The sequence below is a fragment of the Bradyrhizobium genosp. P genome (assembly GCF_049949265.1).
Lineage (GTDB): Bacteria > Pseudomonadota > Alphaproteobacteria > Rhizobiales > Xanthobacteraceae > Bradyrhizobium.
Window position 1 is genome coordinate 1,746,274 of sequence record NZ_CP188195.1, and the last position, 55,022, is coordinate 1,801,295.

The following is a 55,022-nucleotide window of genomic DNA, read 5'->3' on the forward strand; positions in this document are numbered from 1 at the left end:
ACCGGTTCGCGATGCGCTCGAGCGTTTGCGTGAGCCAGGCGAGTGGATCGACGTCGTTCATTTTGGCGGTCTGCAGAAGCGTAGCGATGGTCGCCCAGGAGCGGCCGCCACCATGGCTACCCGCGAAGAGCGCATTTTTTCTTGTGATTGCCTGGGGTCTGATGGTCCGCTCGACGATATTGGAGTCGATCTCGATACGACCGTCGCTCAGAAAGCGCTCGAGTGCGGCGCGTCTGGATGTGGCATAGCGGATCGCCTCGGCGAGCTTGGATTTGCCGGACAGACGCGGCAGCTCCTTCTCCCACAGATCGAACAGCGCCGCAACGATGGGGGCGGACCTTTGCTGGCGCGCATTCAGCCGCGTCTCAGGATCCTGGCCGCGGATATCGGTCTCGATCTCCCACAGCTCGACCATGGTGGTGACGGTCTGTGTCGCCAGGCGCGAGCTCTCGTTGACGTGAAGCTCGTAGAACCGTCTCCTGACGTGGGCAAAGCACGCTGCAAGCCGCACTCCCTCGTTGGCGCCCGCCGACCTGGCGAGCCGATTATAGGCGGCATAGCCATCGACCTGGAGGATGCCAGCAAAGCCTGCCAGATGGCGCTCGACGCATTCGCCGCCACGGCTGTCCTCGAAGCGATAAGCGACCATCGGTGGACCGATGCCGCCAAACGGCCGGTCGTCACGGGCATAAGCCCACAGCCAGGCCTTTTGCGTCTTGCCGGATCCGGGAGCGAGCGTTGGCAGGGTCGTCTCATCGGCGAAGATCCGTTCGCCTTGCTTGACCTTTTCCAGCACATAGTCGGCCAGCGGCTGCAATTCGAAGCCGACCTTGCCCATCCACTGCGCCATCAACGAGCGGTCCAGCTCGACCCGATCGCGGGCGTAGATCGCTTCCTGCCGGTAAAGCGGCAGCCCGTCCGCATATTTGGAGACGGCAATCTGGGCCAGAAGCGCTTCAGTCGGAAGGCCGCTCTCGATCAAATGGGCAGGCGCTGGCGCCTGTACCACGCCGTCGCGGTTGCGATAGGCGTATTTCGGGCGGCGCGTGACGATCACGCGGAACTTCGCCGGCGTCACATCCAGCCGCTTCGACACGTCCTCGCCGATCAGCACCTTCTCCAGCCCCTCGCACCCGGCAGGAACCTCCGGCTCGATGACGATCTCCACCCGCTCCAGATGCGCCCCGAACTCCTTGCGCGGCCGCGGCACGCGTTTCGGCATGTCCTTGCCGCCAGCCTTGGCCAGTTCGGCTTCAACCGCCGACACGCCGGTCTCAATCTCCTCGAACACGAAGGCGATCTGCTCCGTGCTCAGCTTGTCGCTGCGCAAGCGTTCCGAGCGCGTGCCGTAAAGCGTGCGCTCCAGCATTTTGACGATCGCCGTCAGCTCCACGATCCGCGCATCGGCGGCCTTGTTGATCGCCGTAAGATCGGTGTTTGCAGCGGCAATGCGGCTGTTCTCGGCCTCGATCGCCGCCCGCTCTTCCGCCAAGGCGACGATCAGCGCGTGGGCTTCGGCAAGCGTCGTCGGGAGCTCTGTAACGGGCGTCGTCATCGTCGCCATCACAGCAGAGTCGCCGCCACTCTTCCAAACTTTTCAGCACCCTGATTCAATTCGCCGCAGCTTGTCAGCCTACCGTTTCTGGGCGCTTCACAACCACCGGACGCACCTTCGTCCAGTCCAGCCCGTCAATCAGCGCGAGCAACTGCGCATGGTTCAGCTGCACCCGGGTCGGCGCAATCCTCGGCCAGCAGAACTTTGACTCCTCGAGAGTCTTGGCAAACAGGCATACCCCGCTGCCGTCCCACCAAACCGCCTTGATCCGATCCGCCCTTTTCGAACGGAACACGTACAGTGCTCCGCTGAAGGGGTCGGCCCCACCATCTCGAACCAGCGCCATCAAACCCGTGGCTCCCTTGCGGAAGTCGACCGGCGTGCTGGCCACGTAAACCTGAACACCCGCCGGGATCATGCCTGCCGAACCGCCCGGATCACAGCAGCAAGCCGCCCCGCCTCCACATCTCCACCAACGCGCACCACGACATCGCCGATGACGATTTCCACCATCTCCCCCGCCATGGTCTCAAAGCGCGCGAACTTAACCGCTCGGTCTCGCGCCCCAGAGAGCGGCGCCACCATTCCCGAGGCCAGCGCCTTGCGTCGCCACGCAAACAACTGCGATGGATCGATCCCATGACAGCGCGCTATCGCCGACACGTTCGCCCCCGGCGCAAACGTTTCCCCGACGATGCGATCCTTCTCCTCCCGCGACCAGGTGCGGTAGCTCCGCCCGGGACTCACCGAAAGCCGCTCGGCCGCCGCTGTGATAACTTCGAAATTCTTCGTATCAGACATATGTTCGCTCTCATGAACTCCTGGGACAAATCACCAGGAGATTCTCTGACAATCGAACATCATCCGCTACGTGGGATGACCTACACGCTTACAAAATTGTTCGCTCAAATAGCGATGCTCGACAGGGCCAGAGCGGCGGATTGCGCGATCGCAGCATGAGCATCTGCTCGAGGTTGTGCAGCAGCGGCTTGATGCAAACCCACAAGCCATGCGTCGGCGCCGCGAGACGGTCGAGCATCCGTTTGGCACGATGAGGGCCCGCATGGGGGCGACACACTTCCTCACCAAAACCGCTTCCAAAAGTAGCGGCCGGGATGGCTCTCTTGGTCCTCGCCTACAATCTGACACTTGTCATGAACATCGTCGGGACCAAGCCGCTGATGGCTGCGATCGCGGCCTGAGACCGAACCGGTCCTGGCCTCTCTCCGACCTCCCTGTAAAGGGCGTTTTTACACGGCCAAGACCCGGAAGGGACATTCCTTTTTTTGGGACCGATTGGCGCGGAGTCGACTACACAGATTGGCTCGGCAAGCCCGCGAGGCCGTCGCACTTTCGAGATGGGGTCAGATGGTGGGACGCATTCCCCGCCGGTCACGCCCAAGTGGCAGACCTCTGCTCGCCCGTTAGGAGTTCGTTAACCATCGCGGCCTAGCCTGCCTTCATTGCCCGGTCATCATCAGCCGATTGCCGCTCGGTTCGTTCCAGGAGAACAACCGTTGTCCGCCGAGACGCTGATATATGCCGCGCTAGGTGCGTGCCTAAAAATCTCGCCAGTGGCCGCTCGTCGCTTGCCAAGCGACTGCGCTTGCCGCGCTCATTTTCGGAGCAAAGTCCTGGTGTATAGCAATCCGTGTCCTCTCATTCCCCAGCTCGGTGGAGCAATTGTGAGGCAAAAATGACCAACGTTACCAATATTCGCGAGATGAAGGCGCGCATTACCGTGTTTGGGGTCGGCGGTGCCGGTGGCAACGCAGTCAACAACATGATCGCGGCCGGACTGCAAGGCGTCGACTTCATTGTCGCCAATACCGATGCACAGGCGCTTACCATGTCGAAGGCCGAGCGTCTCATCCAGATGGGCACGCGGGTGACGGAAGGTCTCGGCGCTGGCTCGCATCCTGAAGTGGGGCGCGCCGCAGCCGAAGAGACGATCGACGCGATCCGCGATCATTTGACCGGTGCGCACATGGTGTTCGTTACTGCGGGCATGGGCGGCGGTACCGGCACCGGCGCAGCGCCCATTATCGCCAAGACCGCGCGTGAGCTTGGCATTCTCACCATCGGTGTAGTCACTAAGCCATTCCACTTCGAGGGCCAGCGCCGCATGCGCCTTGCCGAGGCCGGCATCGCGGAACTGCTGAAGGTGGTGGACACTCTGCTGATCATCCCGAACCAGAACCTATTCCGGGTGGCCAACGAGAAGACCACGTTCTCCAATGCCTTCGCGATGGCCGATCAGGTGCTTTATTCGGGTGTGGCCTGCATCAGCGACCTCATAGTCAAGGAAGGTCTGATCAATCTCGATTTTGCCGACGTTCTCGCCGTAATGCGCGAGAAGGGCAAGGCCATGATGGGCAGGGGCGAGGCTTCTGGCGCAAACCGCGTGCTCACCGCCGCCGTGGCCGCGATTTCCAATCCATTGATCGAGGACCCGTCGATCAAGCGTGCCAGCGGCCTCATAATCTCCATCACCGGTGGCACGGACCTTATGTTGTTCGAGGTCGACGAAGCTGCTACCCGCATTCGCGACGAGGCCGACCAGGACGCCAACATCATCATTGGGGCATCGTTCGATGAAAGCTTGGAGGGTATCGTCCGCGTCTCGGTAGTGGCGACCGGCATCGATAATCTCGACCCGGCGCCCCACGTGCAACCAGCAGAAAGCTCACTTACAGAACTCGCCGGCAGGCTGCGCAACGACAGCCGTCAGATCGCCGGATCGAGCCTAGTACACCGCTGACCGACGCGCATCGCATCGGCGCGTCGGTCCAGTTCGCGCAATGAAGGAGCGATTCCGGAATCGGCCTTGGCTGAATCCGCGACCATGGACGCCGGGCACTCGGCTACATCCGGTTATGTCACTTCCCGGACACTCGACTTGGCCTCCGTGATGTCCGCCTTCGGAGTGAGTGTGTTGCAAAACTCGCTTCTGTCTTGGGGGCGAGCTTGGCTTTTGAGTTTTGGCGGTTCCTTTTGGTACGGTGGTGTGGGCTGTTTCCGTTTTGCTTGTGGATGTTCAGCACGCGACTGCCAGAGGTGGCGGAGGACGACAGATCAGCTTGGCCAGTCGCCTCAGGTTCTGCGCCGTGGCTGTGAGCAGCACTTCGTCCCTGACGCCATTCAAGCCCGCAGCCGAAGCCGGTCGAGCCTGAGAATGCGTTTCATATGAGCAAACCGCATCTCGACCTTTTTGCGCTCGCGGCGCGATTGCTGGAAGGCTTCCGTATTAGCTAGCGCACGGACACGATCGCGCACATCTTCGTTGAGGTCGCGGGTAATTTTGTGCACGACCGCCGTCGTGCATTTGGGCTTCAAGGCGCAGCCAGAGCAGTCGCTCCTGCTGGCCCTGTAGTAGACGATGTGACCTTGATCGATATTGCCGGACGCCTCGCTGAGGTCCCAATCGACTTTGAGCTTTTGCTTGGCCTGGAAAGCGCTCCAGGTGTCCTTGGCGATGATGGCCACGCCCGACATGACGTCGACGCCACGATAGCGCTTGCTGATCAAGCGATAATCGGCGCGGGTCTTCAGCTTCAGTCTCTTGGGACGTCGATTGGTCAACGACTACACTTGCGAAGCCGCGGCCATCGCGCAGAGGGTCAACGCTCCCGTGCCGCGGCTGGATGAGACTGCAACCGGGCTATGTGGAAGATGTGGCGGAGGCGACTGTTCGGATCGTCCAGCGAGCCGCGACGCAACCGGCGATCTTCGAGTGCTGCGGTTTGCGCGTCTACTCTTACGAGGAATTTGTCGGAATCGTCGCGCGCCAAGCTGGCCTTTCGCCCATCCTGATCCCAATTCCGTTCGCAGTTTGGTACGCACTGGCATGGGCTTCCGAAATACTCCCGGACCCGCTTCTCACGCGTAATCAGGTGGAGCTGATGCAGATCGATACCGTGTCGTCGCCGGAGATGCCCGGCTTTGTTGAACTTGGGATTTTGCCGCACTCGTTTGAGGCCTACCTGCCCGAATATGCTGACGTCGCATGCGTTGTGTGCGCTTGAATCAAATTAGATCATGTGATCTAAAACACATCATCCTATTTCCGAAATCAGCTTTGACGGCGAAACGATGACCTCAACCACGATCGAGGCGGTGAGCCCTGCAGATGGCGATCGAGCGGGCATGGGGGCTACCGCAAAGGGATTCGCGTGGTCTTTTCTGTCCGTTGCCATCCTTTCCGGCTGGTTTGTCGTAACCCGCCTCGGATTTCGACATGACCTGCGTGTCTGGGACATCATCGCACTGCGCTTCGGCGAAGGGGCGTTGTTGCTAGCACCCACCTTGTTGTTCGGTAGATCGCGCCTGCCGCTGCGCGCCTGGTTGCCCGGGATACTTCCGGCGATCTTGTGGGGCGCCCCGTTCATCGTCTTCGTTGGAACAGGACTGCAACTGACGTCGGCTGCTTTGGCATCTGCGATCGCACCGGCGCTGATGCCGGTATTCGCTGGAATGATCGGCTGGCTGATATTCGGCGAGATGCCGCGCGGATTACAGATTTCGGGCTACGTCTTGATCGCGGCTGGCCTCGTCGTCCTGATCCTGGGCTATACATCGGCCCAAAGCCGGCTGAACCTGATCGGCGTTCTCGCGCTTGTCGTGGCCGCGGCGATGTGGGCGGCCTGCACGCTGCGCCTGCGCGGAAGCGGACTGTCGCCGCTGCAGGCAACAGCCCTGATCTGCTTCTGGTCGGCAATCTCGTATGTTCCGATCTATGTCGCGTCTGGTCTATCCAATCTGGCCCAGGCTTCCGCGAGCGAATTGTTGTTTCAATCGCTCTATCAGGGCCTGCTGATGAGCGTCGTTGCGATCTTTGCGTTCAATCGCGCGGTCGCGTCGCTTGGTCCGAAGGCCGCCACCGCGATCATCGCACTTGTACCGGTCGCCGCGACGTTGTTCGCGATTCCGGTGCTCAATGAATTTCCGTCGTCGACGACTTCCGTCGCCATCGTCGTGATCGCTTGCGGCGTGATGCTTGCCGCGGGTTCTGTTCAGTCAAAAAAGTTCGATCAGAAAAAGGGAGAAGACGCATGATCCGTTTCTATTTTCATCCGACGCCCAATCCGGCGAAAGTTGCTCTCATGCTTGAGGAGACCGGCTTGTCCTATGAACTGGTGCCGGTCGATACCAGCAAGGGAGAGCAGCACACCCCGGCGTTTCGTGCCATCAACCCGAACGGCAAGGTGCCCGCGATCGTCGATACCGAAGGGCCCGGAGGCAAGGAGGCGCGGGTGTTCGATTCCGGCGCAATCCTGCTCTATCTGGGCGACAAGACGGGGCTACTGATTGGTTCGCCTGCCGACCGGCCGGAACTCCTATCCTGGCTGTTTTTCATCGCCAGCGGCGTGGGGCCGTTCTCCGGTCAGGCCGTTCATTTCCAGCACGCGGCCCCGGAAAAGCTGGCCTATGCGATCAACCGCTACCGTCGCGAGGTGGAGCGGCACTATGAGGTCCTCGATGCACATCTCAGGAATCGCGAGTTCATCGTCGGCAAGGAATACACCATCGCCGATATCTCCGCCTGGGGTTGGCTGGATCGCGCGCCCCGCGTGCTGCCCGGCGAAACCAGCGCGATGGCGGCCTTTCCGAATCTGGAACGCTGGTATCGCGGGATTGATTCACGTCCGGCTGTGACGAAGGCGCGATCGGTCGGAAAAGATCACGCGTTCAAGAAGGAAATGGACGAGGAGACGCGGCGCGCGCTGTTTCCTTCGAACTTTCCGAAGGTGGCCGGTTGAACGTTTTCTCACATCCACAAATTCAAAAATCGAGCAGGGGAGTTAGGTCATGCATCTCAAGGGAAAACGTGTCCTCATCACCGGAGGATCAAGCGGCATTGGTCTGTCGCTCGCCGAAGCCATGTTGGCGGGAGGAGCGAAGGTTGTTATCAGCGGCCGACGGTCGGACGCGCTGAAAGCCGCGATCGACGAACTTCGCAAGAGCGGTGGTTCGGTCGATGATGTCGCAGCGGACATCGGCACTGAGCAGGGCCGCGGCACCGCCCTCGCATTCGCACTCCAGAAACTTGGCGGCCTGGACATGCTGGTGAATAATGCTGGCGGCGTCAGGGCGGGACGGCTGGAGGACACGACCGAAGCGGAAATCAGGACCATGATCGAGGTTGATCTAGTTGCGCCGATCATGCTGACGCGAGCCGCATTGCCGGCGCTGCGCGCGAGCAACGACAGCATGGTCGTGAACATCGCGTCGGGCATCGCGCTCGTCGCCGCGCCGTTCTATGCAACCTACGCCGGGGTCAAGGGTGGTCTGGCCAAATTCGGGGAGGCACTGCGTCGCGAGCTGAAGGGCGAGGGTGTGCATGTGATGACGGTTTATCCGGGCGCTACGGATACTCCGATGATGGCTTCAAACCGTGCTGGCCCTGAGCTGGGTTTCACGCGCGAACCTGCTGCGGCGGTGGCAGAAGCCATTATCGCCGGAATCGAGGAGAATGCCTTCGAGGTGATCCGCGGCGGCGAAGCGCGTGCGAAGATGATTGCGCTCAATCGCGAGGATCCGGCGGTCCTCGACAAGCGATTCCTGGATCTCAAGCCGGCGCTGAGCGAGGCGGTGCGGGATCATTCGGCGCTCTGATGCTGAGGATCTGGGGACGGACGAATTCGATCAACGTCCAGAAAGTGCTCTGGTGTTGCCATGAGCTCGGGTTGGATTACGACCGGATTGACGCCGGACTTCATTTCGGGGTGACCGATAGCCCGGAGTATTCCAGCATGAACCCGAACCGTCTCGTCCCGACCATCGAGGACGGCGATGTCCGACTTTGGGAATCCAACGTCATCGTGCGGTATTTGGCCCACAAGCACGGTGCCGGCGGACTCTGTCCGGTCGATATCGGGCCTCGGTTCGATGCCGAGCGATGGATGGACTGGCAGGCGACGACATTTTGGCCGGCACTGCGGCCGTTGTTCATTGCGCTGATCAGAACCCCGGCCGCCGAACGCGATGCCGGCACCGTCGCGAAAGGCGAAGCTTTGTCGCTATCTGCGGTGCGGATCCTTGACGCCCGGCTGGCCGATCGGGCCTTCCTGGCCGGAGATGTCTTCACGATGGGGGATATCCCGGCGGCAACGACAGTTCATCGATGGTACGGGCTCGACATTGAGCATCCAGAGTTGCCGAATCTGCTGCGCTGGTCTGACCAGATGCGGAAGCGTCCGGCATTTCGGCAAATCGTCATGACTCCATTGAGCTGAATTACTATCCAACGCAAAGCCGCATGACCAGGCACGCCGGACCAGCGATCTAAAAAATGTTAGATCAATTGATCTATAACACGCGTGAATATTTGACCATCCTGGGAGGAGGATGGATTGGCTCGATCTACGTGGGCCGGTCGAATTGCCCCGGAGTCGAAATGTCCTGGTCGAATGATCTAAAGATCGTCTGGAAAATTGCTCTCATTGTCACGCTGTTGGGGGCGGTAGGTTTCCTTTCCATGGGATTCGCCGCAATGAGAATGAAGGTTATCGACGAGGCCTATTCAGATCTCGTGAATCGGGTCGATGTGGCGACGGTCGCCGTGGCTCCTGGAAACCGCAACGTCGAGAGCTACGTGTCGCTCGTGTACCAGTTGCTGCTGGAGACTTCGGCTGAAGGCAGCTCTCCGGATGATGTTAGATTGATGGTCGATTTCAATCAGGCGCTGACGTTTTCCGACGCGATGCGGTGCAGCCTGATGCTCGATGGAGAAGGAATATACTGGATCGAAGAGCCGCTTCGCCACGATGATTATTATCACGCAGCTCTGATCGCGCAGGCCGTGAAAACGCCAATTCAGATTGGTGAGAATTGTACGGGCCTGCTGCCGATGGTTGCGGCGCTTTCCGCGGTGGCCTCCGACTATGTGATGCTGGATCTCGACCGCATTAGCGTCACCGGATGGCAGCGCGCCGCGGGTCTTGCGGCGGCCTACCATCGCGAAGTCTCGTCGCATCTTTTCCCGGAAGTCAGTGCCCATTTGCTTGCCGCAACGCCGGGCCGCCACTGGCTCGAATATGTCGATTGGGCCGTGCCCATCCTTCAGGACCCCATTCAGATCGTCAACGGCATGGCAATCGTGCCCAACCGTCCAGGTAACGGAATGCGGTGGGATGAGGCGGCGGTCGCAAAGTTCCGGCTGGATTGATCAGATGGCAGGACCGGGCATTTCAGTTTTTGAGCCTGAACTGCATGCGCTGGCAGCGCGCCAATGGCAGGATTACCGGCGGCGGGTGCCGGGGACGTATTTTGGCGAGAGCCAGGCCCTGCTGGATCTCGATCAGGCTTATGCGGTGCAGATTGAAGTCGCCCGTCTGCGATGCGAAGCAGGCGATGCGGTCGCCGGCTATAAGGTCGGTTGCATAGGTCCTGGTGTGGTCGAGCAGTTCGGAATGAGCGGGCCGATTCACGCGCGTCTGTTTCGCAGCGAGTTACGGACTTCTGGTGAAACGCTCGCCCATTCGGCTTATGCCAACCTTGCGATCGAGGGGGAGATGGCGGTTCGCATCGCCGCCAACGGGACGATCGCCTCGGCCTTTCCTGTCATTGAACTGCATCACTTCGTCTTCCGTGGCTCGCCCAGGACGCTCGCCGAGCTGGTTGCAAATAATGGCATTAACGCCGGCGCGGTGCTGGCGCATGACCACGTGGTCACTCCGCTTGGCGACTGGGAGACCGCGCACACGTTGACGGTCACGGTGAACGGGAAAACAATGGATTCGGGGGCACTTTGGGCCACGGCTGGTGGCGCGGTCGAGGCCGTCGACTGGCTTTCTACAGATCTTCGCCGCCACGGCCTGTCATTATCACCGGGCGATCTCGTGCTGACCGGTACGCCACTCGGTCTGCATCCTGTGAGCCCGGGAGATAGCGTAATCATATCGGTGGACGGTCGTGACCTGGTGACGTGCCTAATCGCCTAGGACGTTTACTCATGGGCACATACCTGCGCGACGTCCGGCATTAACGACCTGTGCGGCTCACCATTTGAGAAGTTGGCACCCGGCGAGATAACCTGTCGCCACCACCATGCTCGTTGCAATGGGATACCAGGTTGCGACAAACAGGGGGCTGTCGTCGATGCAGTTTGTTGCATAGAAAGTTGCGGCGATGCCACTCGCGGCCAGCCCGGCGAGGGCTCCAGCTAGGCCCGGCCTTGTTGGAGCTCCGCGTCGAAGCGCCACTAAAAAGCAGGCCAGCGGACCCATCGCCAGCAGCGGAATCAAGGTGAGGCATACCCGTGCATTGGATCCCACCAACCTCGACGTCCAGAGCGATTCCGGCACCATGATAAGTTCAACCAGAACGGCGCATCCAAGAATAAGCGGCAAGATACCGAGGGCCCATCCTGGAAGACCAAACGAGGAGCCGGGTCTGCCCGCCCGTTCCATTGCTGCCATGGCCGCGATAGCCAGCGGTACCGTGACCACGAACTTAAACAGAAAACGGATGGTTTCCGTCGCGTAAGCGATATCGGGTCGAAATCCCACGCCTACAAAGAATATGACTCCGGCAATAAGACTACCCGATGTCATGGCCACCCAAACGGTTCGATCAAAATCCCAATCCGCCGACGAATCCTGTACGAGTGCTCCGATGAGCATTTCGGTTTTCATGTTGCGCTCCAGAACAGTCCTCTCGCTCGCGGCCCGCGGAATCAGCGATCCTATTGGGAGGACGCCACCCCCGGCAGATTGGCGCCGCACGCACATGAGGTTCGTTCCGAATGCTCGATAGTTACATCTACCGCCTTAATTTTGAAGTGCGATGTGCAGCCGGCGGTGCAAGCGACCTCTAAGGGCATTTCCCGAGAGCTTGCGATGCGACCGGGCCCTCGATCCTCGTTGTCGGAAAATCCGAGTCTTCAGCGGATCAGAACGCTACAGACTGCCAATCCACTTGGAAATGTTCATTGACGGGTTGCCTTTTAAACCGTCCGATCTAAAATATTGCCACAACCGCTCGCCGATGTGACCGATCTCGCACAGGAAAAATCATGGCCAGACCACGGGAATTTGATGAGGACGTCGTTCTGGAAGCGGCGGTCCAGCAGTTCTGGCAATATGGCTACGAAGCGACGTCGGTCCGGGATCTTGCTGATCGCATGGGGATCACCGGCGCCAGCTTGTACAACGCGTTCGGTGGCAAGCGTTCCCTCTACCATCGCTCACTTGAACATTACTTGAATGCGACCTTCCGCGAACGCATCACACGCTTCGAAGGCAATTTTCCGCCGCGGGAGGCTTTGGAGGCTTTCCTGGAAGAGATTATCGAGCGCTCGTTGAGCGACAAGCTTCGGCGTGGCTGCATGCTTGTGAATTCCGCTCTCGAACTCGCGCCGCATGATCCGGAGTTTCAGCGCGTCGTGGCCAAGTTTCTTTCGCAGGTCGAGGCCTTCTTTTTGCGGTGCGTGACCGCTGGGCAGAAGGATGGAACAATCGCGAGATCGCAAGCAGCAGAAGATCTTGCGCGGCTCCTGCTTGGTGTCTTGCTTGGCATTCGTGTTCTTGCGCGCAGTCGGCCCAATCGCGCTCTGCTGGAGGGTCTCATACGGCCGGCTTTTGCGGCGCTAGGAGAGCCCAAGCCGCGGAAACGCCAAGCGCACGCCTGATCCGTGCGAATGCCCCCGAATTATTCCGAATCGTGGGGCCTTAGGGGCAATTCTCCTCCGTCGTGACGTTGTAGCGGAGTACTCGCTTTTAGCCCGCGAAATGAAAATGCTCGAACGAGCGTAATTCGAATCAGAAAGATGAGCGTGGAATCGAATTCACGCGAGTACCGTTGGGCGACCTGGATGCGTGCGGCGATAAACGGTGACGTCGCGGCGTATCGTCTGTTTCTGGAGTCCGTGACCCCGTTTCTTCGTACGATCGCTACTCGCCGTTGCATGCAATTTGGCCTTGCATGGTCCGAGGCGGAAGACATTGTACAAGAGGCCCTTTTGGCTATTCATCTCAAGCGCGGGACGTGGGATCGGAGTGGTCCAATCGGACCGTGGATATCTGCGGTAGTGCGCAACAAGGTTATCGACGCATTCCGTCGCCGCGGCCGCCGTATCGATATCCCGATTGAAAACGTCATCGACACACTTGAAGTACAAAATGTTGTGTCTCCCTTGGGAGCTCAAAATCTCGACCGGCTACTGTCAGGCTTGAAGGAACGTCCTCGTAGGATTGTTACTTCCATATCGGTTGAAGGCGCCAGCATTCGTGAGACCGCGGAACGTCTCCAAATGACGGAAGTGGCAGTTCGTGTCGCTTTGCATCGTGCCTTGAAGTCACTCGCGGCGCTTTATCAAGCCGACGTTTCATAGATCCGGAAGAACCAGCCAGCCTATTGTGGTTGGCCTCGCGGAAGAGAGCATGCGTAGACTGCCACTCTCATTTGCGCTGCTGTCCAACTTCTCGGTGATCACGTCGGCGGCGCAGCGCTGGTAAGGCTACCGAACATAAGGCATTGCATTTTCAGTTGCGATATTAGACCAGTTGATCTAATATATATTGTCATGAGGAACAAGACGTTCGATCCTGACGAAGTCGTCCTAGGAGCGCTATCGGCGTTCTGGCAGCACGGGTTCGGGAGAACGAACATGCCGGAATTGCTCGATTCCATGGACGTCGGTCGGGCAAGTTTTTACAATGCGTTTGGCTCCAAGCGTGATGTGTTCCTGCGAATCCTGAACCTGTATTTCGGAACCGTGGATACGCATCTTGCGGGTCTGATCGCGAACGCTCCCGATTCGGAGTCCGCCGTTGCATCCTTGGTTGACGGTATATTGGACGTTGCGAGGAGCGCGGAACCCAATGCAACGGGCTGGCGTGGTTGTCTCATCGGCAATACGGCGCTTGAGCTCGGCGCCGACGATCAGGAAATTGTTGATCAGCTCAGGATTGGCGTCGATGTTCTCCGAACACAATTCAAAAAGGCGCTTTCGTTACCTTCCGCCGGCGGGGTGAAACGATCGAACGTCGAGATTGAACGCAGCGCCCTGCATCTCGTCGCGAGCGTGCAAGGCTGCTTGTTCTGGCCAAATCCGGGTTATCGGATGCCGACATCAAAAGCACGCGGGCGGCGATGCTTGCGACAATGATCTGACCTATCGGGAAGCACCCCGGACAACTGAAATTCACAAAAGTTCGACAAACGAGGCTGGAATGAAAATCCTCTCTGATACGACCCACGGCATCCTGGATTATTTGACGGTCGCATTATTTGTCCTGGCGCCTAGCCTGTTGGGCTTCAGCGGGACGGCCGCTATCATCTCCTATGCGCTTGCTGGCATTCATCTGGCTATGACCTTGTTCACCAACATGCCGCTTGGCGTCGTCAAGATCATATCGATGAAGCTTCATGCCTTCGTCGAAATGCTGGTGGGGCCTGTCCTTGTTGTGGGCGCGCTGGCGGTTCCGGCCCTCGTCATCGGCGGCCGGGGTTTCTTCATCGCCGCAGGAATATTGATTTTCGTGATCTGGTTGTTGTCTCACTACGGCCCTGAGTCCGAAGTTCGTTGAACTTCCCGTGGCTTGCGAGGTGATATCTGAAAGCCCTTCTCCATGGGCCGGACACATCTTGGACCGGAGCGAGCGCCCCGGCTAGCGCTCGGCCGAGGCCCGAGCGGACGCCTTATCGAGCGCGTGCAGGACAGCACCGGTGGTCAGCAGTTCAGGAAGTGCTTCCCCCTGTGCCAGCGCCGGTCCGTAGACCACGTTCAAAGGAATTCCGTACCGCGCGAAGCGATTGAGATAATTCGAAATTGACGGATCAGGCCGGCTCCAGTCGGCGCGCATCCGCACGATATTCGGTTGACCGAGCCGGGAACGGACTTCCGCGTTTTCGAGCACCGTGAATTCGTTGATCTTGCAGGTCAGGCACCAAGTGGCCGTAACGTCCACCAACACCGTTTTGCCGTCGGCGACCAGACTAGGGACAGCGTCTGGGTCGAAGGCCTGCCATCCCTGTGCGGTGGCGGACCGCAATACAGGCGAGGCGACCGACAGACTGACCGCTATGGGTGCAATCACGAGCCCGGCCGTGACGATCTTGGACCAGCGCGACACGCGATCGCCAATCGGACTTGCAGCCGATAGATTAATCAGGGCGCGATAGCCAAACAGACCTGCCAGCAGGGTAGCCGTCGTGACTGCGATGCGGACGCCCGCAGTGCTCCACAGCACGAAGACGAGCCACACCGCCGTCCCCAGCAACACGACGCTGAGGCATCGCCGTAGCGTGAGCATCCAGGATCCAGGTCTAGGCAGCCATCGCACACAGCCTGGAAACAGCGCGGCGAACAAAAAGGGCAACGCCATGCCGATGCCGAGAAAGAGGAAGATAGCGAGGATTTCTGACGGCCCCCGCGCCAATGCGAACCCGACGGCTGTCCCGACAAACGGCGCTGAGCAGGGAGTAGCCAGCAACGTCGCGAACACACCGGTCAGGAAAGCCTCCAGGATCGGCCCCCGTGCACGACCGGACACAAACGTCATCATGGAGGCGGGAAGGCTGAGCGGAAACCATTCAAAGAAACTCGCCGCGAACAAGACGGTCAGCACAGCCATGCCTGCCAGGAACCAGGGTTGCTGAAACTGGATGCCCCAACCAAGCGCGGCCCCTGACGATTTCAAGGCGATCAAACTAACAGCCAGCAGCATGAAACTGCCAACAATGCCGCAGGCCGTCGCGGCCGATCCGAAGCGCACGTCGCGCAGGTTGCCATCCGCATGCCGGACGAACGCGAACAGCTTGATCGAGAGGACCGGCAGCACGCAGGGCATCAGGTTGAGGAGAAGCCCACCGAACAAAGCCGACAACGCAATGACGAACAATTCTGCGAGAGGCGCGGCGGCGATTGCGCCGGTAGGTAGCGGAAGTTCGGCCGCCCGCTCTCCGTCGGTCAGCGTCAGGGTCAAATGCCGTTCGGGCGGCAGCACAGCGGGGAGAGCGACGCTCATATGGGCCGCTCGAGCGCCATCCTGGAGCGTGACTTCGGGTGCTGCCGGAATTCCATCACCAGTTCCTTCCACAAAGAGATCGGGTCTCTCGAAGGGCACGCCATCGCTTCGCAAATCAACAAGAAGTTTCTTGCCAGAGGAAGTCTCCACGATTCGCGTGCCAACGATTTCGATGCCGGCGGCCTCGACCGAGCCGGGCACTCCTTTTCGGGCCGCATCGATGGTCGTGGCTTCCGTGGACTTTCCGGCCGGTCCCAACGGCACGGGCAGGGAAAGTTCGGCCTGATAGGGTACGCAGATTTCCGAACATGCGGCATAGGCGACCGACACATGGATCCGCGCGGGAGTGGCGGCTGTCCTGAGAAACAGCTTGACCGGAAGCACGACGTGGCTCTCGTAGACGCTGTTCTGCAATCCCTCGATGACCAGGCGGTGCGGAGCCGGCCAGGCCACTTCGCCACGCTCGATATTGTCCGAGGCGGACCAGTCGATTACCGGGGCAACGCCCGCATCTCCCGGGGTACGCCAATAGCCGTGCCAACCTTTGGCGAAGCGGAATTCCAGTCCGGCATCGAGCGTCGCGGCATTTTCAAGATTGTTGCTCGCGGTTATCAGCCGGACGGCCGCGTGGCTGTTCCCCATCCAGTCCGTGCTGGCGGCGCGTGCGCCGCCAGCCGTCGACAGCATAAAGCCGGCAGACGCCACGAGGAGGAAGCAACCGCGGGCAAGTCTCATCATGGTGTGTCGAGCCAATGTTTGCCAGGACTGTGTTCGAAGCGACGTTGTTCGAGCCGGGCTTTGCTCGAAACGGGTTTGCCTCTTGCTCAATGACGCTTGATCTCGCACAGCCATTTGGCGCGCAACAATATCAGGCTCAGGTTGAGCCGCCCGCCAGTCGAGAAGCGCCAACGATCTGGCCGTCCGGCGCTTCCAGCACGACCGCGACATCCTGGCCTTCGGGGAATCTCTCGTTGATGCGAAGCGGCGTTCCCGACCATTGGCCGACCGGGCGGATCGACCTGACGACGTTGAACTCATCCAGCGTTCGACCGCCATTTTCGCCGCGCCCAATCGAGGTCGTGTGTTCGTGATCAAAACCAATCAACAGGACGCGTCCGTTGCCGCTGCCGGGGCCGATTTGAATGGAAACGCCGTCGCCGTCCTTGGTGACGTTGACCGCCGCAGCGGTTTGGCGGTCGCGCTTTGCTTTTTCTATAGCGGACCCCACTTCGCCACGGCGCGAACCGACCACGCCGGCTGAACCATCGACGACGATTTCCGGTGTGTAGGATCCGTCACCAAAGCGGCGGCCATATTGATCCTGACGCTGCGTGGCGGCTTGCAGCGAGAACGGATCCTTCCAACCCAGCTGGTCCCAGTAGGTGACGTGGAAAGCGAGCGGCAGGATGTCGTGCCGGCTCTTGGAAAGCTCGTTGAGGAGGGCGTTCGCGGGCGGGCAGGACGAGCATCCTTGGGACGTGAACAACTCGACGACGACAGGTCGGTCCGCGGCCAGCGCGGCGACCGGAGACAGACTCGCGATGAATGCAAGTGAAACGATGAAGCGAGGCGACATGGCGATTCTCCAACGGTGGGTCCGCGTGTATTCGCAGGCGCTGGCGATTTGTTACGCGCGGCTCGTGTCGCCGGTCGCGCTGACGGTGCTCGAAACGCCGGTCATTCCTGATTTCCTCGGAAACCGACCTGCGTGGAGGCGGTGGTTGCTCTCCAGGGCTGCGTGCGAGAAAATCCGCGGAAAGCTAACATGAAATACTGAATAATATCAGAAGTTTAATGGGTCGAACCAGATTGCTTCTGGAGGTCGAAATGCGGGCCATCCCGATGCTGGTATGATCTGAAGAACTCGTCACGCTCCCCATCGCCAACCGCTTAGCCGGAGCATCTCAGCGACCCATCACGTTGAGGTGTTCAGCTCAATGATGCCAGAACGCTCGGCAAGTCGGCCAACGTCTATCCGCCAATCGGGCTCCAACCCGAGTTCGTCCATTTGCATCCTGATTGCCTTGAACATGGTGAGCGGTGCGATGACGTCGCTTTTCCGGCATGCAAGCGCTATCGCTTCGGGGGTTACACGCTCAATCCATGCCACGTTCAGCCCGAATGACTTCGCGCCGATGGCATCCCACGGATTTGACGATACGAACAGAACGTCCGCGGGGAGCACGCCAAGACTGGATTCGATCAAGGTGTAGGCCTCGGGGCTCGGCTTGAAGATTCGTTTCGAGTCGATGCTGATGGTGGCATTGAGCACAGTGTCCAGGCCGGTGTTGTGCACCAGCATATTGAGCATCTCGGTGCTACCGTTCGAGAGGATCGCCAGCTTGCGACCTTTCAGGGCGGCTAGCGCCGGCTTTGTGTCCGCATAGAGATCGAGGTGGACATACTCTTCCACAATGCGCTCAAAAATTGGCGCGCTGTACTTCAACCCCAGTATTTTCAGCGTGTAGACCAGAGAATCCCGTGTGATGATCGAGATGTCCTCGTAGCGGCGCATGAGCGAGCGCATCCAGGTATATTCAAGCTGCTTGATCCGCCAGATCTGGGTGATGATTTCGCCGTAGCCCGGGAATGCTTCATCGGTGATCGCGGCGACCGACTGGATATCGTAGAGGGTGCCGTAGGCGTCGAACACAACAGCTTCGATGATCATAGAGCGGTCTCTTCCGTTTTGGAGTGAGGGGCGGGTCTATTCCAGCGTGACGCCGGTGTGAACCTGTATCAGGAACGCGTCGAAGCGCTTTTCGTTGTCCATGTCGCGTCCATCAAGCACGGTTCCGAGATACGCGCCGAGGAAACCCAGCGGCAGCGAGACCACCGTAGGATTGACCAGCGGCCACAATGCGTCCGCGCCTCGTATCGCCGGACCGATCATCGCCAGCACGACGGAGGAGATGAGGCCGACCGTCATGCCGCCGACGACGCCGCCAGTGTTGAACCGTCGCCAGAACAGCGAGAGCATCAGGACTGGGAAACTCGCGCTCGCAGCTATGCAGATCGCGAGGATCACCAGCACCGCGACATTGACACCTTGCGCAAGGATGCCGAGCGCGATCGCCAGCATCAGGTCGCCGCCCGGGTACCTTTGCCGCCACCGAGATATTGGGCGAGCAGGGGCAGCGTCAGATTGCCGCCTCCGCCTGCCGCCTTGAGCGCATCCTGGCCGACAAAAGTTGCAGCGGCGAGGCCGAACAATGTGGTGCCGGCAAAGAAGGAGCCAGCGAGGAACATGACCCATACCACCGAGCGGCGCGCGGTCTTGGCATCCAGGGCGGTATAAAACCGCGTCATCACGTGCGGCAGTCCGGCGAGGCCAAGCACATAGCCGAGGCCCAGGATATCTGGTCGAACGGATTCTTCAGGTAATTCCCGGGCAGCATATATTTACTGCCGTTCTTCGCTTCGGCCTGCTCAAACAGCGTGAGCGGATTAAACTTCACCATCGCCATCGCCATCACCATCACCATCACCAGAATAATGGCGCCGGCCGCGAGCATGAGAGCGGCCTTGACGATTTGCATCCAGGTTCTCGCAATCATGCCGCCAAATCCGACATACACGATCATGGACACGCCAACGAGGACGATGGAGCAGTCGTATGAAATGCCTGTCAGAAGCTTGATGAGTACGCCGGCACCCGCCACCTGCGGCATGAGGTAGGCGAAATTGACGACGATCGTTCCGGCGATGGTGGCAAGCCGCGGCGTTCGCGTATGCATGCGGCCGCGGATCACGTCTCCCAGCGTAAACTTGCCGGTGTTGCGCATCGGCTCCGCGATCAGGAACAGCACCGTACAGAAAGCAACCAGCGGCCCCAACGCGTAGAATGCGCCGTCCATGCCGTAGAGCGCGGTAAGACCGGTAAAGCCAAGGAATGCCGCGGCGCTACGGGATTGCCGAAGCTGGCATGGGCTACCTGACCTCGCCACCGATCCTCGACGCGTTCGGTTTCCTGCCGGATGTGTTGCTGGCCGAAGACGAACTGCTCAATGAGCCGGTGCATGTCACCATCGTCGGCGCCAAAGGACGATCCACGCTCCACCGCGCTCTACACAGCAGCGCTGGCTTACCCGCTCGTCAACAAGCGCGCGGAGTGGTGGGACAAGCGCGAAGGCAAGCTGGCCAATATCGGCGTCGACTACCCTGATTACCCCGGCGGTCCCGCCGCCTTTGCGTGCACGAGCACTTTCTGCTCGTATCCGGTCACTGAGCCCGGTGCGATCGCTGCACAGCTCGATAGCCTCAAGCGCGCACGCAAACTTTGAATGTCGTTCGGGCGGCTCTCGTGCGGCTTTGGGCAAACTGGCCAGTCGTCGGAATGCCGAGGCCGGCGCAGGGCCCAGCAAAAGCCAGGCCCTGACTTCCGGACGCGGCGGGGTCAGGCCGGTTCGAATTTGCCCTTGGCCGCGACGCACTTTGCCTTCGTCAATTCCGAGAATCCCTGACCCTTGCAGGCGTTCAGGCCCTTGCAGGCGTGATTGCCGCCCTTGCAGGCGCTCTGGCCTTTGCAGGCGTTCGCACCGACGCAGTGACCTTCACCGGCTGCATACGCAACCGTCGTTGTCATGGTCGCGCCGGCAAGGAACAGGGTGGCGGCTGCCGCCGCAATTGTCGCACCAGACTTCGAAGTGATCTTCATGGAATCCTCCAACGAGTTGTTACAAAGATGCGTGGGCTGTAACTAGCGACACGATCGCCGGCCGACAGACTCGCATCAAAATGAACTACGCAACCGATTGGCTTTAGTTACACGTCAGAGCCATCTAGATTACAGAATCTCAATGATCGACTGGACGCTGACGACGCCTTCCTCTTCTGCTTCGAGCGAGCGAGGCCCCGGTGACCACCAACTGTCGCCGACAGCTGCTTACGGGTTCCGGAGGTCATGGAGAAACCTTGGCCCTTGCATGATGGCCGGAACACTTCGTACTTATGTCTCTGTCACATTTAACAATTTGGAGCTGGCTCCGTATACTCAAAGCGGGCAACGCGCCGACTGAGCTGAAGAAACCGCTACATTGCCACAACGGCTCCGCTGGGGACGGTCCTGGCACGGCAATCATCGTCACGCCTTCGTGACGATGATTGCATACTCCTTCTTGCAGCACCGCCGCATCGCCAGAGCGGGGCGGAAAAAAAATCGACGGGCCTCCACCTCAGCCAAGCCTGCCGGCCGTGCGCCACGCCATCGTCATTCTCGTCCTTTGGCCGCTACCTCCGCGATGCTCCCACTGCTGAAGACCAATCCTCACGTCCCAACGCGAGGAAACCTGCCAAAGAAGCGCCCGTGCTGCATCGTCAATTCTTGTTCATGATTCCTTCAAGTTCGGCGGGCGGCGCCATTGCGCCATGGCCACCTGCAATCATGAAGGGCTTGATGTTATATTTCTTGAGAGCTTCGTCAAACGCGATTACCCCCTGGGTCTTGGCCTTGTCGCGGGTCGGCGAATAAAGATCAGTGACCCACACGACATTGTCGTGTACGGCATAGCCGATCATCATGCCTTCTGCGTGCGGGTTGGCGATCCTGTAAAAGCGAATTTCATCATCGCCCTTGCCCAACGTCATCTGATCCGCGACTTCAATGATGCTGCCAGGCTTCGGATTTTTCTGCAGGTCATCGGGGTTGATGGTGTGGGGTGCCGCGAGCACCTTTTCGAAATATGCCTTGTTCGGAGAGCCCACGATGACGGTAGCACCTTCGGCGACGTAGGTCCGGACGCCGCCAGTGTGGTCGTTGTGGTGGTGCGTGAGGAAAAGATATTTGACCGGCTTGCCCGGATATTTCTTCTTGGCGGCAGCGATTGTCCAATGGGACTGCCATTCATTGATTGGCGCGTCGAACACGACGAGGGAGTCTTGCGTTGCAACGATCAGGCTGTTGTGGCTTCCATTAAGGACCTGCTGCACATTCGGAGTGATCTCGACCAACTTCAATCCGGGGACGCTCGCCGCGTCGTAGTTGATGGCATCGCTGTCGATGAACCTGGCAAGCGTGATGCGGCGCAGCACCCATTGATACGGAACGTTCGCGGTCGCCGCCGGTTTCAGATCCTTTCGCACGGCCTCGCTGGGCTCGAACGTCTGGGGGGCTAGGGTCGGATTTGGTGCGACCTCGGTGTAAACGATCTTGCCGACATCGACGCCGGCCAACCGCTGCGTCTGGGTATGCGCGATCTGCACGCCCGCGACCGGCTTCCAGTCCGTGAAGACAACATCGTAAATGGCATCGCCGAGCAGATTGTCGTCGTCGATGGTTCGGATTGCCGCCGGCAGATGCGTCTGGCGATCGAACAGCATGATGAATTTGGTCCAGCCTTCGTCGAACGTCACAGCAGGAAGGTTGTCGGCACCGAATGGCTGATCCTTCAATACGCCGAGGCGTTCCGGCGCCGCCAGCGCCTTCAGCAACATGGTCGGCGAGGCGCGCTCGAGCTCACGCCGCTCAGCAGCAACCCGAATCGATGACATTGGCCGTTCGCCTTTCTCCGAGGCGGTGAATCCCGATTTCGCGGTCAGGACGTCACTGTATTTTTCAGGGCCGGGAAACGGATAGACCAAACTGCGATCCCACTCGGTCCGCGCCAAGGCATTTTCGAGGTCCCAGCTGATCGTCAGCTTCGACGTGGCGGTCAACCGCGGCTCACCGTCCGCCACATAGCTCTGCTCCGGCTCGCGATGCTCGACGTTAGCTTTGATGGCGATGCGTTTGAGGTTGCGCAGCGCATCCGCGCCGCCAACGGCCGAGACCGCCTGTTTGATCAGATCGAGCGGCGCGGTCTGCGCGACCGCAGCTTGTGACGTGGAAACCCCGGCAACAACAACCAATGCAAGCAACCAATCGCGCTTCATAACAATTCCTCCACTGGGTGTCTGACTAGTTGCCCGATACAAATCGTTGCAGCGCCTTGTCAATCACTGCGGGCCGCATGGCAGGCAGCTTCACCGATTGTGGTTGTCATGAATGATTCTGTCGCCCTGTCGAAAATCTGTCGCGCAAGCCTGCGCGCCGCCCTGGCGCGAAACACTCCGCGTGCGAAATTCACCCGTCATTGCTGCTTTAGTCAATCATGCGTATCGCGCCGCAACGAGGTTGCGAGCGTCTCGAACTCCCGGCCTCACTGCATAGCCGCAGCTAAAGTCATCACCAGATCGTGAATTCTTCGATGACACCGCTCATATTTTCGCGGAGCTGTGCCGGTCCGCGATAGGTAGGCGCGCAGGCTTCATTCGCGCTTCGGGCGCCGCGTTACGCACGTGCCAAATGCGATTCCAGGTCTGATAACGGATGTGTTACCGAAGGTTAAGATTGCTCAAAATGACGAGGAAAAAGCGGTGATAGGTGTAACAATGGCACCGATCCCTCCGAATACTTGGAGCGAGCCGATCTTGGCTCGACTTTCAGGGAGAATGTTATGGATAGGGGTTCGCTTTCCTTGGTCTTGGCGACTTCGCTAGTGTCTGCCCTAGCGGTGATTGCAACACCGGCCTCGGCCCAAGATGCCGCCAAGGAGAAATGCTACGGCGTCTCCCTCAAGGGACAGAATGACTGTGCGGCCGGTGCAGGAACTACCTGCGCTGCGACATCGAAGGTCGACTATCAAAAGAACTCCTGGCGGCTGGTACCGGCAGGCACCTGCACAAGCATTACGACTCCGAACGGTCACGGCACGCTCACCGCGAGTAAGTGATCTCATCGAGGCGCCAGCTAACTCACACCGCTGCGCCTCGCTCCGGTTATGGTCGAAGGAGAGCAGTCCTGAAGTCATCTCAGCTTCCCTGCCGTTCAGGCGTCGGATTCAAGCCGGAGCATTTTTCGGCGATCAGTTGCGAACGACAGCCGATCGGTTTCTTCGAGGTGCATGCGGAGAACTATATGGGCGCAGGTGGACCTCCGCACGCACAGCTTAGCCGGTTGCGTGAAGACTATTCGTTGTCGGTACACGGCGTTGGCCTGTCGATCGGCTCGATGCAGCCGCTAGACCAGGACCATCTCCGGCGATTGAAAAGCGTCTGCGAGCGGTATGAGCCTGAAAGCTTCTCCGAGCATCTCGCGTGGTCCAGCCATGACGGCATTTTTCTAAACGACCTCCTGCCGCTGCCTTACACGGAAGCGACGCTGGCACGTGTCGTCGAGCATGTTGACCAGGTGCAGAGTGTTCTTGGTCTCCAGATGTTGCTTGAGAATCCGGCCACCTATCTCTTGTTCGAAGAGAGCACGATCCCGGAGACCTCGTTTCTCACGGAAGTCGTTCGCCGGACGGGCTGCGGTCTATTGCTCGATGTCAACAACGTCTTCGTGGCCGCCGTCAACCATAAGCTTGACCCGCGCGAATATCTCGCCAGCTTTCCGATCAAAGCTGTTGGTGAAATCCATCTCAGTGGACATTCGGAGGCCCGAGATGATGCCGGTGCGCTTCTCTTGATCGACTCGCACGATGCCCCGGTGACGAGTGGCGTATGGGAGCTTTATGTGGAGGTGATATCAAAGACCGGCCGGATTGCGAGCCTCGTCGAATGGGATAATGACGTACCCGACTGGTCCGTGCTGCGGCGCGAGGCGGCGGAGGCTCAGGCCATTCTCGATAATGCGACCGAACGCGTCTCGGCTTGAGCAGCGCCCATGTCAACCGAAACGCAGCACCGATTCGCCGATGCACTCTTCCACCTCGACAGAGCGGTTCCCGATGGTCTGACCGCGTGGAATCTGGCGCGTCCCGAACGCCGCTTTGGCGTTTACCGGAATAACTTCCGGGCCGGGCTCAGCCGCGTACTTGAGTCTCGCTTTCCGGTCACCGAGAAACTTGTCGGGGAAGCGTTCTTCGTTGCCATGGCGCAGGCGTTCATCACGCAGCACCCGCCGAAATCCCCAGTGTTGTTTGGTTATGGTGATGACTTCGCCGACTTTGTGGATGCATACCAGCCGGCGGCTGACCTCGGCTACCTGCCTGACGTGGTGCGGCTCGAAGCGGCCCGCAGCAAGGTGTATCACGCCGTGGACATACCGCCGCTTGAACCTGCAATTCTTGCGGATCTCGATCCCGATATCCTGCCGACCCTCACCTTCGCTTTCCACCCGTCGGTTTCGCTCGTGCGCTCCGTCCATCCAATTGTGACGATCTGGGCGATGAACTCAGGAGAAATGAGACTGTCGCCGATTGAGCCCTGGACCGGCGAGGACGCCTTGATTGCGCGCCCTCATCTCACAGTCCTGGTTCAGCGACTTCCCCCAGGTGGCGCGATATTTCTCGCAGCGCTCGTGTCGGGCTCGACGCTCGCCGCCGGAGTAGAGGCCGCACTTGCGAACGCCAACGACTTCGATCTTATCGCAAACCTTGCTGGCCTGCTGCAAAGCGGCGCCGTAACGGCTGTGAGGTAACGCCCCCGAGGAGGCCAAGATGGAGCAAGCTCGAACTACCCCCAGTGGAGCGCTGCGGACGATATCTGATCAGGTCAACGGCCTGATCGGAGTTCTCGGCGGCATCCCTCGCGACATCATCTCCCTCATCGCCCGCCTTTCGGTTGGTGCCGTCTTCTGGCAATCAGGCCAAACAAAGCTGGAGGGCTGGCACGTTTCTAGCGACGCGGTCTATTTGTTCCAGACCGAATACAAATTGCCCATAATTGACCCTTGGATAGCCGCGCATATTGGCACTTTTTGTGAGCTTTTCTTCCCGATTCTGCTGGTCGTGGGGTTGGCAAGCCGGTTTGCCGCTCTCGCCTTGCTCGGTATGACGCTCGTTATCGAGATCTTTGTCTATCCCGATGCCTGGCCGACGCATGGCACTTGGGCCGTTTGCTTTCTTGTGGTGATTGCGCGGGGGCCTGGGATTTTTTCGCTCGATCATCTAGTTGCGCGCAAGTTCGGCCGCATCTGATCCACGGAGCGCTTGGGATCTGTCTCGATTGAATCAACGATAGGGCTTGTCGACCTTAGTTGCACTGATGGGACCGCTATGGCCGGTGCCGACGTCACCCAACGCTATCCTAAATCGGTGCTCTCGAAGCTCGGTGAGCACGGTCACCGGCTGATCCAATTCTTGCCGGCGACAATCGCGCTAACGTGATGGGTGGTGAAAAGTTTTGGCGACCGTTCCGTAACAACCTAATTGCGTTTGCGAACTTTGTAACGGGACGGTGCTTTCGCTAGGCGATCACCCGCTCGACGGTTGAGACATCCCCCATGTTTGTAACGACGCGGCGCCTCGCATCATCTTTGTCGAGGAAGCTGCAGTAACCAGAGCAGGAAAAACATGACGATCAAGCATACATTCATTCGGCTAGCCGCTGCGGTTGCCGTGGTGACGAGCGTTGCTGCAGCAGCTCCAGCGCTCGCTGCTGGAACGGAAGTCAACACCACCATCACGGGGCTAGCCTTGCGCGGTTATGACCCGGTTGGCTATTTCACCGACGGCAAACCGGTCCTCGGTGACTACACCATCACTGCCGAGCACGACGGAGCGACCTATCGCTTCGCCTCGGAAGATCATAAGGCACTGTTTCTGAAGGATCCGGCCAAGTATCTGCCGGAGTTTGGCGGTTTCTGCGCCTACGGTACGGCTAAAGGCGTCAAGGTCGACGGCGATCCGACTATTTGGAAAATCGTCGACAACAAGCTTTATCTCAATCTTGCTCCCGCGGTTGCTACGCGTTGGGATCAAGACATTCCCGGCAACATCAAGACCGCTAACGAAAAATGGAAGATCGTCAAGGACAAGGCGCCGAGCGAGCTGCTGAAATGAGCTCCGCTCGACCTTCTTGATACGAGGGCAGAGCTGTCGTGCCACAATGGCGAAAGCACGTTGTAATTCGGCCGAACCGCCCCTGATCGAGGACGCGATAATCGACAATCGAGAAATCTGCATTTGACGCGATTAAGTCTGCATTCCCCACTACACATCTCACGTGGCTCGTTAGCCGCTGCCCCAATGAATGGACGATGCAGGCTCGTTCGCAGACCCCGACATCCAGTCGACGGCTCCCGGAATGTAGCCAACCACCCATCCGGACGCAGTGATCACGTAGGTGATTGGAATGCCGTAAAGACCAAACGGCGCCATCTTTTGATTGTTGCGACCGGAAGACGCAACACAATCGTTGGGGTCGCGGCAAACCCGAAGGTTTCCGGTTTTGCTGGACCGGACGAACCGAGCGACCGTTTCGCGATCACTTCGATCCTCTGAGACAGCAGGGATCTGAAGGCCGGCTTTACGGCGCTGCTCGAACAAGCGGTCAAGAATCGGCAGTTCGGTTCGGAAAGCAACGCACCACGTTGCTCCAAAATTCACAGCCTTGTTGACCATTGCGGTAGCTCGAAAGGCGTGATTGACGGGCAGGATGCAAAATCAGGAGCCGTACGATCCTCGCGCCTCGCGGCCTTATGGACGCCATCGGTAGCGAAAATGTCATTGCGTTGCCTGCCTGGGGTCACCGAGGCGTATATCAATTTCGTCTGGGACTGCCGTTGAATGCCGCAGGAATCATCACGTTCGGCGACGGTCCTACCTCAAGCAAGGGAGGTCCGGTCGGTGTGGCGGGTACTTGAATGCGACCTTCCGCGAACGCATCACGCGCTTCGAAGGCAGTTTTCCGCCGTGGAAGGCCTTGGTGGCTTTCCTGGAAGAGATTATCGAACGCTCGTTGAGCGACAAGCTTCGGCGTGGCTGCATGCTTGTAAATCAATGCTTGTAAATTCCGTTCTCGAACTCGCGCCGCATGATCCGGAGTTTCAGCGTGTCGTGGCCGAATTCCTTTCGCAGGTAGAGGCCTTTTCGGCATTTTCTTCCTCGGCGAGGGATTTCGACAGGAGAGCAACGATCGCGCTGTGGCGAAGCTGGCTCGCAAGGTTGCGGGCCGTGCTGCAGGCGGAGATCTCGTAGTGTTCGACGCGCTGCGCGGCGCCGATCAGCGCCAGATCGGCTGCGGCGTTCTCCTTGTCGCTGCCTTCCGCGATGACCTCCTCGCCTTCCTCGACCAATCCCATCATGCCCTTGCAGGGCTTGGCGCGCGCAGACGTACCCAGCATCCCGAAACATTCGTTGAGACGCTCGATCTGACCTTCGGTCTCCGCCAAATGCTGTTCGAAAAGTTCGCGCAACTGGTTGAAGCGTGCCGCCTTCACCATCTTGGGGAGCGCCTTGGTAAGTTGCTTCTCTGCATGAAGGATGTCGCGCAGTTTATCGACCAGGAGATCTCCGAGGCCGGCTTCGACGTACCCGTACGAATTGAGAAATGAGGACGAATATTTCGACGACATTCCGAGCCCGAGGGTATCGAAGGACATGGTCAATCTTGCGGCGCACATTCTCGATACCAAATCTTCTAAATTCGATCCGAACAAATTCAAGGACAAGTACGAGACCGCACTGAAAGCGTTGGTGAAGAGGAAGGCGGCCGGCAAGACGATCGAGGTTCCGGAAGAAAAGGAAGAGGAGAGCAATGTCATCGATCTGATGGACGCCTTAAAGCAGAGCTTGGGCCGAAAACACGTTGCGAAGTCTTCGAAAGCCAAGAAGCGCGCGCCAGCCCGTCGCGCCGCAAGCGCAAAGCCGCGTGACGAGGACTGGCATCCACCTTGAGCCTATGGAAGCTCGCTCGGTCGACGCGATACCGACCGGCGAGCAATGGCAATACGAACCGAAGTGGGACGGGTTTCGCTGAAAGGCGCAAACGACATCCGCGAGAAGAGCTTCATCCTCGACGGCGAGATCGTCGTCCCGGTCGGCGGCCGCTTCTCGTTCGACGACCTGTTGCAGCGCATTCATCCTGCGGCAAGCCGAGTATGGGGAGGGTAACACCTATCGAATGATCGCAGAGGGCTTGTTTGGGGCCAAACGTATCCCCGAAGGAGCCTGGAAGACCCATGACCTGCGCGGCCGCACTATCCGCCTAGTTCAGAGGCTTCGCTCTGATGCGCGGCCGCTATCGAGCATTGCCGGGCCGTGACCGATGATGGTGGGCACCATATCTATGATGTAGCAATCTAACGCCATGACCCCGTGATCAAGCAGAAGATGTCTCTCAGAGCCTAATCCGGCTGCGGTCAAAGGCAAGGCTCAGGCTGCGTGGTCCTTGCCTCGGTGCAGCGCCACGCCGACAATCACAAGGCTGATGCCGATAAGCTCCGGGACGTTTGGTACCTGTTTAAGTACGAGGAAGCCGATCGCAGTCGCGGTGGCCGGAAGGATCGACAGTAGGAGGGCGAAGCTCGCGCGCGGGAGGCGAGCCATTGCCAACTGATCGGTGACATAGGGAATCACCGAGGAAGACACGCCGACACCTACAGCGGCGGCGAGCAGGGCTGGGCTGTGAAAGGCCGTTGCGGCTTGGCTGAAACCGACCGGGAGCGCGGCGATGGCGGCGATCAGCATCGATATGCCGAGTCTGTCGATGCCGCCGTCTCCGGAGAGCCTGTGGCCGAGGATGATGTAGAGCGCAAACAAGCTGCAATTGCCGAAGGCGAAGACGTAACCGAGCGGCGCACTGTCGATCCTAACGTCGGTCAGAAAGTAGACGCCGCCGATTGCCACGAGCAACGCCGCGAGGTTGCGTGCCGACCGAACGCCAATTGCCGCCAACACGATAGGCCCAAGGAACTCGATTGCCCCGACCGTGCTGAGCGGAAGTACTTTGATGGCGAGATAGAACAACGAGTTCATGGCCGCCAGTACGACGCCCAATTGCGCGGTCGTCCAACGCTCTGCGACCGCAAGTGTCCAAAAGTAGCGCCAAGGACGCCTCCAGATCGCGAAGACGACGGCGGCGCTGGCGATGCGGAGCCAAGCTACGCCGAGCGGCTCGATCCGGGAGAAAAGTATCACGGCGAACGATGGGCCGAGGTAGTGGAAAACGGCGCTCACGACGAAGTAGGCGTGCGGCGGGATATGATCGGAAAGAGCCAGTGCGGGAGATTTGCCGTCGACGACCTTCATTCCTCAGTATCGCAATCAGCAGCAGCATCGCATATAGTGTTTTGAAGGGAGGCGTCCATAAATTCCTTCGAAACGAAAGAAAATATTCCGATGATCCTTCAACGATCACCGCTGCTCGCGGACAAAGTCAACGTCACTCTGCTTCGCGCCCTCCTGGACCAGCCTCGCATCAGCATATCCGAGCTGGCTCGAGTCGTGGCCATGTCGGCGCCCGCCGTGCGCGAACGCATCCAGCGTCTTGAAGAGGCCGGACTGATCTGCGGCTACAGTGTCGTTCTCGACCCTGCTCTGCTCGGCTATCCCGTTTCGGTGATGATCCGGATTCGACCAATGCCGGGTCAGCTGGCCAAGATCATCGAACTCGCGCAGAGAACCCCTCGGATCGTCGAGTGCCAACGGATCACCGGTGAGGACTGCTTCATCATGCGCGCTCATATCGAAAGTATCGGTTCTCTTGACGGCCTTCTCGACGCCTTTCTGGTCTTTGGGCAGACCACTACGTCGATCATTCAATCGTCCCCCGTTCCATTCCGAGCGTTGCCTCTGGGCGGATAGCCGGGAAAGTCGACGCGGGATTGATCCAGGGCCGTTCCCGAGGCATCGGCGACGCGACCATCGGTAAAGGCAGTGGCTGAAAAGGACGAAACAATTGCTCAGCGCATGAGCACTGTGAGTTGTCGAAGAAGTCCAAGCTTGATCTGCGCACGGCGGGCAGCTAAGGGGCGCATTCTCGACGAGCTTTGCGCGGTGACTGGCTGGCATCGCAAGCATGCCGTTCGGGCGCTGGCCAGCAATTTCGCCGGAGGCCCGGCGTCAGCGAAGGCCGACCTATGGCGCCACGATCCGGGATGCGCTGGTGGCGCTATGGGAGGCCTCGGATCGGATCTGCGGCAAGCGGCTCAGGGTTGTGAATCGGCGTGGGGTCCCGACGCCGATCGGCACGACAACTCATTCAAATTCTTGGATATGAAGGGGGCACACTTCGACGCCGAAACACACCCCGACCGGGAATGCGGCCGCGAACAAGGTCCGTTTCGTCGATTACCTGGTCTTCAATGTCCTTACCGGAAACGTCGATGCGCACGCAAAGAACTACTCCTTGCTGCTCGAGGCGGGCGGTGCCGTGACGATGGCTCCGCTCTACGACGTGATGAACGGCGAGATCTACGAGGGCGTGACGAGGAATCTCGCGATGAAGATCGCCGGGAAGAATGGTGGCCGGTACATCGGTGCGAGGCACTGGGATGGCTTCGCCGAGGACAACGTGCTGTCAGCCACCCAGGTGAAACGTAGAGTCGCCGCGCTGTCTCAAGCGGTTCTCGACGCGTTGCCCGGCGTGGTCGCCGAAATGAATGCGGTCAAGAAGTCCCGACGTACCAGCAGATCGAGGATAAATCGCCAGCACCTGCCGCAGCATGCTGTCGAACCTCAAGAACGATGTCAAAGACGAGCCGGAGGAAGACGAGAAGGCGACTCCCGCCGCTCAACCTTCCGGATTCTCGTGATTCTCTTTCTGATGCCCTTCAGCCAATTTGAGGGCCCGTACTTGGGTTCTCGGAGCACAACGGGGTAAAAGTACCCTAACCGAGCTCTGTGCGATCTGCAACGTGTCGAGGCGGCCCTCGTACAAGCGAATTGGAAACGCAAACACAAGAACGTCAATACAGAGGTTTGGGTGGCTGGCTCGGCCGGCACCTACAACAACCCCGTATAGGCGTCCAGTCTAGGCCGCAATAGCGGGCTGTTGAGCGCGTCCGCAATTGTCATTGTGGTGCCTATTTGCCGGTGACGTCGATTTCTCCACCGTCGGCAAGCGATAGAAGCAAGCTCACGGCCCGCTTGCGCTCCGCCTCGGAGAATGGCGAAAAGCCGGCCAGTTCAAGAAACCAAAGTCCCTCAACTGCAAGGTAGATGACGGCAGTTCGATCGAACCCGACACCCTTGCTAATTATGTCAAGGCGTTCCCGATGATGCGCCGAGCCTTCGGCGGCATCCCAAAGTCCCGACGTCATAATCTTGGCGCTGACGGCATCAAGCTCCGAACGATTGTAAAGCGAAGCAAGCGCCCAACCCTTCAGCTCCCGCGATGGTCCTTCCGGCAAACTCTCCGTCGCCTCGCGTCGGGCCGCGCGATATCGGTCGCGAACGTGGAGCCGAACGGCTTTGTTCAGCTCATCTCTGTTCGGGAAATGGTAGAGCACGCCGCCCTTGCTGATTCCGGACCTCGCCGCCAGACCCTCAAACGTCAGCCCATCGACGCCCTCGTCGAGGATAATATCAAGCGCAACATCAAGAAGCGCCGAGCGCGCGCTCGGCCGACCGATCGGCACCGGGTCTTTCTTGATCGGTCGGCGCGCTTTTATTTTTGGATGCATCGGTCCAGTAAGTCCCATTTTCCGCGGCGGCCAAATCGCGGTTGTTTGTTGGTTCTCAGACGCATCTGGTCGCGCTGTCGAAAAGCCATAGGAATTGCATATCATCGCGGTATATCCAGCAACAAGAGCTTTCTCGCTGCCGCTCCGACGGGGGACGCGTCCTCGGCTGCTCGTCTCGCCACACTCGCTTGACAACGACAGGTCGCACTGCTTTACTGTACCGAATGGTCGGTTTGGCGAGAGGCGTGGTCAGCGGAGATCGCGGAACCAAAACTGAGCCGTGTGCGGATCGAAACGTCGGCCGGCTCCGCGAAATGCAATGACCTGCCGACGCGAGGGGGATTCGATGGCTTCGTCAGGTAACTTCTCGAGAACTTCGAACGGCGGGCTCTCGCGGCGCGCCGTGCTCTCCGGCCTGGGCTTCGGTTTGAGTGCTTTGGCTTCGCCTGCAGTCATACCGGCGCGAGCCGCAGGAGGCGCACCAGAGCTGAAGACGGTCGCACCGGGCGCTTTGACGATCGCCTTCAATGGCGACATGCCGATGTCGAGCCTCAAAGAGGGCCAATTGATCGGCGCCGACGGCGAGATGGTCACCGCAATCGCCAGACAACTTGGCCTACGTATAGCGCCAGCGCTCATGGACTGGGCTGCGACTATCGAGTCCGTACGAAGCGGGCGGGCGGATCTGGTTCTCGGCAACGTTGGCTGGGCTCCCGCGCGTACTCAGGTCTTGCTGCTCACCGATGCGATCTACTACACGGGCAAGTTCACGCTCATGCGCCTAGATGTGAAGATCGGCGATCGGGTTTCGATCGACGATCTTAAAGGCCGCTCGGTCGGCACCGTCGGCGGCTTCACGATCGTTCCTGAACTGAAAAAGGTCCCGGGGACTTCAGAGGTCAAGCTGTACGACACGTCGGACGCTTGCGTTCGGGATGTAATTGCCGGTCGCCTCGACTTTGCATTTCTCGACGCGCCGACTGTCGGATACATGATCAAACAGAATCCGAACTGGGGCCTTAAGCTGGTCCCAGCGCAGCCCTTCCCAGGCTACAAGCTTCTTGGCCAGAAGCAGAACACCATTCTCGGCATGAACCCCGAAAACCCCGACCTGTTCGACGCGGTCAACGCCGGCGTCGCCTGGCTATGGAAAACCGGCCTCAACGGCAAATATCTCAAAGCCAACTCAATGGAATCGGATGACTATCTCATCCCTATTCCTGCCGAGAACAATCCGCGGATCGGTGTCGATCGGGACGAAAAGGGCGGGCTCCTGGGGAAATGGGCGCACCAGCCAAAGGACTTCTCGATCGCCTTTGCAGCCACGAAGACTTGAGTTGGCCCCAAGGCATGACCGCAAGCTATTTTCAGGCCCTGGGCCGTTCATCGCCGCTCGTCATCGTCAGCAATCTCTGCAAGTCCTTCGGTGGCCAACCTGCGCTTGACAATGTGAGCCTGACGGTTGCCGCCGGCGAGAGGGTTGCGCTGATCGGCTCCAGCGGCTCCGGCAAGACGACACTGCTGCGCTGCGTTGCGCACCTTGAAAAGCCGACCAGCGGCGAAGTGATTGTCGCCGGTCGTCACGTCGGCGATCGCACCGTTGATGGACGAAAGATCGTGATGCCCGATCGGGAGCTCGCCGAGATCCGGACCGGCATCGGAATGGTCTTCCAACGGTTCAACCTGTTTCCGCATCTGACCGCGCAAGAGAACATAATGCTCGGACCTCTTAAGGTTCTGCGGAAGAGGCGCGACGAGATCGAACCGTTCGCGCGGGACCTGCTGACAAAGGTCGGTCTTGCCCACAAGGCTGACGCTTATCCGGAACATCTTTCGGGCGGACAACAGCAACGGGTCGCGATCGCCCGTTCGCTCGCCATGCGCCCGAAGCTCATGTTGTTCGACGAAGCGACGTCGGCACTTGACCCTGAGCTCGTAGGCGAGGTGTTGGAAGTCATGCGGCAACTCGCCGCCGACGGCATGACGATGCTGATCGTTACCCACGAAATGGCCTTCGCGGAGGAAGTCGCCGACCGAATCGTGGTTATGGACCACGGCACGATCGTGGACGAAGGGCCGCCGGCGGAACTCATCGCCAATTCTCGGCACCCGAGAACGCTGGCCTTGCTGCGCCCGAAGCGGGACCGTGGCACCAATTTGCGATCGGTCTCATGAACGAGTGGGCTCGATTCGCATCGATGATGCCCGAGTTGTTGTCGGCGCTGCTGTCGGGCGCATTGATCACGATCGAGATCACGTTCTTTAGCTTTATCTTGGCAACGCTAATCGGCGCAGCGCTTGCGGTCATCCAGTCTTTCCCGGCAAAGCTGCCTCGCGCAGTCATCCGCGTTTATGTTGAGGTTATGCGCGGGACGCCGGTCCTGACGCAGCTATTCGTACTCTACTTCGGGCTGGCCCAGATCGGCATCAAGCTCGATCCGATCCCGGTCGCAATCTTGGGCTTCGGCGTCAACGGGGGCGCGTTTCTGACCGAAGTATTCCGCGCCGGCCTTCAGTCAGTCCATGTCGGCCAGAGCGAAGCCGCCTTCATGCTTGGCATGACCCGGCTGAAGGCATTGCGCTATGTGCTCCTGCCGCAAGCGATGCGCGTGGTTACACCACCTCTCGCCAATTATGGGGTCGGTCTTTTGAAAGAAACGGCCTTGGCGTCTGCTGTCGCAGCTCCGGAGCTTAGTTTTTACGCCCGCAACCTTGTGACGAAGACCTATCTGAGCGGCCCGATCTACGTTTCGGTGGCGGTCATCTACATTGCGATGAGTTTTCCGCTGTCTCGCCTAGCGCAACACCTCGAGCTCCGGTTGAGCCGCGGGAGCCGCACGTCATGATCCAGTTGCTCCAGGATTGGTTGCCGCAGCTCCTCCAGGGGGTTATTTGGACCCTGCGGCTCATGGTACTCTCCTTTGCACTTGCCGCAGGTCTGGCGTTTCCGATCGCGCTGGCGAGGCTGTCGGCAAGCAGGACGTTGCGGTTCCTCGCCCATCTCTACGTTGAGATTGTCCGAGGCATGCCCTCGTTGACCCTGTTGTTTCTAATCTATTTCGGGCTGCCTTCTGTTGGCGTCACGTTTCGGGCGATCGACGCCGCCGTGATAGGACTTGGCTTGAATGGTGCAGCCTACGTCTCGGAGATCTATCGCGCCGGCATCCAGGCCATCGACAGCGGACAGCGCGAAGCGGCTCAGATGATCGGAATGCGATACGGCCAGCTACTCCGTTTTGTCATTCTTCCTCAGGCTGTTCGCGTGGTTCTCCCCCCGCTCGGCAACTTCGCCATAGCACTCCTGAAGGACACTTCGGTCGCCTCTCTGATCTCGGCCCCCGAAATGATGCTGCAGGCCCGCGACCTGACCAGCGAATACTTCATGCCGCTGCAAATCTACATGGCCGTCGGCGCGATGTACCTCCTCATGGCGCTCCCGTTGGCGTCCCTCGTTCGTCTAATGGAAAGCCGGCTTAGCGCCCGCTTGCCGAAAGAGAAGGCAGTATGATCATGGAACGGTTCGACGTCATCGTTATCGGTTCGGGTGCTCTTGGTTCGAGCACCGCGTTTCACCTTGCGAAGCTTGGCAAGAAGGTTGCGCTTCTGGACAAGGCTGACATTGCCTCGCAGACCTCAGCACGGGCTGCTGGCCTCAGCGGTCATCTGCGCCAGACGGAAGCTATGACCAAGCTCTCCACGTACGCCGTCAGCAAAATCGAGCGCTTCTCCGAGGAAACCGGAGAACCGATGGAGTTTTACCAGCCGGGTAGCATGTCCTGCGCGAGGCGGCCGGAGGACGTCGCGCTCATCCGAGAGCGTGTCGCGATGGGTCAGAGGCTCAGGATCTCGGCGGAATTGATTTCGCCTGATGAGGCGCGAGCCAAAAACCCATTCCTCGAGACCAAGGGTATACTTGCGGTCTCCTACATGAAGCGAGACGTATACCTGGAGCCGGACCAGGTGCCACGCGGATATGCGCGCGCTGCCGCAAAGCTTGGCGCCACCTTGATGGCAAACACGCGTGTGCTCGAGATCGTGGTCGAGAATGGCGCCGCGACAAGGGTCGTGACCGATCGTGGCGAATTCGCCGCCAGCGCGCTCGTGGATGCCGCAGGCGGCTGGCTTCGCCTGGTTGCGGCAATGGCCGGCGCGCAAGCCCCTGTCATCCCAATGCGCCATCAACTGATGATCACGACGCCTCTTGCCGCGGTAAAGCCCACTCAGCCAGTGACAAGAATTCTCGACGCCAACGTCTATGTTCGACCCGACAAAGGCGGACTGATGTTTGGGGGTTATGAGCCCGACCCCAAACCGTATGATCGCGATACGCTCGCTTCCGAATTCAAGATCGAGCATCTTGAACTCGATATCTCCGTCCTTCGGCGTCTGGCGGACAGCGTGAAGGATCAGTTCCCGATCTTCCAGGAGCATCTTGACCTTCAAGTCCATCGCGGTGGCTTGCCGACCATGACGATCGATGGCGAGCACATTGTCGGCGAGGCACCGGGCGTCCGTGGCCTCTATGTGATCGGCGGTTGCAATGTTGGTGGTCTGTCGGTCTCGCCGGCGCTCGGGCAGATGTTGTCAGAGCTGATTACCACGGGCGAGACCTCCCACGATATCTCTCGCATGTCGCCATCCCGCTTCGCACGCGGCATCTCGGAACAGGAGCTTCAGGAGGGTTGTCGCGAGCGTTATGCCAAATATTACACCTTCCGCATCGGTCAGGTGCCCGTCCCGTCGGTAGCTGCCGCTTCCGCCTGATCGTCAGGCGAACTGCAACTTCGTACTGAACACCTGCATTTCTAGGAGCCCTCTGAGAAAGACCAATATGCCGCCGTCCGACCGCGGAGGCTTCGTCAAAGAGGCTCCCAGAACTTCCCTTTATTGCGCGCACCCGGATTCGCGCAGCCGAGGAGTATTGCCTTGATCAAGAACTTCCACCTCATGCTCGACGACTGCACCAAGGGCATTCCAGCAGGCACGTCGCCCTTCCCGATTGATGAGATTAGGAACAAGGGATGGAACGTGCTCGCAGAGGATCTGGCATTGCCGGTCGCGTTACTGAAACAGCGGGACATTCAGCATAACAGCACATGGATGCAAAACTTTCTGGCGGTGGGGGGCGCGCAAATCGCGCCTCACGGCAAGACGACGATGAGTCCCGAACTCTTCAACGTCCAGATGGAGGACGGCGCCTGGGGCATCACGTTGGCCACGGCTCACCAGGTTCAAGTCGCACGAAAGTTCGGCTTTCGCCGGATCTTCTTTGCGAACCAATTGATCGGAAAGGCCGCGATCGCAGGCGTACTGAACGAGATCAAGAACGATCCAACGTTCGAGTTCTATTGCATTACAGATTCCCTGGTGAACGTGGCAGAACTCGCCCGAGCGGCCGCGAAGACCGGCCTTACACGCCCGCTCAACGTGCTTGTCGAACTTGGCTATCAGGGGGGCCGAACCGGGTGTCGCACGCTCGAGGAGGCCCTCAGCGTGGCTCGGGGCATCGCGGCCGAAACCGGTCGGCTGGCGCTCGCCGGCGTCGAGGGCTTCGAAGGCCTGATGCGGGGAAAAACCGCGGCCGAATCCAAAGCGATGGTCGATGCTTACCTGAGCCGCTTGATAGATCTCGCCGAGGAATGCGAAACGGCAGGACTTTTCGCGACGCGCCAGCCGATCATCAGCGCGGGGGGCTCCCAATATTATGATCTTGTCGTCGATCAACTCCATGAGCGGGGCATAGCGTCACGTTTCCTGCTGCTGCTGCGTAGCGGCTGCTATCTCACCCACGATTCCGGTCTCTATCGACGTGCCTTCGAGCAACTCCGGGAGCGTAACCCCGCACTCGCCGCGGTCCAGGGTGGGCTGCGGCCGGCGCTGGAGGTCTGGGCCTATGTTCAGTCGCGCCCAGAGGATAGGAAGGCGATCATCAATTTCGGCAAGCGTGACGCCTCGCATGATGATCCACCGGTCGCGCTGAGTTGGTATCGGCCAAGTAGCGCCATGCCAGCGCCTCAGCCGGTCGGTGAGGGCTATCGCGTGTCGCGCCTCAACGACCAGCACTGTCATCTTGAAATTCCAGCCGAATCGCCGCTTGCCGTCGGCGACATGATTGCCTTCGGCATCTCACATCCCTGCCTGACCTTCGACAAGTGGCGCGCCCTCTATGTCGTCGATGATACCTATCAGGTGGTTTCCGCCATCAGCACTTATTTCTGACCTGAGGATCCCATGCCGTATGACGTGATTACCCTAGCTGACCGAGGCTACCGCTACCTTCCTTCGGCATTCCAGTATTCGGCCGGTATACAGGCCTTGGACGGCTTCATCATCCGGCGAATTAATTTCGCTAGGTGGGTGCCGATGGTCGAGGGCTTCGAATATATCTCGGCGTTCTTGAAGAAACGGGGCCTTCCGCCGACTGCCTTTGTCGCTTGCGAATTGCGGTCGAAGCTGCCTTTTTCGTCGGATGGTTTCAAAGCGTTCAACACAATCTACGCTGACGTGCTGCGCAAATGGGGAATCTTCGAAGGCGACAACAATCCCGTTGCGCGCAGCAACGTTTGTCCGGAGATCGACCCGCCCATGGAGACAGTCTTCTATTCGTTTTCTTATGTCGAACCGGACGACGCGAAGACGCCGAGGAGCCGTCCTTCCTTCGTTATCAGCGGGGGCGCCGAGACGATTTCCGGGCTGGAACAGCCCGACGAGCGGATTGTCGCTTATCGGGATCTTTCGAAAGAGGGCATGAAACGCAAGATTGATCGCACCTTCGACGAGATGACCGGCCGCTTGGGTTCTCTCGGCCTGCAATGGGCTGACACCACCTCGGTCCAGGCCTACACCGTGTTCGATCTCTATCCGCATTTTCTTCCTATTATCACTGTCGGTGGCGGCGCGCAGAACGGCCTGACGTGGTACCCTTGTCGTCCACCCGTACAGGATGTCGACTTCGAGATGGATTGCCGGGGTCTCGAGACCGAGACTTTCGTCACGTCTTAATTTCCAAGGGATGCTGACCTGAACGCCACGTCGGCCGGGCTACCGAAATCGCGTCCTTGCCGAGGGCGGCGAGGCGCCGGTTCGGCCTTCCGACTCGTCCTTAGCAGCGGCCAGTATCGATCGTTGGTCTGTCATTGACGTCGCAGACACCTCTCATTCCCGAGAAACTTTTCCCCTGGATGCAGGAGACCGTTCGTCAGTTCGGGACCGATATTTTACGGCTGAAGGGGAATCGTCCAATTCCAGGACGATCTCAATCGGTTTGTTATTTAGGGGTGCACATATTGCTCGAGGAGACCATCAACGGTCCTGGAAGCCCCATGAACTCCGAACAGGCCGTCTGGTCTTCATCGGCACGACTTGCCGGACGACGTCCGGGAATGTCGACCTCGTTCGGTCCGCTGCGCGGCTGCGAGTTCTTCGATCGTCACGGGTATGAGCGAGAAGTGGAGGTTGTACATCGGTGTCCGCCAAGTCCGGTAAGCGCGGCGAGATCAAAGGCGTTGTCGGTTCTCGCACTGTCTCATGGTAGGAGTGCAGTGCGCCCAAGCATTGCCTTACCCCGGCAGCAAATGCGCGACCTCCGCCTTGAGAAAGGCAGCATCGGCCGGATTGGCGCTCGGATTGCCTGCGCGATGACCCCACACGCTCGGGATCGGCCGCAGGGTTCCGGTTGCGAGATGGCGAAGTTCGGCCGCATTATCCGCTACGCGGAAATAGAGATCTGTCTTGCTCGGCATCAGAAGCATTTGCGCCTTTATGGACTGGAGCGCTTGTATGAGATCGCCATTGTAAAGAGTGTTGCCGCTGATATCGCCGTGAAACCAAGCGAGTGCCTGCGCATAGAGGTTCGCCGCGCGGCATCGCGAAAACCGCTCGGCCCAATTGGTGCGGACGAAGGTTTCGAGATCGGGCGCGCCGAGCGCGCTTTTGTAGAGGCCGGCACGGTAGAAATCCTGGCTCAGGCCCCACGCGGCATAAATGTGGCCAAAGGCCTTGAGCGCCAGCACCGGCTCGCTCGAAAAGCGGCCATTGCCGGTATGCTCGGGCGCGGCTTCGAGCGTGCGCAACAGGCCGGACAGAAAAACTCTGTTGTGATCGGCTGTGCGGGCGCTGCCGCAGACGACGAAGGCGCGTTCCACCATTTCGGGATAGAGCGCCGCCCAGTGATAGGCCTGCATGCCACCCATCGAAAATCCATAAACGGCGGCGAGTTTGTCCACGCCGCAAATTTCTGTGACGAGACGGTGTTGCGCCCGCACATTGTCAGCGACGGTGACGAGCGCGGGATAATCCGGCGTCTCCGCCGCGCCGGACGATTCCCCATTCGAGAACATGCCCATGGCGATGATGCACCAGCGCGTGGGATCGAGAATGCCCGACGGCCCGATCAACCAGGCCATATCCGCGAGACGCGCGGAATAGCTGCTGGGGTAGAGAATGAGATTGTCGCGCTTGTCGTTGAGCGCGCCAAAGCGCTGCCAGGCAAGCCGGGCCTCGCGGATCACGCCGCCTTTTTCCACGGCAAAATCGCCGAGTGCAAAGCTGCCCGCCTCATTCTCCCAATTCATGGCTCTTCTCCCGCATACCCGCCTCCCTCGAGCAGTGCGCCGCGCCGAGGGCAAACACGCGTCGCCGCACCACGTTTCGCGATTGCTTTGATCATCCCAAATTCATACCCGCCAAAGGGTCGTAGTTTGGATTTGGCGCAGACTGTCCATTCGGCGCACAACCGGCACCCGTGTGCCGGGAGCGCATGTGTGATCGACGCATGTGGTCACCGGTGGAAGCGAAAGTGCTGCTCGAGGCAAGCGGGACGATGGCCACCAGCAGAGCCAAAGTGGCAGCGATGCTAAACTTACAGCGTTTGATTGCCATTGAAGTCTCCATTTCGATGCAGGACGTCCGAACGTTCGGACGTCGCGTATGCACGTAAGACCGGGACGATCTCACCCAACTAAACTGAGGCTCACGAAAGCTCACGTCGCCTTGAGGTTGGACTTGAGGACGTTCGAGGCAGAAACGACGAATGTTGAGCCGCTACCGGCTTACTCGTGCACCTCTTGCTGCTCGACTTCGAGCATAGACCAATGATCGAGACTCGCTGGGCCGCACGCCGGCGCAGCGACAACGGCGATCGGCGCCGGCATCTCGACTACAGCATTCGGTCTGAGAATAGACATCAGTCGAACAATTCATTTTTCAACTAATGCATCGCTGCTTATGAAAGACCGTGCTGCTTTCGGTCTCGTGAAATCCGAGGTCATTCATGTCTCTTCAGATCGCCGATGCCCGCCCTCGTTTGAACAAATCTACTGCGTTCGCGCTCGACGAGCGACATAAGCGCCGCCGCGAGGGTCAATCGTCTCCCGTGCCCAGCGCGCTTGAGCGGCTGGTCAAGCGGATTGGCGGACCTGCCTCGCCAGTCAACCAGCGCGGACTGCTTGAGCGAGAGCAAGAGCAACACTGTGCGCAGCGATGGCATGATCTTGGAGATCGAGCGGCGATCGAAGTTCTCGTCACTAGTCATCTTTCGTTCGCCGCAAAGGTCGCTCGGCGCTATCAGGGATACGGTGTTCCAGTCGCCGACCTCATCAGCGAAGCCAGTCTCGGCCTAGTTATCGCGGCGTCGCGGTTTCAGGCGGACCGCGGATCGCGATTTTCCACCTATGCCCTGTGGTGGATAAAGGCCACGATTCACGATTACGTTCTTCGCTCGTGGTCGTTAGTCAGGATCGGAACGACAGCGGCTCAGAAGAAGCTATTTTTTCGGCTCAGGCGCGAGATGAGAAAATTCGCGAAAAAGGGGGCCAGTCTGACGCCGCAACTGGCTGCAGTGATCGCTGAAGAACTGGCTGTCCGCCCTCGTGACGTGATTGAGATGGACGGTCGGCTGCGCGTTGATCTTTCTCTGAACGTGCCAGTGAGCAACGAGTGGGGAGAGGAATGGCAGGACCTGCTCGTCGACCATTCGCCCAGTCCGGAGGCGCTAATGGCGGCGGACGATGAAAACGCGCAAAGAACAGACGCTCTGCATGCCGCACTGAATGTACTCACAGAGAGGGAGAGGCGGGTATTTGTGGCGCGGCGCCTGACCGAACATCCCCAAGAGCTGGAGAAGCTCGGGCGAGAATTGTCTGTTTCAAGCGAACGCGTACGACAGATCGAAACCAGCGCCTTTGAAAAGATCAAGCGTGCAGCCAGGCGCAAGCTGTGGTTTCGCAAGGAGCCATGCTGATGCGGATCCGCACCGAACGACGATTTCGCCAAGGTCGATCAATCGCCGTGCTGCTCGCGCACAAGCATTAGCCAAGCCTTTGCTGCATGGGAAAGATAGGCTCCTCGGCGCCACGTCATCCCGATATGCCAATCGATCTTCGGATTGACAAGTAGCAAGCTGCGCAAGCCGGGGTGATGTTGCTGCTCTGCGACCATCTTCGGGAGAAAGGCTACACCCATGCCGGCAGCAACGAGCTCCATGACGAAATCGAGTTGGCTGCTGCGTGTAGAGACGGTTGGTTCAAAGCCGGCTCGTCCGCAGGCGTCAACTACCAGGCGACTTATCGCGAAACTGGAATCGAACATGATGAACGGCATCTGCTTCAGGTCGGCCAGATCGATACACTTCTTTCGTGTAGCGAATTCTCTTGCTGGAAGCAGCGCCACCAAAGGTTCGCGTCTTACGCTCTGGCATTCCAAGCTATCTGCAACCGGGATGGTTGAAGCGGCGAAATCAAGATCGCCGGCAAACAGAATTTCCTCCAGGCGGTCACTGCCATTTTCGACGAGAGAAATGTCGATGCCAGGGTAGCGCTTCCGATAAATTGCAAACAGCGGGGCGAACAAGGTACTGCTCACCATCGGAGGCAGGCCAAGCCGAAGTAAGCCGCGTTTCAATCCTCGGACTTCATCCAGCTCGCTCAGGAGATCGTCTCGTTCCGCGAGGATACGCAGCGCGCGCCGGTAGACGATCTCTCCGGCGGCAGTCAGCGTACTTCGATGCCCGGCGCGATCCAGCAGCAGAACGCCGATTTCATCTTCGAGCTGCTTTACCGCCTTGCTGACGGTCGACTGCGTCGCGAACACGACTTTGGCTGCTTGAGAAAAGCCGCCTTGCCTTACCACTTCGACGAAGGCTCGCAACGTTCGTATCTCCATTCTCATTCCATATCAGAAATCTCGCTGCTCCTGATCGATCCGCACCCCGCACCGAAACCGCTGTGCCGGTACGCAAGCCGAACACGGCCGAACCCGGGTCTCACGAAAGCGTGCTTGTTGTCGATACTGAACCCGCTTGAAGAGGATATCAAGTAACATATATCTAATATGTTAGTGGGGGATTACCCCGTGATCTCGCCCGTGGAACTGCCACCAAATCTTTAAGCGGCGCGATGTTGAGAATTACTTGTCGTGTGAGGGGCGTCTTCGATATGAGCCAACTGACAAGGGCGTTGCGAGCCGCAAGACCATCGCTGCTCTTCGGACTTCGTTTCTGGGCGTCAGCCTGTCTTGCCCTCTATGTCGCGTTCCGCCTTGAGCTGGACAATCCCTATTGGGCCGCCATTTCCGCCTCGCTCGTCTGCCAGCCGCAACTCGGTGCGTCGCTGCGCAAAGGATGGTTTCGGATGATTGGCACGTTTGTTGGCGCTGTCGCAATCGTGGTGATGAGCGCGTGCTTTCCGCAAGACCGCGTGGCATTCCTGATCAGCCTGTCGCTCTGGGGTGGTGCATGCGCGTTCGCAGCCACGCTGCTGCGCAATTTCGCCGCCTATGCCGCAGCCTTGGCCGGCTACACGGCGGCGGTCATCGCCGGCGATCTGCTTGGAGCCGTCGGGGGCCTGAACGCCGAGGTGTTCACGCTTGCCCTGAGCCGCGTTGCCGAGATCTGCATTGGCATTGTTGCTTCCGGCATCGTTCTCGCAGGGACCGATTTTGGTAGCGCTCGGAGCCGACTGGCGTCACTCTTCGGGAATATAATGGCCGCGATCGCCGGCGGATTTGTCTGCACCTTCAAGCGTGTCGGGCACGGATTGCCCGACACGCTGCCAGTGCAGCGCGACCTGATCCGCAATGTCATCGCTCTGGAACCAATTATTGATCAAACCATCGGAGAAGCTTCTCAGATCCGTCATCACTCACCGGCATTGCAACGAGCTGTCGGTGGCTTGTTCACGGCATTGTCTGGCTGGCGCGAGGTGGCAAATCACCTTTCTCGCCTGACCTGCGGTCGGGCCCACGCGGAAGCGGTCAGAGTTTTGGAATGTCTTCCGCCGGAGCTGTCGTTCGCCTGCGAGCGAGCCGATGTGGCAGACTGGATCAGCCATCCTGCCGATTTGCGGCAGAGTTGCGAAGCCGCAATTGCCCGCCTCGTCGCGCTGCCTGCTGATACGCCCTCCCTTCGCCTGCTCGCCGACAAATCCGCAGAGGCGCTCGCGGGCCTCGCCAATGCGTTCAATGGCCTGGCTTTGCTCGTTGATGATGCTGCTCGGCCTGTTCCCTACTTTCAAGCCGCTGCGCGCTTGCACGTCCCTGATTGGCTGCCCGCGGTGATCAATGCCGGTCGCGCCTTCATTGTGATCAGCCTGGTCGCGGTGTTCTGGATTGTCACGGCGTGGCCGGGCGGTGCGATCGCGATCACCTGGGCCGCAGTAAACGTCATTCTGATGTCGGCTCAAGCCGACCGGGCCTATCACAGCGCGTTGCGGTTCACGATCGGCAATGGTCTGGCCGTGGTCTCTGCTGCAATCGTATTGTTCGCCGTGCTTCCCAGAACGCAGACGTTTGCAGGGTTCAGTTTGGCTGTCGGTGCGTACATCGTACCCGTCGGTGCTCTCCTGACGCAGCCCTGGGAAACGGCGCTCATCGCACCCATGGCCGGCCATTTCTTCGCGTTCCTGCAACCGGCAAACCCAATGAGTTACGATCCGGAGACGTTCTACAATTCGGCTATGGCAATCATCGGTGGTAGCGCTGCAGCAGCTGCTGCATTTCGGCTGCTACCGCCACTGTCACCCGCGTTTCGCGCACGCCGGCTCCTTCATCTCACATTGCGCGATCTACGTCGCATGGCCGTAGGGCGCACGCCCATCGATTGGGAGGATCATGTCCACTCCCGGCTCTCGGTTATGCCGGAGGAGGCGACTTTGTTGCAGCGCGCCCGATTGTTGGCAGCGCTCGCGGTGGGGAGCGAAATAATTCAATTGCGTCACATCACGTTCTTTCTTGGTTTTGCCACCGATCTTGACCCGGCTCTGAGGGCAATTGCCTGTGGAGAATGCGCATCCGCAACTGAATATTTGGCGCGCCTCGACGCCGCTCTTGCTGGTGCTACCGGAGCCGGGTTGGGAACCCAGACCGTCCTGCGCGCGCGCGGCAGCACATTGATAATTTCGGAGGCGCTGATTCGATACAGTGAATACTTCGGGGGAGCCGCCGGATGAAGTTTGCCGAGCTCAATTTGTTTGGCGTCTACGTCGCGCCGATCTCTGTAGAACTCGGCATCGCCTGGGTACTAACGATTGTTCTGCGTCGCACAGCCGATCGTTTCGGTTTGATGCGCCACGTCTGGCACCCCGCGCTATTCGTCGCTGCGGTCTACATGATCGTTCTGTCGTCGCTCGTGCTTATTGCCGCCAGATGAGGTCGCATGCAGGACATCGGGCCCGAATCGCCATCTGAAGCCAATCATAAAGATGAGCTACCTTGGTCTCCTGATCCGGTTCTCCGAAGGCCGCGACGTCTGATGCCGCGGATCCTTCCAATGTCTATCACCTTCATCGCTCTTGCGCTCGCGATGGTGCTTAGCCGAGCGACGTGGGATTCCTACATGGGCGCACCGTGGACCCGCGATGGCACGGTTCGCGCCTACGTGGTCACACTTGCGCCTGAGGTAGCAGGACGCATTGTTGAGCTGCATGTTGCTGACAATCAGTTCGTGCACAAAGGCGATGTGCTGATGGTCGTGGATCCGACGAACTTTAGAATTGCTCTGAAGCTGGCCGAAGCAGCGGAGCGCCAAGCGAAGGCGATGGCCGAGAATGCCAAAGGTCAGGCGGAACGCCGGCGCAAACTAAGCGATTTGGCCGAGACCGTTGAGGACAGGCAGATTTTCGAGGCAAACGCTATCGCGAGTGATGCGCAATATCAGCAAGCGGTTGCCCAGCAAGACCTGGCGAAGGTCAATTTAGAGCGCACCATAATCCGCTCTCCGGTGAATGGCTGGATTTCCAATCTGCTGTTGCAACAAGGCGACTATGTGACGGTTGGACGGAACGCAGTTTCCGTGATCGATGCCGAGTCCTTTTGGGTTGATGCCTATTTCGAAGAAACCAAAATTGCTGCTATGCACGAGGGCGATCCCGCTCAGATCAAATTGATGGGTCACAAGCAGGTCGTGCGAGGCGAGGTCGGAAGCATCGCCCGGGGCATCACCGTATCCAACGCGCAACCCGGCCAGCAAGGACTTGCGACGGTCAATCCGATCTTCACGTGGGTGCGTCTGGCTCAACGCGTCCCGGTACGAATTCGCATCGACAACGTCCCTGACGATGTTCGTCTGGTTGCCGGGATGACTGGAACTGTACAAATCGAGCCGCGCCTCGGTTTGCCGATCAAGAAAGGCGGACCATAGAGCCGCATTTCGGAACCGCCATCTGTGGTGCTGGTTCGAGCCGACCGCCGCGACTGCGATCGCAAGGTCAAGCCGGGTGACGACCAGCAGACGGCTGCAAACGTCACGCGCGAGCAGGTCGGTGCCGGACTTCCTGACCGTCTCGAAATGGCAGTCGGTCTCACCTCTCCTTAAGCCGCCGCGATGCTGCGACTCCTGCGGCCGCCTCTCTTTATGTTTCGCCTTCCGCGAAAGTCTCCATTCGCGCGCCGGCGCGCTTCACCGCAAGCGCATTGACATGATTCGCGTGGCTGCCCTGCGCCGACACTTGTCAACCGACCAGGATGAGAGATCGGTCTCAACTTGCTGTGAGGTGATTGAAATATGCATGAGATATGACTAATATGTCAGTAAGCGACAACCCAAGGAGTTGAATCATGGAACTCAAAGACTCCCCGATGAGCGAGCGCCAATGGAAATACCGAGCTACTTACCGCGACCGGGTGGCCGGTTGGTATAACGGATGGCTACACGTGCTGCTGATCTACACGATCGGCTTCACGGCTCTCTATGTCTACCTATCGAGCATTCGGGACGTTCACTGGTGGGAATATCTGACCGTACCTGTGGTGCTTTTGACTGCCAACTTCTTCGAGTGGGCCGTGCACCGCTACGTCATGCACCGTCCCTGGAATATGCCGCTGCTACGTGCGATCTATGTTCGGCACACGCTGATGCACCATCAATTCTTCACCGAGGAGGAAATGCACTTCGCCGATCACCATGATTGGCGGGTGACGTTCTTCCCTCCCTACGCGCTTGTAGTCTTCACACTGATGTCGGTTCCGCCAGCCATTGCTGCCGGCTGGTTCATCTCGCCCAACGTGGGTTGGCTGCTCATTGCGACGACTACCTCGATGTACATGCTTTACGAGTTCATGCACTTCTGCTGTCACGTGAACGAGAACTGGTTCGTCCGCTACATGCCGCTCGTAAACACCATCCGGAGGCACCATGCTGCGCACCACAATCCGGCGATCATGATGGGACGAAATATGAATCTGACGTTCCCGCTCATGGACTATCTTATGGGCACTTCAGACCTCGATCGTGGCCTGCTCGGTCACCTCTTCAACGGCTACAACACGCGCTACATCCGCAAGGACATCAGGCATGCGGCCAGGACGCCGCGCGTCGAAATGACAAAGATGATGGCGGAGTAGTCGTGGGCGGGTGGAACGGTACGGCCGTTCCACCCTCTCTTAAAGGAAGCACATCATGACCCAATTCGAGCCAAACGCGATTGCCTTGCTCTGGTTCATTCCTCTGTGGAGTGCCTGCTGCCTTGGCTTCCTGCATCTTACCGGAATGTTTCCCATCAACGATACCTCAAGCGGGGCACGTGCGCTTGCGTTCCCCAACACGATCCTATTCACGACTCTATTGGCAGGCACTCTCGCGTTGGCACACCATGAGTTGCGATGGACGACCATCGTGATCGTTGCTCTGCTTCTCTTTCTCTTTCTTCCCGAGGCGTTTCAGGCCTTGCCGGCGCGATGGAAGGATGGGCGTTCCGGTGCGGTGGCGGTAAGCTTCATGCTCGCCTCCGCAATCGCAGCCCTGATTTTCATGGTGGGCGCAGACCTGCTCACTGTTTAGCTAAACCTCAACTGGAGATTATCATGACAACCCCTGTAAAATTCCTGCTTTCGATAGTCTGTCTGCTAACTGCCGCCGGCGCATATCTCTCCCTTTCACTCGACGGAAAGACCGGACCAAGCGTCGCTGTCGCGTTCCTTGGGATTATCACAGCCACGGCGTCGTGGGCCTTCCCCGATGTCCTCAGAAAATCTCCGACTTCGTCGAAATGAACAGTAATGGTGAGAATGATGTTAGAGGAAGTTTGCGGTACTCAGGAGGAATCAATGAAGACATATAGAGGAGAGCGGACCATCGATGGCGTCTCAGTTCTAGTCGATGGGAAGCCGTTGTCACCCCACTATGAGACGTTGAAATTGACCAGCCGTGGCTTCGAATGGAGCTATGAAGGGTCCGAGCCGTCCCAACTGGCTTTTGCCCTTCTGCTTGATCACATAGGCGATGAAGCTACCACAAAGCGTCTCTATGTTCGGTTCATGAAGCAAGTGGTGGCCAATTTCGATAATAGCTGGGAAATTACCGGCGCAGATATTGATGCCGCTATTGCTGCTCTCGGCTTCAGCGGCTTGAAGATCGCGGCCGGCTCAGAAAGGTAATCCATGTCTCTCAAGTACCGAGCAGCGGTTTTGCACGAGATAGGGGCGCCGCTTGCCATTGAGCAAGTGCAGGGCATTAACCTGTCGCCTACCGATGTCGTTGTAAGGGTGCAAGCTGCGGGCCTCTGTCATACGGACCTGGAAGCAATTGACGGATCGCTGCACTATCCGTTGCCCATGATCTTGGGCCATGAGGCGTCGGGAATCGTCGAGCACGTCGGGTCGGCGGTCACAAATGTTCGGGCCGGCGACCATGTCATCTTGTCGTGGAATCCACATTGTGGTCGATGTTTTCATTGCGATCGGGGGCAACCGATATTGTGCGAGACGTACCTCAGCGAAGGACCAAAAGGAGTGCAATTTGATGGCTTGTCGAAAGCCGCGCTTGTTGATGGCGAAGCGCTGTGCCATTTAATGTTCTTGGGTGCATTCGCTGAAATATGCATCGTTCCCGCACAGCAGGCGATTCCCGTTTCGAAGGATATTCCGTTCGACCTGTCATGCCTAATCGGCTGCGGTGTGATGACGGGGGTCGGCGCTGCATTAAACGTCGCTGATATCCAGCACGGCGACACGGCGTTGGTGATTGGATGTGGTGCGGTGGGGCTCTCCGCAATACAGGGTGCCCTCATGGCGGGTGCAACCGCAGTCATCGCAGTGGATCTGGATGAGCGGAAACTTGCGCTTGCTGCCAAGCTTGGTGCCACTCATACGGTTAATGCACGTCACGTTGACGCCGTCGAAGCAACGCGAGAAGCCACGCGTGGTCGCGGGGCTGATGTTATTATCGAATGCGCCGGAAATTCCCTGACCTTTCGTCAGTCGACTGAAGCCGTCCGCGTGGGCGGCCAAGTGATCTGGCTAGGAAAGATTGACGTGTCAAAGGACGCCAGCTTCCGTTGGGGGTCCCTGATGGGCGAGAAGCACTTGCGGCGATCAAGCTACGGCGGCGCACGACCACGAATTGATTTTCCGTTCCTCGCACAAGCCTATTTAAGCGGAAAGCTGAAGCTCGACGAACTTGTCACCAGAAGGATCAAACTCGAGGAGATAAACCAGGGCTTTGAGGACTTGCGAGCAGGAAGATCAATCCGGACAGTGGTGAAATTATAGCCAATAAAGCGACGTCGGTTTTTCCTTCACGAACGCTACCAAAAATCGACTGCGGGCCAAGTGAGGCCAACCGTCGACATCTTGCAGATTGGCGAGGAGGCCCATGAAGAAGCACGTTAACCGACTTGAGATTTGTCGACGCGAGCTGTTGGCCGGCGCGGCTTATTTTGCTCTTGGAGCTTCGCGTTCCGGCGCGACTGTTATTTTCGACCATCTTCCGTGGACCCCCAACGCCGGCGCGCCTCCTGTCGCCGCTACGCTCGGCCCTTGGCTCTTCTTCACGAACGAAGAGGGCAGAGCGGTCGAAGCACTCGCCGATCGCATCATTCCAGCCGACCCAGAGACGCTCGGTGGCAAGGAGTCCGGATCCGCAGTGTTCATCGATCGGCAGCTCGCCGGCCCCTACGGACGCCAAGACGGCCTGTACGTCAGACCGCCCTTCCTGAAAGGAGCCAGGAACCAGGGCCATCAATCCGAGAAGGGACCAGCGGAGCAATATCGCGAGGGACTCGCGGCGCTGGACAAGGCTTGCAAAGCCCAACTCGGCGGCAAGGTCTTTTATGAACTCTCCGATGCCGACAAGGACCGTGTGCTCGCCGGCGTCGAAAGCGGAGAATTCAAGTTCGACGACGTCGACGGCAAGGCCTTCTTCGAACAGGTCGTCAAGGACGTTCAAATGGGGTTCTTCGCCGATCCAATCTACGGCGGCAATCGGGAAATGGTTGCGTGGAAGATGATCGGATACCCCGGCGCCCGCTACAACTATCTGGATTGGGTCAGCCGGCATAACGAGAAGTTTCCGTTGCCGCCGGCCAGCATGACAGGGCGCGCCGAATGGACGCGGAGGTAGCTCATGACGAAAAGACTGCCCAAGAAAGATGTCGTCATCATCGGCCTCGGCTGGACAGGGTCCATCATGGCCAACGAACTGACGGACGAAGGTCTTGAGGTGATGGCGATCGAGCGAGGGCCCTGGCGCGACGCTCCGACGGACTTCCCGCCGACCTATATGCAGGACGAGTTGCGTTACCGCATCCGGCACGAACTGTTCCTGCGCCCCGATCAACTGACTTTCACCTTCCGTAACAGGATGGACCAGACGGCCCTTCCGATCCGGAGCTGGGGCGCGTTCATGCCGCCCAACGGCGTCGGCGGCGGAGGCGTGCACTGGAATGCCGAGATGTGGCGCTTCCTGCCATCCGATTTCGTGCTCAAGACGCATCTGACCGAAAGATACGGCGCCTCCTTCCTCCCCGAAAAAATGACCATTCAGGACTGGGGTTTAACCTACGACGAACTCGAGCCGTTCTACGACCGCTTCGAATACCTCTGCGGAACATCCGGCACGGCAGGCAATCTCCGCGGCCAGATCATGGAAGGCGGCAATCCTTTCGAGGGACCGCGATCGCGTCCATATCCCACTCCCGCGCAAGTGCAGCCGTTCAGCCACACTCTGTTCGGCAAGGCAGCAAGCGAACTGGGTTACAAGCCGTTTCCTCAGCCCTCCGGCAATCTGTCCCAAGCCTATACGAACCCGCTGGGACTGAAGATGGGCCCATGCACCTATTGCGGCTTCTGCGAGTGGTTCGGCTGCAGCAATTACTCAAAGGCCAGCCCGCAGACGACCATCCTGCCTTATCTCGTGCGCAAGCCGAACTTCACGGCCCGGGACAATTCGGAAGTGATCCGGATCAATGTCGACAAATCGGGCAAGCGAGCAACCGGCGTCACATTCGTCGATACAAGCGGCGAAGTGTGGGAGCAGCCGGCCGACCTCGTGATCCTCTCGGCCTATACGCTGTTCAACGTCCAGCTCCTTCTGCACTCGCAGATCGGTCGCCCGTACGATCCCGTGGCAAACACCGGCACAATCGGACGCAACTACACGCATCAGACGACCTCGACGGTGAACGGGTTCTTCGACCCAAAGAAATTCAACTTCAACCCGTTCATCGCATCGGGCTCGATCGGCATGTGCATCGACGAGTTCAACGGCGACAATTTCGACCACGGTCCGCATGGGTTCGTCGGCGGCGGATACATGGGTCAAGTGCAGACCGGAGCACGACCGATCGAAAGCACCCTCGTTCCACCCGGCACACCGAAATGGGGCGCCGCATGGAAAACTGCCGTGAGGGAGAACTACTTGTCGACGGTCAAGCCTGGGACCGGCGTTCACGGGAGCTTCTATGCCTACCGCGACATCTATCTCGACCTGGATCCCACCTACACCGACCGGTTCGGCCGTCCGCTGCTGCGCATCACGATGGATTTGAAGGAGAACGAGCTCAAGCAGAACAAATTTCTGACTGACAAGTTCGCCGAAATCATCAAGACAATGGGAGCGAACAAGCTCGCCGTGGAGTACCGCACGGGGCCTTACGACATCACCTCGTATCAGACGACCCATCTCAACGGCGGGGCGGTGATGGGCGGCGATCCCACCACAAGCGTCATTAATCGCTATCTTCAAAGCTGGGACGTTCCGAATCTCTTCGTTCTCGGCGCCAGCGCATTTCCGCAGAACGCCGGCTACAACCCCACGCTCACTGTCGGAGCCCTCGCCTTTTGGGCGGCCGCGGCGATCCGAAGCAAATACCTGAAGAGCCCGGGGAGGCTTATCGATGCGTAAGCGTTACCACGGCTCACTTGCTGGGGCAGCCCTTCTTGTTTTGGGCACGACCTCATCAGTGGCGGGCGAAGCCGATCCGCAGGATTTTACGCAGCTCGAGCGCGGACGGTATCTTACGATCCTTTCCGATTGCGAGAGCTGCCACACCGTGCCGGGCAGCAACCAGCCGTTGGCCGGCGGCCGCTCGATCGAAACTCCGTTTGGCAACATCGTCGCGCCGAATATCACGCCTGACCCCGAAACGGGCATCGGAAGCTGGAGCGACGAGCAGTTCGACGCGGCAATCCGGCGGGGAATCCGGCGCGACGGTTCGCGGCTTTATCCGGCGATGCCCTACAATGCCTATACCAAGATGTCCCGCGACGACGTGCTCGCGATCCGCGCCTATCTGAATTCGGTGCAGCCGGTCCGCAACGCCGTCGCCGCAAATACGCTACCCTTCCCGTTCAGTATCCGCGCCTCCATGCGGCTGTGGAACGCGCTTTACTTCAGGGAAGGCGACTACCAGCCGGATCCAAAACAATCGGCCGAATGGAATCGCGGTGCGTTTTTGGTCGATGGCCCGGGTCATTGCGGCGCCTGTCATACGCCGAAGACCATGCTCGGCGGCGATAGGACCGATCAATATTTGCAGGGCAGCTACCTTCAGGGGTGGTCGGCGCCCGACATCACCAACGACACGCGCCTTGGATTGGGCAAATGGTCGAACGAAGACCTGGTTTCCTATCTGAGGTCCGGCCACAATCGCGTCACGGCAGCGACCGGACCGATGGGCGAAGTGGTGAGCCTGTCGACCGCGCATATGAGGGATCCCGACCTCAATGCGACAGCGACCTACCTGAAATCATTGCCAGACAAGAGTGCCGGCACCTCTCCTCCTCCCATCAAGGTTCCGGCGATGATGGCGGGCGCTGCGATCTATCGTGACCAGTGCTCGGCCTGTCACGGCCTGGACGGCAAAGGCGTCGCCGAACTCTTTCCGTCCGTTGCGGACTCTTCGATGACCCGATCGGACGATCCGAGCACATCGATACGCATCGTTCTGCGGGGCGCCCGAAGTGTCGGAACGAGCGCCCAGCCCACGGCGCCTGGAATGCCTTCCTATGGCCGGCAACTGGACGACAACGGGGTAGCCGCCGTTCTCACCTATATCCGAAACAGTTGGGGCGGGACCGCGAGCCCGGTCCCGTCCGAGCAAGTCTCCAGGGTCCGGCGCGATACCGCGCTTCGGCCAGACTAGTTGGCCCATTGCGCGCACGCGATCGCCGCGATTGTCGTAAGACAGGGGTTTCATTGATTAAACGGGAGACGAACACTCGGCGCTCCTCTGAGTCTCTTACCGCTGCCTCTTACCGCTGCCACATTGTCATAGGCAGCACTAGTCTAAGAGGCGACGATCCATGAAACGACATAGCCGCGACATCCTCTTTTGATGGATTAAAGCGTAGAGCGGGCAAAGCTCTCGATGTAATCGATAAGTTTATCGGAAGCTCTCGCCGCAGCGTCTGGATCCCGCGCTGCCACCGCCTCCGCCACTTCGGCATGAAGTCGGGCGGCAAGCGGAAGGTCGGCTGTCTGCTTGTAGTGCTGATACCAGAATCTACGCGATAGGCCAGACATCAATCCCATTGCGCGTTTAGCATACTCATTGCGAGCGACTAATGCGATCAAGGTGTTGAACTTCTGATCCAACCTCATGAAGGCGATGTCGTCAACCTTCTCCCCGGCTTGCCTTATCTCGGCCGCCAGCGCAAGAAACTGGGCCTGTTCTTCCTGGGTAGCTCGTTTCGCAGCAGAGCGCGCTATGAGACGATCTAGTTCACGACGAACTTCCAGAAGTCTCAATTGCGAACGGATATCAATATCCGAGACCAATACTCCGCGTCGGGGTAGAATATTGACAAGTCCGTCCCGCGAAAGACGTTGCAGTGCTTCTCGGATTGGTGTTCGCCCAATTCCCAAACGATTCGCCAAAACGAGTTCGGACAAGACAGTACCTGGCGGCAGTTGGAGCGTGACGACCATCTCTTCGATTTGAGCGTAGGCCCTGTCTGTGAAGGTCATGTCGCTATGCACATCTTCCGAAGAAGTGCTTTTACGCCGGTTCAACGAAGAGGAAGCCGATACGGCTTTTTTCGATGGTCTGTCTATTCGTTTTGATGCTTGGAATTTTCTGTTGTCGGCCATGAACGCTTCTGAGTGTCAGGGAACACTGATGCACAACAGATATGTCATCAATGGAGGCATAGACAACTCCCAATCGCGAAGAATCTAGCCAAGTCGGCCAAAAAAGTCCGTCACGCCCGGCAACGTGCTGCGTGGCTGACGGCCGGGATCCTTTGGAGATGCAAAGAGCAGCGTCTTGGCGGCGGCATCTTACCATCCGCACGCGACGCTCCCTGGCCCCGGCGAGCGCTGCTCCAATTCGTGCTTCCCGCAATTTGTAACCAGTCCGTTCTAACCCGTAAACGAACGGCGATCGTCGAGCGGCGAACTCACGTCCTGGGAAGGCAGCGCGGGAGGAGGTTGATGCCGCTTTAGGCCGTCGGTCCCGCCTCACGA

Annotated in this window: 54 protein-coding genes and 7 pseudogenes (1 of these 61 running past the window's edge); 42 read left to right on the plus strand and 19 right to left on the minus strand. The window is 59.0% G+C overall.

Features of this window, described 5'->3' with window-relative positions; genetic code table 11:
- The 3 genes from tnpC to ACP2YO_RS08490 form a co-directional block, all read right to left on the minus strand.
- On the minus strand, positions 1 to 1,555 hold the 5' portion of the coding sequence (gene tnpC / locus ACP2YO_RS08480) for an IS66 family transposase (protein ID WP_426443053.1). The gene continues 50 nt to the left of window position 1, outside the view; the window shows 1,555 of its 1,605 coding nt (coding positions 1–1,555); the start codon lies at positions 1,553 to 1,555; the stop codon falls past the left edge of the window.
- 73 nt (positions 1,556 to 1,628) lie between these two features.
- Positions 1,629 to 1,973, minus strand: coding sequence for an IS66 family insertion sequence element accessory protein TnpB (gene tnpB, locus ACP2YO_RS08485; protein WP_426433797.1), 345 nt, complete (start codon positions 1,971 to 1,973; stop codon positions 1,629 to 1,631).
- The gene (locus ACP2YO_RS08490) at positions 1,970 to 2,356 is read right to left on the minus strand and encodes a transposase (RefSeq protein ID WP_426433795.1); all 387 of its coding nucleotides are present in this window, start codon (positions 2,354 to 2,356) and stop codon (positions 1,970 to 1,972) included. Before ACP2YO_RS08490 ends, tnpB begins: the two co-directional genes overlap by 4 nt.
- A gap of 895 nt (positions 2,357 to 3,251) precedes the next feature.
- On the opposite strand from ACP2YO_RS08490, the gene ftsZ reads away from it, so the two are divergent.
- A complete protein-coding gene (gene ftsZ, locus ACP2YO_RS08495; protein WP_426440455.1) occupies positions 3,252 to 4,316 on the plus strand; it encodes a cell division protein FtsZ in 1,065 nt (354 codons plus the stop codon).
- A 276-nt stretch (positions 4,317 to 4,592) separates the two neighbouring features.
- Here ftsZ and ACP2YO_RS08500 read toward each other — a convergent pair.
- Positions 4,593 to 4,927 (minus strand): annotated as a pseudogene (locus ACP2YO_RS08500) (transposase); the annotation flags it as partial.
- 272 nt (positions 4,928 to 5,199) lie between these two features.
- Here ACP2YO_RS08500 and ACP2YO_RS08505 point away from each other — a divergent pair.
- The 7 genes from ACP2YO_RS08505 (at position 5,200) to ACP2YO_RS08535 (ending at position 10,497) form a co-directional block, all read left to right on the plus strand.
- The gene (locus ACP2YO_RS08505) at positions 5,200 to 5,580 is read left to right on the plus strand and encodes a hypothetical protein (RefSeq protein ID WP_426440456.1); all 381 of its coding nucleotides are present in this window, start codon (positions 5,200 to 5,202) and stop codon (positions 5,578 to 5,580) included.
- Between the two features lie 67 nt (positions 5,581 to 5,647).
- Entirely contained in the window at positions 5,648 to 6,610 is a 963-nt protein-coding gene (locus tag ACP2YO_RS08510; RefSeq protein WP_426440457.1) for a DMT family transporter, read from the plus strand.
- Complete coding sequence (locus tag ACP2YO_RS08515; protein WP_426440458.1) at positions 6,607 to 7,314, plus strand: glutathione S-transferase family protein; 708 nt, start codon at positions 6,607 to 6,609, stop codon at positions 7,312 to 7,314. The genes ACP2YO_RS08510 and ACP2YO_RS08515 overlap by 4 nt, the downstream gene beginning before the upstream one ends.
- Positions 7,315 to 7,363: 49 nt before the next feature.
- Positions 7,364 to 8,170, plus strand: a complete 807-nt coding sequence (locus ACP2YO_RS08520) for an SDR family NAD(P)-dependent oxidoreductase (protein WP_426440459.1) — start codon at positions 7,364 to 7,366, stop codon at positions 8,168 to 8,170.
- Positions 8,170 to 8,790, plus strand: coding sequence for a glutathione S-transferase family protein (locus tag ACP2YO_RS08525; RefSeq protein WP_426440460.1), 621 nt, complete (start codon positions 8,170 to 8,172; stop codon positions 8,788 to 8,790). The genes ACP2YO_RS08520 and ACP2YO_RS08525 overlap by 1 nt, the downstream gene beginning before the upstream one ends.
- A 56-nt stretch (positions 8,791 to 8,846) precedes the next feature.
- Positions 8,847 to 9,722, plus strand: a complete 876-nt coding sequence (locus tag ACP2YO_RS08530) for an enolase C-terminal domain-like protein (RefSeq protein WP_426440461.1) — start codon at positions 8,847 to 8,849, stop codon at positions 9,720 to 9,722.
- A gap of 4 nt (positions 9,723 to 9,726) precedes the next feature.
- Complete coding sequence (locus ACP2YO_RS08535) at positions 9,727 to 10,497, plus strand: 2-keto-4-pentenoate hydratase (RefSeq protein WP_426440462.1); 771 nt, start codon at positions 9,727 to 9,729, stop codon at positions 10,495 to 10,497.
- A 57-nt stretch (positions 10,498 to 10,554) separates the two neighbouring features.
- On the opposite strand, the gene ACP2YO_RS08540 is transcribed toward ACP2YO_RS08535, so the two are convergent.
- Positions 10,555 to 11,190 carry an NrsF family protein gene (locus tag ACP2YO_RS08540; protein ID WP_426440463.1) on the minus strand — a complete coding sequence of 212 codons (636 nt, stop codon included), beginning with the start codon at positions 11,188 to 11,190 and terminating at the stop codon, positions 10,555 to 10,557.
- A 380-nt stretch (positions 11,191 to 11,570) separates the two neighbouring features.
- Here ACP2YO_RS08540 and ACP2YO_RS08545 point away from each other — a divergent pair, with 380 nt between their 5' ends.
- The 4 genes from ACP2YO_RS08545 (at position 11,571) to ACP2YO_RS08560 (ending at position 14,085) form a co-directional block, all read left to right on the plus strand.
- On the plus strand, positions 11,571 to 12,185 hold the full coding sequence (locus ACP2YO_RS08545; RefSeq protein WP_426440464.1) for a TetR/AcrR family transcriptional regulator: 615 nt from the start codon (positions 11,571 to 11,573) through the stop codon (positions 12,183 to 12,185).
- Positions 12,186 to 12,329: 144 nt separating this feature from the next.
- The gene (locus ACP2YO_RS08550; protein ID WP_426443104.1) at positions 12,330 to 12,887 is read left to right on the plus strand and encodes a sigma-70 family RNA polymerase sigma factor; all 558 of its coding nucleotides are present in this window, start codon (positions 12,330 to 12,332) and stop codon (positions 12,885 to 12,887) included.
- A gap of 276 nt (positions 12,888 to 13,163) precedes the next feature.
- The gene (locus ACP2YO_RS08555) at positions 13,164 to 13,664 is read left to right on the plus strand and encodes a TetR/AcrR family transcriptional regulator (protein WP_426440465.1); all 501 of its coding nucleotides are present in this window, start codon (positions 13,164 to 13,166) and stop codon (positions 13,662 to 13,664) included.
- 64 nt (positions 13,665 to 13,728) lie between these two features.
- Positions 13,729 to 14,085, plus strand: a complete 357-nt coding sequence (locus ACP2YO_RS08560) for a hypothetical protein (RefSeq protein WP_426440466.1) — start codon at positions 13,729 to 13,731, stop codon at positions 14,083 to 14,085.
- 81 nt (positions 14,086 to 14,166) lie between these two features.
- Here ACP2YO_RS08560 and ACP2YO_RS08565 read toward each other — a convergent pair whose 3' ends face one another.
- From ACP2YO_RS08565 to ACP2YO_RS08585, 5 genes and pseudogenes are all read right to left on the minus strand, one after another.
- Entirely contained in the window at positions 14,167 to 16,263 is a 2,097-nt protein-coding gene (locus ACP2YO_RS08565; protein ID WP_426440467.1) for a protein-disulfide reductase DsbD family protein, read from the minus strand.
- 136 nt (positions 16,264 to 16,399) lie between these two features.
- Entirely contained in the window at positions 16,400 to 17,101 is a 702-nt protein-coding gene (locus ACP2YO_RS08570) for a DUF1223 domain-containing protein (RefSeq protein ID WP_426440468.1), read from the minus strand.
- Positions 17,102 to 17,440: 339 nt separating this feature from the next.
- A complete protein-coding gene (locus ACP2YO_RS08575) occupies positions 17,441 to 18,196 on the minus strand; it encodes a haloacid dehalogenase type II (protein ID WP_426440469.1) in 756 nt (251 codons plus the stop codon).
- 36 nt (positions 18,197 to 18,232) lie between these two features.
- Positions 18,233 to 18,607: a sodium:solute symporter family transporter gene (locus ACP2YO_RS08580; protein ID WP_426440470.1), complete on the minus strand. Its 375-nt coding sequence runs from the start codon at positions 18,605 to 18,607 to the stop codon at positions 18,233 to 18,235.
- Positions 18,607 to 19,382: pseudogene (locus ACP2YO_RS08585) on the minus strand (solute symporter family protein). Before ACP2YO_RS08585 ends, ACP2YO_RS08580 begins: the two are co-directional and overlap by 1 nt.
- Before the next feature lie 162 nt (positions 19,383 to 19,544).
- On the opposite strand from ACP2YO_RS08585, the gene ACP2YO_RS08590 reads away from it, so the two are divergent.
- Positions 19,545 to 19,808, plus strand: a complete 264-nt coding sequence (locus ACP2YO_RS08590) for a hypothetical protein (protein WP_426440471.1) — start codon at positions 19,545 to 19,547, stop codon at positions 19,806 to 19,808.
- 113 nt (positions 19,809 to 19,921) lie between these two features.
- Here the strand turns inward: ACP2YO_RS08590 and ACP2YO_RS08595 are convergent, their stop codons facing one another.
- A complete protein-coding gene (locus ACP2YO_RS08595; protein ID WP_426440472.1) occupies positions 19,922 to 20,182 on the minus strand; it encodes a hypothetical protein in 261 nt (86 codons plus the stop codon).
- A 400-nt stretch (positions 20,183 to 20,582) separates the two neighbouring features.
- On the opposite strand from ACP2YO_RS08595, the pseudogene ACP2YO_RS08600 reads away from it, so the two are divergent.
- A pseudogene (locus ACP2YO_RS08600) lies at positions 20,583 to 20,858 on the plus strand (hypothetical protein); the annotation flags it as partial.
- Here the strand turns inward: ACP2YO_RS08600 and ACP2YO_RS08605 are convergent.
- Complete coding sequence (locus tag ACP2YO_RS08605; RefSeq protein WP_426440473.1) at positions 20,842 to 22,395, minus strand: MBL fold metallo-hydrolase; 1,554 nt, start codon at positions 22,393 to 22,395, stop codon at positions 20,842 to 20,844. The pseudogene ACP2YO_RS08600 and the gene ACP2YO_RS08605 sit on opposite strands and share 17 nt — an antisense overlap.
- A gap of 563 nt (positions 22,396 to 22,958) precedes the next feature.
- On the opposite strand from ACP2YO_RS08605, the gene ACP2YO_RS08610 reads away from it, so the two are divergent.
- From ACP2YO_RS08610 to ACP2YO_RS08630, 5 genes are all read left to right on the plus strand, one after another.
- The gene (locus ACP2YO_RS08610; protein WP_426440474.1) at positions 22,959 to 23,234 is read left to right on the plus strand and encodes a DUF2282 domain-containing protein; all 276 of its coding nucleotides are present in this window, start codon (positions 22,959 to 22,961) and stop codon (positions 23,232 to 23,234) included.
- 68 nt (positions 23,235 to 23,302) lie between these two features.
- Complete coding sequence (locus ACP2YO_RS08615; protein ID WP_426443105.1) at positions 23,303 to 24,157, plus strand: DUF692 domain-containing protein; 855 nt, start codon at positions 23,303 to 23,305, stop codon at positions 24,155 to 24,157.
- Positions 24,158 to 24,166: 9 nt separating this feature from the next.
- The gene (locus tag ACP2YO_RS08620) at positions 24,167 to 24,922 is read left to right on the plus strand and encodes a DNA-binding domain-containing protein (protein ID WP_426440475.1); all 756 of its coding nucleotides are present in this window, start codon (positions 24,167 to 24,169) and stop codon (positions 24,920 to 24,922) included.
- A 19-nt stretch (positions 24,923 to 24,941) separates the two neighbouring features.
- Positions 24,942 to 25,421, plus strand: coding sequence for a DoxX family protein (locus tag ACP2YO_RS08625; protein ID WP_426440476.1), 480 nt, complete (start codon positions 24,942 to 24,944; stop codon positions 25,419 to 25,421).
- Positions 25,422 to 25,796: 375 nt separating this feature from the next.
- Positions 25,797 to 26,285 (plus strand): YHS domain-containing (seleno)protein, encoded by a 489-nt coding sequence (locus ACP2YO_RS08630; RefSeq protein ID WP_426440477.1) that lies wholly within the window; start codon positions 25,797 to 25,799, stop codon positions 26,283 to 26,285.
- Positions 26,286 to 26,456: 171 nt separating this feature from the next.
- Here the strand turns inward: ACP2YO_RS08630 and ACP2YO_RS08635 are convergent, their stop codons facing one another.
- Positions 26,457 to 26,846: a TlpA disulfide reductase family protein gene (locus ACP2YO_RS08635; protein ID WP_426440478.1), complete on the minus strand. Its 390-nt coding sequence runs from the start codon at positions 26,844 to 26,846 to the stop codon at positions 26,457 to 26,459.
- Between the two features lie 464 nt (positions 26,847 to 27,310).
- Positions 27,311 to 27,751 (minus strand): annotated as a pseudogene (locus ACP2YO_RS08640) (DUF892 family protein); the annotation flags it as partial.
- A gap of 4 nt (positions 27,752 to 27,755) precedes the next feature.
- On the opposite strand from ACP2YO_RS08640, the pseudogene ACP2YO_RS08645 reads away from it, so the two are divergent.
- The 3 pseudogenes from ACP2YO_RS08645 to ACP2YO_RS08655 all read left to right on the plus strand — a co-directional run.
- A pseudogene (locus ACP2YO_RS08645) lies at positions 27,756 to 28,121 on the plus strand (Ku protein); the annotation flags it as partial.
- A 4-nt stretch (positions 28,122 to 28,125) separates the two neighbouring features.
- Positions 28,126 to 28,325 (plus strand): annotated as a pseudogene (locus ACP2YO_RS08650) (ATP-dependent DNA ligase); the annotation flags it as partial.
- Between the two features lie 4 nt (positions 28,326 to 28,329).
- Positions 28,330 to 28,495, plus strand: a pseudogene (locus ACP2YO_RS08655) (DUF2285 domain-containing protein); the annotation flags it as partial.
- A 103-nt stretch (positions 28,496 to 28,598) separates the two neighbouring features.
- Here ACP2YO_RS08655 and ACP2YO_RS08660 read toward each other — a convergent pair.
- Complete coding sequence (locus ACP2YO_RS08660; RefSeq protein WP_426440479.1) at positions 28,599 to 29,474, minus strand: EamA family transporter; 876 nt, start codon at positions 29,472 to 29,474, stop codon at positions 28,599 to 28,601.
- A gap of 90 nt (positions 29,475 to 29,564) precedes the next feature.
- Here ACP2YO_RS08660 and ACP2YO_RS08665 point away from each other — a divergent pair, with 90 nt between their 5' ends.
- Together ACP2YO_RS08665 and ACP2YO_RS08670 are read left to right on the plus strand one after the other, a co-directional pair.
- A complete protein-coding gene (locus ACP2YO_RS08665; protein ID WP_426440480.1) occupies positions 29,565 to 30,029 on the plus strand; it encodes an Lrp/AsnC family transcriptional regulator in 465 nt (154 codons plus the stop codon).
- Positions 30,030 to 30,519: 490 nt separating this feature from the next.
- Positions 30,520 to 31,047: a HipA domain-containing protein gene (locus ACP2YO_RS08670; RefSeq protein ID WP_426443106.1), complete on the plus strand. Its 528-nt coding sequence runs from the start codon at positions 30,520 to 30,522 to the stop codon at positions 31,045 to 31,047.
- 202 nt (positions 31,048 to 31,249) lie between these two features.
- Here ACP2YO_RS08670 and ACP2YO_RS08675 read toward each other — a convergent pair whose 3' ends face one another.
- On the minus strand, positions 31,250 to 31,954 hold the full coding sequence (locus tag ACP2YO_RS08675; RefSeq protein ID WP_426440481.1) for a TetR/AcrR family transcriptional regulator: 705 nt from the start codon (positions 31,952 to 31,954) through the stop codon (positions 31,250 to 31,252).
- 241 nt (positions 31,955 to 32,195) lie between these two features.
- Here ACP2YO_RS08675 and ACP2YO_RS08680 point away from each other — a divergent pair, with 241 nt between their 5' ends.
- The 7 genes from ACP2YO_RS08680 to cnbZ all read left to right on the plus strand — a co-directional run bounded on the left by ACP2YO_RS08680 (position 32,196) and on the right by cnbZ (position 38,851).
- Positions 32,196 to 33,185, plus strand: a complete 990-nt coding sequence (locus tag ACP2YO_RS08680; RefSeq protein ID WP_426440482.1) for a substrate-binding periplasmic protein — start codon at positions 32,196 to 32,198, stop codon at positions 33,183 to 33,185.
- Positions 33,186 to 33,199: 14 nt separating this feature from the next.
- Complete coding sequence (locus ACP2YO_RS08685; protein WP_426440483.1) at positions 33,200 to 34,024, plus strand: amino acid ABC transporter ATP-binding protein; 825 nt, start codon at positions 33,200 to 33,202, stop codon at positions 34,022 to 34,024.
- Positions 34,021 to 34,695 carry an amino acid ABC transporter permease gene (locus tag ACP2YO_RS08690; RefSeq protein ID WP_426440484.1) on the plus strand — a complete coding sequence of 225 codons (675 nt, stop codon included), beginning with the start codon at positions 34,021 to 34,023 and terminating at the stop codon, positions 34,693 to 34,695. The genes ACP2YO_RS08685 and ACP2YO_RS08690 overlap by 4 nt, the downstream gene beginning before the upstream one ends.
- On the plus strand, positions 34,692 to 35,357 hold the full coding sequence (locus ACP2YO_RS08695; protein ID WP_426440485.1) for an amino acid ABC transporter permease: 666 nt from the start codon (positions 34,692 to 34,694) through the stop codon (positions 35,355 to 35,357). Before ACP2YO_RS08690 ends, ACP2YO_RS08695 begins: the two co-directional genes overlap by 4 nt.
- Entirely contained in the window at positions 35,354 to 36,613 is a 1,260-nt protein-coding gene (locus ACP2YO_RS08700; protein ID WP_426440486.1) for an NAD(P)/FAD-dependent oxidoreductase, read from the plus strand. The genes ACP2YO_RS08695 and ACP2YO_RS08700 overlap by 4 nt, the downstream gene beginning before the upstream one ends.
- A gap of 162 nt (positions 36,614 to 36,775) precedes the next feature.
- A complete protein-coding gene (locus ACP2YO_RS08705; protein WP_426440487.1) occupies positions 36,776 to 38,068 on the plus strand; it encodes an amino acid deaminase in 1,293 nt (430 codons plus the stop codon).
- Positions 38,069 to 38,080: 12 nt separating this feature from the next.
- A complete protein-coding gene (cnbZ, locus tag ACP2YO_RS08710) occupies positions 38,081 to 38,851 on the plus strand; it encodes a 2-amino-5-chloromuconate deaminase CnbZ (RefSeq protein WP_426440488.1) in 771 nt (256 codons plus the stop codon).
- Positions 38,852 to 39,408: 557 nt separating this feature from the next.
- Here the strand turns inward: cnbZ and ACP2YO_RS08715 are convergent.
- The gene (locus tag ACP2YO_RS08715; protein WP_426440489.1) at positions 39,409 to 40,422 is read right to left on the minus strand and encodes an alpha/beta fold hydrolase; all 1,014 of its coding nucleotides are present in this window, start codon (positions 40,420 to 40,422) and stop codon (positions 39,409 to 39,411) included.
- Between the two features lie 698 nt (positions 40,423 to 41,120).
- On the opposite strand from ACP2YO_RS08715, the gene ACP2YO_RS08720 reads away from it, so the two are divergent.
- Positions 41,121 to 42,089: an RNA polymerase factor sigma-32 gene (locus ACP2YO_RS08720; protein ID WP_426440490.1), complete on the plus strand. Its 969-nt coding sequence runs from the start codon at positions 41,121 to 41,123 to the stop codon at positions 42,087 to 42,089.
- Positions 42,090 to 42,127: 38 nt separating this feature from the next.
- Here ACP2YO_RS08720 and ACP2YO_RS08725 read toward each other — a convergent pair whose 3' ends face one another.
- Positions 42,128 to 43,009, minus strand: coding sequence for a LysR family transcriptional regulator (locus ACP2YO_RS08725; protein WP_426440491.1), 882 nt, complete (start codon positions 43,007 to 43,009; stop codon positions 42,128 to 42,130).
- 272 nt (positions 43,010 to 43,281) lie between these two features.
- Here ACP2YO_RS08725 and ACP2YO_RS08730 point away from each other — a divergent pair, with 272 nt between their 5' ends.
- From ACP2YO_RS08730 to ACP2YO_RS08775, 10 genes are all read left to right on the plus strand, one after another.
- Positions 43,282 to 45,291, plus strand: a complete 2,010-nt coding sequence (locus tag ACP2YO_RS08730) for an FUSC family protein (RefSeq protein ID WP_426440492.1) — start codon at positions 43,282 to 43,284, stop codon at positions 45,289 to 45,291.
- Positions 45,288 to 45,491, plus strand: a complete 204-nt coding sequence (locus tag ACP2YO_RS08735) for a DUF1656 domain-containing protein (protein WP_426440493.1) — start codon at positions 45,288 to 45,290, stop codon at positions 45,489 to 45,491. The genes ACP2YO_RS08730 and ACP2YO_RS08735 overlap by 4 nt, the downstream gene beginning before the upstream one ends.
- Before the next feature lie 120 nt (positions 45,492 to 45,611).
- On the plus strand, positions 45,612 to 46,481 hold the full coding sequence (locus ACP2YO_RS08740; protein ID WP_426440494.1) for an efflux RND transporter periplasmic adaptor subunit: 870 nt from the start codon (positions 45,612 to 45,614) through the stop codon (positions 46,479 to 46,481).
- 416 nt (positions 46,482 to 46,897) lie between these two features.
- Positions 46,898 to 47,683: a sterol desaturase family protein gene (locus ACP2YO_RS08745; protein WP_426440495.1), complete on the plus strand. Its 786-nt coding sequence runs from the start codon at positions 46,898 to 46,900 to the stop codon at positions 47,681 to 47,683.
- Between the two features lie 55 nt (positions 47,684 to 47,738).
- Positions 47,739 to 48,119: a hypothetical protein gene (locus tag ACP2YO_RS08750; RefSeq protein ID WP_426440496.1), complete on the plus strand. Its 381-nt coding sequence runs from the start codon at positions 47,739 to 47,741 to the stop codon at positions 48,117 to 48,119.
- Positions 48,120 to 48,385: 266 nt separating this feature from the next.
- The gene (locus ACP2YO_RS08755; RefSeq protein ID WP_426440497.1) at positions 48,386 to 48,715 is read left to right on the plus strand and encodes a DUF6166 domain-containing protein; all 330 of its coding nucleotides are present in this window, start codon (positions 48,386 to 48,388) and stop codon (positions 48,713 to 48,715) included.
- A 3-nt stretch (positions 48,716 to 48,718) separates the two neighbouring features.
- Positions 48,719 to 49,828, plus strand: coding sequence for a Zn-dependent alcohol dehydrogenase (locus ACP2YO_RS08760; RefSeq protein ID WP_426440498.1), 1,110 nt, complete (start codon positions 48,719 to 48,721; stop codon positions 49,826 to 49,828).
- 103 nt (positions 49,829 to 49,931) lie between these two features.
- Positions 49,932 to 50,678 carry a gluconate 2-dehydrogenase subunit 3 family protein gene (locus ACP2YO_RS08765; RefSeq protein ID WP_426440499.1) on the plus strand — a complete coding sequence of 249 codons (747 nt, stop codon included), beginning with the start codon at positions 49,932 to 49,934 and terminating at the stop codon, positions 50,676 to 50,678.
- A 3-nt stretch (positions 50,679 to 50,681) separates the two neighbouring features.
- On the plus strand, positions 50,682 to 52,460 hold the full coding sequence (locus ACP2YO_RS08770; RefSeq protein WP_426440500.1) for a GMC family oxidoreductase: 1,779 nt from the start codon (positions 50,682 to 50,684) through the stop codon (positions 52,458 to 52,460).
- Entirely contained in the window at positions 52,453 to 53,700 is a 1,248-nt protein-coding gene (locus ACP2YO_RS08775) for a c-type cytochrome (RefSeq protein ID WP_426440501.1), read from the plus strand. Before ACP2YO_RS08770 ends, ACP2YO_RS08775 begins: the two co-directional genes overlap by 8 nt.
- 197 nt (positions 53,701 to 53,897) lie before the next feature.
- Here ACP2YO_RS08775 and ACP2YO_RS08780 read toward each other — a convergent pair whose 3' ends face one another.
- Positions 53,898 to 54,647: a GntR family transcriptional regulator gene (locus ACP2YO_RS08780; protein WP_426440502.1), complete on the minus strand. Its 750-nt coding sequence runs from the start codon at positions 54,645 to 54,647 to the stop codon at positions 53,898 to 53,900.
- Positions 54,648 to 55,022: the final 375 nt, after the last annotated feature.

Coding starts and splice junctions, on each gene's coding strand:
- tnpB (WP_426433797.1), bottom strand. CDS start 1,973: ATGATCCCGGCGGGTGTTCAGGTTTACGTGGCCAGCACGCCGGTCGAC.
- ACP2YO_RS08490 (WP_426433795.1), bottom strand. CDS start 2,356: ATGTCTGATACGAAGAATTTCGAAGTTATCACAGCGGCGGCCGAGCGG.
- ftsZ (WP_426440455.1), top strand. CDS start 3,252: ATGACCAACGTTACCAATATTCGCGAGATGAAGGCGCGCATTACCGTG.
- ACP2YO_RS08505 (WP_426440456.1), top strand. CDS start 5,200: ATGAGACTGCAACCGGGCTATGTGGAAGATGTGGCGGAGGCGACTGTT.
- ACP2YO_RS08510 (WP_426440457.1), top strand. CDS start 5,648: ATGACCTCAACCACGATCGAGGCGGTGAGCCCTGCAGATGGCGATCGA.
- ACP2YO_RS08515 (WP_426440458.1), top strand. CDS start 6,607: ATGATCCGTTTCTATTTTCATCCGACGCCCAATCCGGCGAAAGTTGCT.
- ACP2YO_RS08520 (WP_426440459.1), top strand. CDS start 7,364: ATGCATCTCAAGGGAAAACGTGTCCTCATCACCGGAGGATCAAGCGGC.
- ACP2YO_RS08525 (WP_426440460.1), top strand. CDS start 8,170: ATGCTGAGGATCTGGGGACGGACGAATTCGATCAACGTCCAGAAAGTG.
- ACP2YO_RS08530 (WP_426440461.1), top strand. CDS start 8,847: ATGTTAGATCAATTGATCTATAACACGCGTGAATATTTGACCATCCTG.
- ACP2YO_RS08535 (WP_426440462.1), top strand. CDS start 9,727: ATGGCAGGACCGGGCATTTCAGTTTTTGAGCCTGAACTGCATGCGCTG.
- ACP2YO_RS08540 (WP_426440463.1), bottom strand. CDS start 11,190: ATGAAAACCGAAATGCTCATCGGAGCACTCGTACAGGATTCGTCGGCG.
- ACP2YO_RS08545 (WP_426440464.1), top strand. CDS start 11,571: ATGGCCAGACCACGGGAATTTGATGAGGACGTCGTTCTGGAAGCGGCG.
- ACP2YO_RS08555 (WP_426440465.1), top strand. CDS start 13,164: ATGCCGGAATTGCTCGATTCCATGGACGTCGGTCGGGCAAGTTTTTAC.
- ACP2YO_RS08560 (WP_426440466.1), top strand. CDS start 13,729: ATGAAAATCCTCTCTGATACGACCCACGGCATCCTGGATTATTTGACG.
- ACP2YO_RS08565 (WP_426440467.1), bottom strand. CDS start 16,263: ATGATGAGACTTGCCCGCGGTTGCTTCCTCCTCGTGGCGTCTGCCGGC.
- ACP2YO_RS08570 (WP_426440468.1), bottom strand. CDS start 17,101: ATGTCGCCTCGCTTCATCGTTTCACTTGCATTCATCGCGAGTCTGTCT.
- ACP2YO_RS08575 (WP_426440469.1), bottom strand. CDS start 18,196: ATGATCATCGAAGCTGTTGTGTTCGACGCCTACGGCACCCTCTACGAT.
- ACP2YO_RS08580 (WP_426440470.1), bottom strand. CDS start 18,607: ATGCTGGCGATCGCGCTCGGCATCCTTGCGCAAGGTGTCAATGTCGCG.
- ACP2YO_RS08590 (WP_426440471.1), top strand. CDS start 19,545: ATGTCACCATCGTCGGCGCCAAAGGACGATCCACGCTCCACCGCGCTC.
- ACP2YO_RS08595 (WP_426440472.1), bottom strand. CDS start 20,182: ATGAAGATCACTTCGAAGTCTGGTGCGACAATTGCGGCGGCAGCCGCC.
- ACP2YO_RS08605 (WP_426440473.1), bottom strand. CDS start 22,395: ATGAAGCGCGATTGGTTGCTTGCATTGGTTGTTGTTGCCGGGGTTTCC.
- ACP2YO_RS08610 (WP_426440474.1), top strand. CDS start 22,959: ATGGATAGGGGTTCGCTTTCCTTGGTCTTGGCGACTTCGCTAGTGTCT.
- ACP2YO_RS08620 (WP_426440475.1), top strand. CDS start 24,167: ATGTCAACCGAAACGCAGCACCGATTCGCCGATGCACTCTTCCACCTC.
- ACP2YO_RS08625 (WP_426440476.1), top strand. CDS start 24,942: ATGGAGCAAGCTCGAACTACCCCCAGTGGAGCGCTGCGGACGATATCT.
- ACP2YO_RS08630 (WP_426440477.1), top strand. CDS start 25,797: ATGACGATCAAGCATACATTCATTCGGCTAGCCGCTGCGGTTGCCGTG.
- ACP2YO_RS08635 (WP_426440478.1), bottom strand. CDS start 26,846: ATGGTCAACAAGGCTGTGAATTTTGGAGCAACGTGGTGCGTTGCTTTC.
- ACP2YO_RS08660 (WP_426440479.1), bottom strand. CDS start 29,474: ATGAAGGTCGTCGACGGCAAATCTCCCGCACTGGCTCTTTCCGATCAT.
- ACP2YO_RS08665 (WP_426440480.1), top strand. CDS start 29,565: ATGATCCTTCAACGATCACCGCTGCTCGCGGACAAAGTCAACGTCACT.
- ACP2YO_RS08675 (WP_426440481.1), bottom strand. CDS start 31,954: ATGATATGCAATTCCTATGGCTTTTCGACAGCGCGACCAGATGCGTCT.
- ACP2YO_RS08680 (WP_426440482.1), top strand. CDS start 32,196: ATGGCTTCGTCAGGTAACTTCTCGAGAACTTCGAACGGCGGGCTCTCG.
- ACP2YO_RS08685 (WP_426440483.1), top strand. CDS start 33,200: ATGACCGCAAGCTATTTTCAGGCCCTGGGCCGTTCATCGCCGCTCGTC.
- ACP2YO_RS08690 (WP_426440484.1), top strand. CDS start 34,021: ATGAACGAGTGGGCTCGATTCGCATCGATGATGCCCGAGTTGTTGTCG.
- ACP2YO_RS08695 (WP_426440485.1), top strand. CDS start 34,692: ATGATCCAGTTGCTCCAGGATTGGTTGCCGCAGCTCCTCCAGGGGGTT.
- ACP2YO_RS08700 (WP_426440486.1), top strand. CDS start 35,354: ATGATCATGGAACGGTTCGACGTCATCGTTATCGGTTCGGGTGCTCTT.
- cnbZ (WP_426440488.1), top strand. CDS start 38,081: ATGCCGTATGACGTGATTACCCTAGCTGACCGAGGCTACCGCTACCTT.
- ACP2YO_RS08715 (WP_426440489.1), bottom strand. CDS start 40,422: ATGAATTGGGAGAATGAGGCGGGCAGCTTTGCACTCGGCGATTTTGCC.
- ACP2YO_RS08720 (WP_426440490.1), top strand. CDS start 41,121: ATGTCTCTTCAGATCGCCGATGCCCGCCCTCGTTTGAACAAATCTACT.
- ACP2YO_RS08725 (WP_426440491.1), bottom strand. CDS start 43,009: ATGGAGATACGAACGTTGCGAGCCTTCGTCGAAGTGGTAAGGCAAGGC.
- ACP2YO_RS08730 (WP_426440492.1), top strand. CDS start 43,282: ATGAGCCAACTGACAAGGGCGTTGCGAGCCGCAAGACCATCGCTGCTC.
- ACP2YO_RS08735 (WP_426440493.1), top strand. CDS start 45,288: ATGAAGTTTGCCGAGCTCAATTTGTTTGGCGTCTACGTCGCGCCGATC.
- ACP2YO_RS08740 (WP_426440494.1), top strand. CDS start 45,612: ATGTCTATCACCTTCATCGCTCTTGCGCTCGCGATGGTGCTTAGCCGA.
- ACP2YO_RS08745 (WP_426440495.1), top strand. CDS start 46,898: ATGGAACTCAAAGACTCCCCGATGAGCGAGCGCCAATGGAAATACCGA.
- ACP2YO_RS08750 (WP_426440496.1), top strand. CDS start 47,739: ATGACCCAATTCGAGCCAAACGCGATTGCCTTGCTCTGGTTCATTCCT.
- ACP2YO_RS08755 (WP_426440497.1), top strand. CDS start 48,386: ATGAAGACATATAGAGGAGAGCGGACCATCGATGGCGTCTCAGTTCTA.
- ACP2YO_RS08760 (WP_426440498.1), top strand. CDS start 48,719: ATGTCTCTCAAGTACCGAGCAGCGGTTTTGCACGAGATAGGGGCGCCG.
- ACP2YO_RS08765 (WP_426440499.1), top strand. CDS start 49,932: ATGAAGAAGCACGTTAACCGACTTGAGATTTGTCGACGCGAGCTGTTG.
- ACP2YO_RS08770 (WP_426440500.1), top strand. CDS start 50,682: ATGACGAAAAGACTGCCCAAGAAAGATGTCGTCATCATCGGCCTCGGC.
- ACP2YO_RS08775 (WP_426440501.1), top strand. CDS start 52,453: ATGCGTAAGCGTTACCACGGCTCACTTGCTGGGGCAGCCCTTCTTGTT.
- ACP2YO_RS08780 (WP_426440502.1), bottom strand. CDS start 54,647: ATGGCCGACAACAGAAAATTCCAAGCATCAAAACGAATAGACAGACCA.